This window comes from Nonomuraea sp. B208 (genome assembly GCF_057536035.1).
The window spans coordinates 110,878-165,291 of record NZ_BAAJOU010000023.1 but is presented as its reverse complement, the minus strand read 5'-3'; the positions used below and the strand labels follow the sequence as shown (position 1 = coordinate 165,291).

The following is a 54,414-nucleotide window of genomic DNA, read 5'->3' as shown; positions in this document are numbered from 1 at the left end:
GGAACCACTCCCCCGACGCCGACCCGTACACCACGTGCCGCCCGCCCCGGCCGAGCAGCCCGTGCGCGGCCCGCCCGAGCTCGCCGCCGACCCCGTCGAAGACGACGGTGACCTCGCCGGACAGCTCGCGTACCGACTTGTCCCAGCCCGCCTCCAGGTAGTCGACGGCGAGGTCCGCCCCCAGCTCCGCGACCCGCGCGGCCTTGGCGGGCCCGCCGGCCGCCCCGGCCACGGTCGCGCCGGCGCGGCGGGCGTACTGCACGAGCAGCGTCCCGACGCCGCCGGCCGCCGCCAGCACCAGCACCACGTCCCCCGGCCCGATCGGGGCCAGCTCCAGCAGCCCGTACGTGGTCGCCCCCGTCGTGTTCATGGCGACGGCCGCACCGAAGCCCACCTGGTCCGGCAGCTCGGTCAACGCGGCGGCGGGCGCCACGGCGCGCGAGGCGTAGCCGCCCGTGCTCACCTCGGCCGTCACCACCCGGCGGCCCACCAGCCCGGCGGGCACGCCCTCGCCCACCGCCTCCACGACCCCGGCCACCTCCGAGCCGAGCACGACGGGCAGCTCGGGCGCGGGGTGCGGCCCGACGCCCTGCCCCTGACGGAGCAGGGTCTCGATGAAGTGCAGCCCGGCCGCGCGCACGGCGACGCGCGCCTCGCCGGGGCCGGGCACGGGGTCGGGAAGGGTCTCCAGCCGGAGGTTGGCAGCAGGTCCGTACGCATGCAGTCTTATCGCGTCCATGACCCCACCCTGCTACCTCAAGCTACCTTGAGGTCAAGCGTCCGGGATGATGGTCACCATGGACGAGATGCTGCTGCTCCGGCACGGTGAGACCGAGTGGAGCAAGGCGGGCAGGCATACCGGGCGCACCGACCTGCCCCTGACGGAGCGCGGCGAGGAGCAGGCCAGGGCGCTCGCGCCCCTGGTCGAGAAGGGGGACTTCGGCCTGGTGCTGGTCTCCCCCGCCGAGCGGGCGCGCCGCACCGCCGACCTGGCCGGGCTGACCGGCTACGAGGTGGACCCCGACCTGTGGGAGTGGGACTACGGCGGCTACGAGGGCGTCACCACGCCGCGCATCCGGGAGGACCGCCCCGGCTGGTACCTGTGGCGCGACGGCGTGATCCCCGGCGACGCCGAGCATCCCGGCGAGAGCGCCGCCCAGGTGGCGGCCCGCGCCGACCGGGTGATCGAACGGGCCCGGTCGGCGGAGGGACGGGTGGCCCTGGTCGCCCACGGGCATTTCCTGCGCGTCCTGGCCGCCCGCTGGCTCGGGTTGGACCCCTCCGAGGGCCGGCTGTTCAGGCTGGACACCGGCACCTACTCCCGGCTCGGCCACGAGCACGCCGAGCCGGTGCTGCTGGCCTGGAACGCGCCGGTCCACTAGCCCGTCCGCCGCCGCCCGCCCCGGTGAGCACGACGGTCTGCACGCCTCAGCTCGGCGGGCTCCCGGGCGCCAGGCGGCAGCCGGGGAACGGTGCCAGCAGCGTCTCACGCCAGGGGCCGTCGAGATGGTCGCGCGCCCGTTTGGCCCAGTCCAGCAGCCGGGGATCGGGCGCGGCCTCGTCGTCGAGGCCGAGGGCGGCGTCGCGGGCCCGCTGGGTGGCGAGGTGGTCGTCCAGCGAGACGGCCCAGACGGTGACCGCCTCGGTGTCGCAGAACAGCACCTCGTACAGGCCGACCAGGGTGTGCCCGTGCTCGGCGAGCAGGGGGGCGCGCTCGGCGCGTACGGCGGCGAGGTAGTCGAGTGCGGCGCCGGGCCGGACGCGGGCGCTTTCGAACAGGAACAGCTCGGCGGCGGGCGCCTCGGCCAGCGGCGGGCAGCCGGGCACGGCGCCGAGCGGGCGGGAGAAGGCGGAGAAGCGCAGGTCGTCGATGTCGGACAGGAACAGCCGCTCGTCCACCCCGCGGTAGATCTCCATCATCTGCCGCCAGCCGCCGTCCCAGCCGCCGTGGCAGTCCCAGAGGGTGACCGCCTTGAACTGCGGGTGGCCGGTGATGCCGACGGCGTAGAAGGCGCCGACGAGGTCGATGTCGCGCGACCTGATGGATTTCCCGGCGGTGAGCGAGGGAGCCTCGCGGGTCTCGTCCTCGCGTTTGTACGCGGTCAGCCAGGTGAGGTAGTCCAGCGGCCGCCTGGAGTTCATGGGCCGGAAGTCGACCTCTTCGAGCAGGTGGATCGCGCGCCGCACCACGCCGCCTCCTCTACCAAGCGGTTGCTTGGCCTGAGCCTAGCGATCAGGCGGGCGCTTGGGAAGGCTGCGGCCCCCGCCCGGTCAGCCACTCCAGCACCCGGCGATGCCCGGAGGTGGCGTCCTCGAAGTGACCCCAGTGCCAGTAACGGGGCTGGTCGCGGATGCCGGTCACCCACGTGCGGTACGAGACCGAGGCGCCCGTCGTGGCGGGCGCGACGCCATAAGTGCGGATCACGACCTTGCCGCCCGGCGCGAACAGCACGTCGTCGGCGATCGGATACAACGTCATCTGGTCGAGCATGACGTGAATCCTGTCCGAACGACGAGGCCGGGCGGTTACGCCGTCGGCGCGCCGCCGTTAAGCGGGCGCGCCGGATGTGAACAGCGTGTTAAACGAGCAGGTGTCAAACGAGCAGGCCGTCGAACTCTCCGTCCTTCACCCCGAGCACCAGGGCCCGGATCTCGTCACGGGTATAGATGAGCGCAGGGCCGTCGGGGAAGCGCGAGTTGCGGACCGCGATCCCGCCGTCGGGAAGCTCCGCGAGCTCGACGCAGTTGCCCTGCGAGTTGCTGTAGCGGCTCTTGCGCCACGCGACCTGGGTCAGGTCGGTCGCGGGCATGCCGTTGTAGGTCTGGTTCATCTACATCTTTCTGAGAAGACCGCCGATGAGCTCGACGGTGCCTCCTGGCGTGGTGCTCTCCACGCACAACTGCTCCATGGCCGTGAGGTACGGATCGATGTCCTCACGTTTGTCCAGGTACAGGGCACCCCAGAGCTGCTCGACGTAGACAACGTCCGACAAGTCGGACTCGGGAAACCGCAAGATGCTGAACGCACCCCCTTCGGCGGCGTGCTTGCCGTACCTGAAGGGCATCACCTGAATGGTGATGTTGGGCAGAGCGGCGACCTCCAGCAGGTGCTGGAGCTGCTCGCGCATGACCTCCCGCCCGCCGATGGTCCGCATGAGCGCCGCCTCGTCGATGACCGCCCACAACTTGGGGCCGTCCTTCTGGGTGAAGCGCTCCTGGCGCTGCATGCGCACGTGCACGCGGCGTTCGATGCCGTCCGGACTCGCATCGGGGTTGCCCAGCTCGTAGACCGATCGCGCGTACGCGGCCGTCTGCAGCAGGCCGGGCACGAACTGCACCTCATAGGTACGGATCACGCTCGCGGCCTCCTCCAGGCCCACGTACGTCGTGAACCACGAGGGCAGCTCGGCGGAGTACTTGTGCCACCACCCGGGGGTGTTGGCCTCGCGAACCATCTCCAGCAGGGCGCGGCGTTCGGCATCGTCGACGACGCCGTACAGGGTGAGCAGGTCCTCCACGTCACGTGTCTTGAATCCGACGCGTCCGAGCTCCATCCGGCTGATCTTGGACTCGGAGGCGCGGATGTGGAATCCGGCCTGTGCACGGTCGAGTCCGCTGGCCTCACGCAGGCGCCTGAGACTCGCCCCCAGCATGATGCGCCGAACGGTCGAACCGGATCCGGGCGGATCAATGGACACGTGCTGCTCCTTGGTCGTTTCCTTGCGCCACAGTCTGTCACTTCACGGCCGAAAGATCATGGGCCGCGGACAAGATCCCCTTTCCCCCTCATTGACCATTTGAGGGCAACCGTAGCGTGTGCACGGTGTGTCTGCACGTGCATTCGCTCTTGCACCTGCACGAGAGTTTGACGCAGAATGATCACGTGCAATCCACCACGGCACCGAGCCAGTGGACCACGTTCGATTGGTGGCCCCCGGTCGGCTGGTGGCCGGAGGCGGCTCGCGATCTGCTGGGCGCAGGCCCGTCCGCGAGCGCCACGTTCGTGCTCCCTCCCACCCCCGCGTCGGTCCACTCCGCCCGCAGCTACACCACCGGCGTCCTGGCCGGCTGGGGGCTGTCCGAGCTCGCCGAGAACATGGAGCTGGTGGTCTCGGAGCTGGCGACCAACGCGCTGCGCCACGGGCTGCGCCTCGACGAGCAGCGCCGCCCCTGCCCCGTCCACATGTCACTGGTCCGCCAGGGGTCCCTGGTGACCAGCGCTTTCACCGATCCAGGCTCCTCGGTGCCGGTGCTGCGATACCCTGGCCCCCTTGACACCGGCGGCCTCGGACTCCACATCGTCGAATCGCTCAGTCTCCGCTGGGGCTGGTCGGCCCTCGCCCCTCACGGAAAGATCGTCTGGGCAGTCCTCTCCTGACCGGGGGTGATCTGCATTACCGTGGATGCTCATGGCTCACGGTGAGTCCCGCGCGCGACCCCATGAGAGTGCTGACAGATGGAAGATCACCTGCTCGGCTGGCTGCGAACACTAGACGAAGACAGGCTTGCCCGCATCCTCGCGAACAGGCCCGACGCCATCGCGCCGCCGTGGCCGCGCCGGCTCGACACCCTCGCCCAGCGTCTCGGCGACGGGTTCGCCGTGATGCAGACCCTCCAGCGGCTCCCCCTGCCCTGTCTCCAGCTCGCCGAGGCGGCGCTGGCCCTCCCCCTGCCCACCGCCGACCGCCTGGCCGCCTTCGTCGACGCCCCGCCCGCCGAGGTGGACCCCTGGCTCGGCCACCTCTACGACCACGCGCTCGCCTGGCCGGGCGAGGACGGCGTGATCCGCCTGGCCGAGGGCGTCACCCGCTGGTGGGCCGCCCCGCTCGGTCTCGGCGAGCCGCTCGACCACTACCTCAACTCCTGGACCATCAGCAACGACGCGCTGCGCGCCCTCGCCCGCAACCTCGGCCTGCCCGCCCAGAGCCACAAACGCCGCACGATCACCCGCGTGGCCGAGGCGCTCGGCGACGCCGCCCGCGTCCACGGCCTGCTGCGCGACGCCCCCGACGGCACCGCCGCCCTGCTCGACCGCTTCGCCTGGGACGGCCCCGCGCTGCCCGTCGACGGCGGCCGCTTCGTCGCGCCCGGCACGCCCGAGAAGTGGTGCGCCGACCACGGCCTGCTGTTCCGGCCGAGCTGGCACGTCGCCGAGATCCCCCGCGAGGTCGCGCTGTGCCTGCGGGGCGCCGACTACCACCCGCCCTTCGCGCCCGAGCCGCCCGAGGTCCCCACCATCCCGGTCGACCCCGAGGAGGTCGACCACCTCATGACGCTGGCCGCCCCGCACGTCGTCGAACGCGCCGCGGCCCTGCTCGACAACACCTCCAAGAGCCCGCTGCCGCTGCTCAAGACCGGCGGCGTGGGCGTGCGCGAGGTGCGCAGGATGGCCAAGGAGACCGGCTGCGACGAGGACGAGACCCGCCTGCTGCTGGAGATCTGCACGGTCGCCCGGCTGCTGGCCTGGGACGAGCAGGCCGGCGGCCTGGTCCCCACCGAGCGTTTCGACCGCTGGCGGCTCGACGAGGGCGCGGCCCGCCTGCGCGTGCTGCTGTCGGCCTGGTGGCGCATGGAGCGCTCGTCGCTGCGCAAGTCCGACGGCCGCTACGGCACGGTGCTCGGCGACGACCCCGCGGGAGCCGCGGTCGCCCGGGTCCGCCGCGCGGTGCTGCCGGTGCTGGCCTGCCTGCCCGCCGGCACCGCGTACGCCGACCGCGACGGCCTGCTCGCCGCCGTCCACTGGCACGCCCCGCTCATCGAACGCCGGCTCCTGCTCGACTGCGGCCCCGCCGCGCTCGACGAGGCGAGCCTGCTCGGCCTGCTGGTCAACGGCGCGCTCACCGACCTCGGCCGCGCCCTCGCCGAGCTGACCGCCCACCCCGGCGACGAGGGCGACGACTCCGTCCCCATGGTCGAGCACGACCCGGTGCTCGTCGAGGTCTCCACCCGGGCCCTCGCGAGCGTGCGCCGCAGCGCCCTGTTCGGCCCCGACCTGACCGCCGTGGTGACCGGGCCGCCCTCGGCGGAGCTGGCCGCGCTGCTCGACCGGGTCGCCGAGCGCGAGTCACGCGGCGCGGCCTCGGTGTGGCGCTTCACCGCCGAGAGCGTACGCCGCGCCCTCGACCGCGGCCACGACCCCGACGAGCTGCTCGACGAGCTGGCCGCGGTCGGCGCCATCCCGCAGCCGCTCGAATACCTCGTCCGCGACACCGCCCGCCGGCACGGCGAGGTCACCGTCACCACCGTCGGCTGCGTCATCCAGGCCGGCGACCCCGCCCTGCTCGCCGAGATCACCGCCCACCGCCGGCTGACCCGGCTGGGCCTGCGCCTGCTCGCCCCCACCGTGCTGGTCAGCGCGGCCGGGGCCGAGCGCACGCTGGCGGCGCTGCGCGAGGCCGGCTACGCGCCGGTGCCCGTCTCCGACACCGGCGAGATCACCATCCGCCGCACCCGTCCCGCCGAGCTGGCCGGCGGCGCCGAGCCCGGCGCGGGCAAGCTCATCCTGCTGCCCGGCGGCCAGGTGGCCGAGCTGTCGGACCCCGGCCTGGAGACCCCGCCCCACCTGCTGGCCGAGCCGCCGCCCGACCCGCGCGAGCACGCCCGCAGGCTGATGGCGGCCGGGCGGGCCGGGGCCGAAAGGGGCGGCCGGACGTGGGCGGTGATCGGCCGCATGGCCACCCGGCTGCCGACGGCCCAGCAGTCGCTGCTCGGGTTCGTGGTCGACCGGGGGGTGCGGGCCGGGATCACCCTCACCGACGGCCTGACCGCCACGATCAGCCACGGCGAGCTGAAGGGCGGCGCCCTCGACGCCTGGTGCGAGGAGGCGGGCGACTACCTGGAGTTCCCCCTCGCCGAGATCGTCGAGGTGCGCGGCGCGTTCTAGCCGAGCGGCTTGGCCTTCTTCAGGTTCGCGACCAGCTCCTCCAGGAAGGTCGCGTAGCCCTGGTAGCTGAAGGGGGTCTCGGCGCTCCACGGGTAGAGCTGGCCGGCCTTGACGGCGGGGAGCTTGGCGAAGGTGGGCTTCTTCATCATCTCCTCCGGCTTCAGCGCCTGCGTACGGGTGTCGTAGAGGATGACGTCGGCCTCGTACTCGTCGGCGTTCTCCCAGCTCAGGGTCTGGAAGAAGCCGCCCTCGTCCACCTTCGTCGGGGTGACGACGTCGAGTCCGGCCGCCGTGAGGTGCTTGATGTCCGGGTACTCCGGCGGGTTGACGATCCAGAACGCGTCCGCGCCGCCCGAGACCATGAGGACCTTGAGGTCCTTGAACTGGGCGAGCTCCTGGGTCGCGGCCTCCATGCGGGCCTTCGCCTCGGGCACGCCGGCCATGTCGGCGCCGAGCGACTTGGCCAGCTCCTCGTAGCGGGAGATGACCTCGGTGGCGCTCTTGCCGGTGAGCATGATGCCGACCGTGGGGGCGACCTGCTCGATGGTGTCCTTGGACTTCTCGGGCACGTACCAGAGGGTGCCCTTGACGTACATGTTGCTGACCAGGAGGTCGGGCTGCAGGGCGATGTACTGCTCGACGTTGAACTCGTCCCAGACATTGCCGAGGCCCTGGACCTTGGTGATGTCGACGTTGCCGACCTGCGGGTCCCTGCTGCCGTCCTTGAGCTTGTGCGGGCCGAAGACGCCGACGGGGCGCACGCCGAAGTCCCACAGGGCGGCGGCGGAGCCGACCTGGGCGACGACCCTGGCGGGGACCTTGGGCAGGTCGAGCTTCTTGTCCCGGTCGTCGGTGAAGCTCCAGCCCTGCACGGCCGCGGAGCCCGAGGGCGCGGCCGAGCCCGAGGGGGCCGCCGTCGTGCCGCCGTCGCCGCCGCACGCCGCCAGTGTCAGGGCCGCCGCGAGTCCTGCCGTGGCCGACAGGAAGCCCCTGCGCGCCAGTACCGGTCCCGACATGTACGTCTCCTCTAAGGTTAGGCTTGCCTGGTTACCGAGCCATTAGATTAGCCTTGCCTAAGTTTGACCGTGACGGAAGGGGGTCGGGTGCGCCCGGCTGAGAACACGACGGCGAGGCGCGCGGCGCCGGGCCCGGACCCGGACCCGGAGGCCGAGACGGACGCGTCCGTCGCGAGGCCCGCGTGGGCGCGGCCCCCGGTGCTGGTCGCCGGGCTCGTGGTCGTCGTGGCCGCGCTGGCCCTCATGGTGCTGGCGAGCATCGCGCTCGGGGCGCGGGCGGTGCCGTTCTCCACGGTGATCGACGCCTTCCTCGCCCCTGACGGCTCCAACGACCACACGGTCATCCGTGAGCTGCGCGTGCCGCGCACCCTGCTCGGCCTCGGCGTGGGCGCCACGCTCGGCCTGGCGGGCGCGCTCATGCAGAGCCTGACCCGCAACCCGCTCGCCGACCCCGGCCTGCTGGGCGTCAACGAGGGCGCGGCGCTCGGCGTCACGCTGGCCCTCGGGGTGTTCGGGCTCACCGACCCGGCGGTCTACGTGTGGTTCGCCTTCGGCGGGGCCGCGCTGGCCGCGGTCATGGTCTACGGCCTGGCGTCCAGCGGGCGGTCCGGGTCCGGGCCGGTCCGGCTCACGCTGGCCGGCGTCGCGCTCGGCATGGTCGCCACCGCGCTGTCGTCGGCGATCCTGCGCATGGACCAGCAGACCTTCGACCGGATGCGGTTCTGGCTGACCGGGTCGCTGGCCGGGCAGACCTCCGACGTGCTGGTCCGGCTGGCGCCGTTCATGATCGCGGGGCTGGTGCTCGGCCTGGCGCTGGCCCGGCCGCTCAACGCGCTCGCGCTGGGCGACGACGCGGGCCGCGCGCTCGGCGTCTCCATCGGCCGCACCCGCGCGCTGACCGGCGTGGCCGTCACGCTGCTGTGCGGGGCGGCGACCGCGGCGGCCGGGCCGCTGTGGTTCGTGGGGCTCATCGTGCCGCACGCGGTGCGCGCCCTGGTGGGGCCGGACCAGCGGTGGGTGCTGCCGTACTCGGCGCTGGCCGCTCCGGTGCTGCTGCTCGGGGCGGACGTGGCAGGCCGGCTCATCGCCCGGCCGGGAGAGGTGCAGGTGGGAATCGTGTGGGCGGTGATCGGCGCGCCGATCTTCATCCTGCTGGCCCGGCGCAGGCGGGTGGCCGCGCTGTGAACGTCCGCGTCGGCCCCTTTTCGGTACGGCTCGCGCCCCGCGCCCTGGTCGTGGGCGTCTGCCTGATCCTGGTCGGTTTCGGGGTCACCGTGGCCGCGCTGTCCACGGGCGAGCTGGCCGTGCCCGCGGCCGACATCGTCAAGGCGCTGTTCGGCGAGGGCACGCCCGTCGCCGAGCTCATCGTGAGCAAGCTGCGCGCCCCGCGCGTGGTGACCGGGCTGCTGGTCGGGGCGGCGTTCGGGCTGAGCGGCGCGATCTTCCAGTCGCTCACCAGGAACCCGCTCGGCAGCCCCGACTTCATCGGCTTCACCGCCGGGGCCTCGACCGGCGGCATCCTCGCGGTGATCGCGGGCGGCTCGGCCATGACGATCGCGGGCGGCGCGCTGGCCGGGTGCGTGCTGACCGCCGCCCTCGTGTACGGGCTGGCCTTCCGCGGCGGCGTGCAGGGCTACCGGCTGGTCCTCGTCGGCATCGGGGCCAACGCGCTGCTGCTCGCGGTCAACTCCTACCTGCTGACCCGGGCCAACATCAACGACGCCGCCACCGCCGGGGCCTGGCTGACCGGCAGCCTCGGCGGGCGCGGCTGGGAGCACGCGAGGCCGGTGGGGCTGGCGCTGGCCGTGCTGGTGCCGGTGTGCGTGGCCCTGTCCCGCCCGATGCGCATGCTGGAGATGGGCGACGACGCGGCCAAGGCCATGGGCATCAGGGTCGAGCCGGTGCGCGCGGTCGCGATCGCGGCCGGCGTGCTGCTGTCCGGCGTGGCGACCGCCGCGGCCGGCCCGGTCATCTTCGTCGCGCTGGCCGCGCCGCAGCTCGCCCGGCGGATCACCCGCTCCCCCGGCGTCACCTTGGGCGCCTCGGCGCTGATGGGCGCCGTGCTGCTGACCGGCGCCGACCTCGCCGCCCAGCGGCTGCTCGCGCCCACCCAGCTACCCGTCGGGGTGCTGACCGCCGCCATCGGCGGCACGTACCTCGCCCTGCTTCTGCGAAAGGACCGCCACTGATGCCCGATGTACGCCTGTCCGGCACCGGCCTCACCCTCGCCTACGACCAGCGGGTCGTGGCCACGGACCTCAGCGTGGCGATCCCCGACGAGTCCTTCACCGTGATCATCGGCCCGAACGCGTGCGGCAAGTCCACCCTGCTGCGCGCGCTGGCCCGGATGCTCAAGCCCAAGGCGGGCGCCGTCCACCTGGACGGCGGAGTGATCACCTCGCTGCCGTCGAAGGAGGTCGCGCGCCGGCTGGGGCTGCTGCCGCAGACCTCGATCGTGCCGGACGGCATCACCGTGGCCGACCTGGTGGCCCGGGGCCGCTACCCGCACCAGAAGCTCATGCGGCAGTGGTCGAAGGCCGACGAGGTGGCCGTGACCGAGGCGATGCGCGCCACGGACGTCGCCGAGCTGGCCGACCGCATCGTGGACGAGCTGTCCGGCGGGCAGCGGCAGCGGGTGTGGCTGGCCATGGCGCTGGCGCAGGAGACGCCGATCCTGCTGCTGGACGAGCCGACCACGTTCCTGGACATCTCCCACCAGATCGAGGTGCTCGACCTCTGCGCCGACCTGCACGAGGAGGGCCGCACGATGGTGGCGGTGCTGCACGACCTGAACCAGGCGTGCCGGTACGCGACCCACCTCATCGTCATGCGCGCCGGCCGGGTCGTGGCGCAGGGCGACCCCGGCGAGATCGTCACCCCCGAGCTGGTCCACGAGGTCTTCGACCTGCGCTGCGAGATCATCGTCGATCCGCAGTCGGGCACCCCGCTCATCGTGCCGGAGGCGCGCCGCCGCGTGTCCGCCCCCGCCGGCTGACCGGAGCCGGGCTTCCCTTCTGGATGGAACGTCGCGGAACGCACCAAAAGACGTGGAACGGTGCCGCCGCACGGGCGACCCTTCTGCCGACGTCCACACCATCCCAGGGGGAAGACTCATGGACCACGCCGTCGTCATCGGCGCCAGCATGGCGGGACTGCTCTCCGCCGCCGCACTGCACCGCCTGTTCGCCAAGGTCACGGTGCTCGACCGGGACACGCTGCCCGCAGCGGACGCCCATCGCAAGGGCACCGCGCAGAGCCGCCACGCCCACGGCCTGCTCTCCAGGGGCTGCGCGACCATGAACGAGCTGCTGCCCGGCATCTCGGCCGAGCTGATCGCGCGGGGCGCGCTGCCGTGCGACGCCATGAACCAGGGCCGCAACATCCACGACGGGCACCGGCTGGCCCGCGGCGCCGGCGGCGTGCTGAACGGCCTGCTGATGAGCCGGCCGCTGCTCGAAGGCCAGGTGAGACGCCGGGTCGCGGCCATGCAGGGGATCCGGGTGGCGGACGGCCGCGCGGTCACCGGCCTGCTCGCCCGTGAGGGCCGGGTCACCGGCGTACGGCTGGCCGGCGGCGAGCCGCTGCCCGCCGACCTCGTCGTGGACGCCTCCGGCCGGGGCTCGCGCACCCCGCACTGGCTCGGCGAGCTGGGCTACCGGCCGCCCCACGAGGAGCGCATGGCCCTCGACCTGCGCTACAGCACCCGCGAGTTCCGCCGCCGCCCCGGCGACCTGGACGGCGACCTGCTCGTCATCATCGGCCCCACGCCGGAACGCCCGCGGTTCGGGGTGGCGCTGGCGCTGGAGGGCGACCGCTGGATCGTCACGATGGGCGGCTACGGCGACGCCCCCGGCCCCGCCCTGCCGGAGTTCACCGCGTTCGCGGACACGCTGCCCGCCCCCGACCTGCGGCACCTGCTCGCGACCGCCGAGCCGGTCGGGGAGCCGCGGGCCTACCACACCCCGGCCGGCATCCGGCGGCGCTACGAGCGGCTGACCCGCTTCCCCGAGGGGCTGCTGGTGACCGGCGACGCCGTGTGCGCGTTCAACCCGCTCTACGGGCAGGGCATGACGGTGGCCGCCCTGGAGGCGAAGGTCCTGCTGGACGCGGAGCTGACGCCGCGGGCGTTCTTCCGCCGGATCGCGCGGATCGTGGACGCCCCCTGGGAGATCACCGTCGGCGGCGACCTGAAGCTGCCCGTGGTCGCGGGCGAGCCGTCGCCGCGGGTGCGGATGGTCAACGCCTATCTGGGGCGCTTCCTCGCCGCCGCGGCGCACGATCCCGAGCTGGCCAGGCGGTTCCTGCGGGTGGCGCATCTGTACGACCCGCCGCCGGCGCTGATGAAACCGCCCGCGCTGCTCAAAGTGCTCCGCAGCGGCGCACCACGAGCAGTGCCAGTGCCCGCGTGACCGCGCGCAGCTCGCCCAGGTCCACCTGCTCCCTGGGGGCGTGCGCGTACCGTACGTCCCCGGGGCCGTAGTGCAGGGTCGGGATGCCGCCGGCCGCGTACAGGCGCAGGTCGCTGCCGTAGGGGGCGGCCGACTCCGCCGGGCGCGCGCCGGTCACGTCGGCGACCGCCCCCGCGACCTGGCCGAGCAGCTCGTGCCCGGCCGGCAGCCGCCCGCTGGCGAACTGGCCGCCCGGCCAGGTCACCGCGGGCGGGTTGTCCCGCAGCCACGGGTGCGCGACCCCGGCGACCGCCTCCTCGAACGCCGCCCGCGCCGCCGCCGGGTCCTCGTCCAGCCGCACGCCCAGCCGGCCCTCGGCGACCAGCAGGTCGGGCACGGTGCTGGCCCAGTCGCCTGCGCGTACGACGCCGATCTCGATCGGGTAGGGCATCGGGTTGCCGCCGAACAGCTCGTGCGCGTCCCGGTTGCGCTCGGCCTCCAGCCGCCTGATCGCCTCGAACACCGGCCAGAACGCCTCGACCGCGTTGACCCCCTCGTAGCGGGTCGCCCCGTGCGCGGCCCGGCCGGCGATCTCCACCCGGAAGGTCAGCGCGCCCGCGTTCGCCGTGATGACCGCGCCGCTGGTCGGCTCGGTGATGACCGCCGCCTCGGCGGTGTGGCCGCGCGCCAGGGTGGCGAACGCGCCGAGCCCGCCGTCCTCCTCGCTGATCACGCAGTGCACCGCGAGCGGCCTGGCCAGCCGCACCCCCGCCCGGCGCACGGCCCGCGCCACGGCCAGGTTGGCGACCAGGCCGGCCTTCATGTCGCAGGCGCCCCGGCCGTACAGCACGTCGCCCTCGATCCGGGCCGAGAACGGGTCGCTGCCCGCCCACTTGGCCAGGTCGCCGGTGGGCACGACGTCCACGTGGCCCTGGAGCGCCAGCGCCGGCGGGCCCTCGCCCGGGGTCACGGCGGCGACGCCGTAGCCCTCGGAGCGCGGGGCCTCGGTGCCCGGGAAGCCGGGCCTGGCGGTCAGGCCGGGCAGGTCGAGCTTCCACACGTCCACGTCCATGCCGGCCTCGTCGAGCAGGCGGGCGAAGCGGTGCTGCAGCTCGGACTCGGCGTCGGTGCCGGTGACGCTGGGGACGCGTACGGTCTCGGCGAGCAGGCTGACGGTCTCGGCCTCGTCGATGGCGTCGAGGACCCTGGCTTCCACGTCGTGCATGGAGCACACCCTAGGGCAGTGAACCCCTCGCGGGCCTCATGGCGATACAGGTCGTGCGGACGTGGATGAGCTGGATCGCGGTGACGCCCTTCGTCCTGTGGGCGGCGGTGCGGGTGAGCGGGTTCGAGCCGGACTGGCCGTGGGTGCCGGTGGTGGCGTACACGCCGTACGCGGCCGGGGCGGCGGCGCTGGGCGGGCTGCTCGCGCTGGCGCTGCGCCGGCCGGTCGCGGTCGGGGCGGCGTTCTGGGCGCTGGTGGTGCTGGGCGCGGCGGTGCTGCCGCGCGCCCTGTCCGACGGGAACCCGGCGGCCGGCGGGCCCGCGCTGCGCGTGCTGGCCGCCAACCTGCTGGTGGGGCGGGCCGACACGGCGGAGCTGATGGGCCTGGTCCGGCGGCTGCGGCCGGACGTGCTGACCCTCCAGGAGTTCACGCCCGGCGCGATGCGGCGGCTGGAGGAGGCGGGGGTGCGCGAGGCGCTGCCGTACGCGGTGACGCGGGCCCGCGAGGGCGTCGGCGGGTCCGCCGTGTACGCCCGGCACCCCCTCACCGCCGGGCGGGCGATCTCGCTGGGCGGGTTCGGGCAGGCCAGGGCGTGGCTGCGGCATCCCGGCGGCGCCCGGGTGGAGATCGTCTCGGTGCATCCGTGCGCGCCCAAACGGTACGGCCGCCAGCCCTGCTGGGAGGATGGACTGGACGCGCTGCCGCGCGGGGGCGGCGCGCTGCGGGTGCTGGCCGGGGACTTCAACGCCACGCTCGACCATCTGCCGATGCGCGAGCTGCTGGCGTCCGGCTACCGGGACGCGGCCGACGTCATGGGCCGGGGCCTCACCGCCACCTGGCCGCAGGAGGGGTCGCGGCAGCGGCTGCCCGGGGTGGCGATCGACCACGTGCTGGCCGACGGGCGGATGGCGGTGCGCGACTTCGCGGTGCTCTCGCTCGGCCGCACCGACCACCGCCCGGTCTTCGCCGAGCTCGCCCTGCCCTGACCTTCTCCCGGAAGGCGTTCGCGGGGGCGGCTGCTCATAGACTTGAGCCGTGGAACAGCCCAAGTTCGAGATTCAGATGCTGCACGACCGGGTCATGATCAAGCTGGAGGCGGAGGCGGAGGAACGGCGCAGCGGCTCAGGCATCGTCATCCCGGCCACGGTCAAGCTGGCCAACCGGCTGGCCTGGGGCGAGGTGTGCGGCGTCGGGACGAACGTCCGCGCGGTCAAGGTCGGCGACAAGGTGCTGTTCAACCCGGAGGACCAGTTCGAGGTCGAGGTGCACGCCCAGGTCTATCTCGTGATGCGCGAGCGCGACCTGCACGCGGTGGCCACCCAGGAGACCGACCACGGCACCGGCCTCTACCTCTGATCCGGAGCTCAGACGAAGCGCTGGGCCAGCTCGATCACGTCGACGCCGATCGTGCGCAGCCCGAAGTAGACGATCACGGCGGCCGAGGCCACGGTGACGAGCAGCACGACGATGCGGACGGTCCAGCCCTGACGCTTGTACCACTGCGTCCAGGCGTGCAGCGTGCGCTTGCCGAACTCCAGCACCTTGTGCGCCCAGTGGAACTCCGTGGCCAGCACGGCGAGGCCCGCGAAGACCACGAGCCAGCCGGGGCCGGGGAAGGGCACCATGATGAGCCCGCCCACGACCATGATCGTCCCGATGACGCCGACCACGATCTTCAGCGTCATCGCGCCGGTGCGGGTGGCGCGGATGCCGTCCAGCCAGCCGTGCAGGCCGCCGCGGCGTTCGGGCATGTCGGAACGGGCGGCGGCCGCGTCCTTGATCACGTCGGCTTCGCCGGTGTCGGTGTTCTGGGTCGGCACAGATTCCCCCGGGCAGTCGGTCTGCCATTCAGGATACGGGTCCGGCGCCGTGATTCACTTGCAAGCGACTAGCAGCGCACTAAACACGACAAACCGTAAAATTTCCGGCTTGATCCCGCCGCTGAACAGCTTCTTCCGGCAAATATCGGTTAATGTCTCCTATGCCCGAAGTCCTGCTCCGAACCGTCACCGGCCCCGTACGAGCCGCGGCCGTCACCGGCGCCGTACTCCCCCACGAGCACCTGCGCAACGACCTGCGCTGGGGCGTGGGCGTCGACTCCGACCCGCACCGCTGGCTCGACGAGGAGCAGGCAGTCACCGCCGAGCTGCGCGAGCTGCGCCAGTCCGACGAGCTCGGGCTCGTGGTGGACCTGACCTGCATGGGCATGGGCCGCGACGCCGCGTCCCTGGCCCGCGTCGCGGCGGGCGCCCGGGTGCCGGTCATCGCCTCGACCGGGCTGTTCGCCGAGCCGTTCGCGGGCGTACGCGAGGAAGGCGTCGAGGAGCTCACCCGGCGGCTCATGCACGAGATCTCCAGCGGCCTCGACGGCACCGGCGTCTTCCCCGGCGTCATCGGCGAGATCGGCTCCTGGGGCCCCGAGCCGACGCCGCGCGAGGAGCGGTGCCTGATCGCCGCCGCCCACGCCGCCCTCCAGTCCCGGCTGCCCGTCGCCACGCACGGGCGCAACGCCCCGGCCCTGCTGGAGATCCTGCTCGGCCGCGGCCTGCCGGCGGCGCGGGTGGCCGTCGGCTACGCGGGCACCGACCTGGGCGCCGTCCGCAAGATCGCCGAAGCGGGCGCGTACGTGAGCCTCGCCGCCCTCGGCCTCGGCGCCGACCAGGCGGCCAGGATCGCGCTCGCCCTCATCGAGGACGGCCACGCCGAGCGCCTGCTGCTCAGCACGGGCCTCAGCCGGGTCGCCCAGCTCAGCAAGTACGACGGCCACGGGTACGCCCACCTGTTCCACGCCCTGCTGCCGCGCCTGCGCGAGGCGGGCACCGCCGAGGACACGATCCGCCTCATCACCCGCGACAACCCCCTCCGCTGGCTGACCTCCGGCTCCGCCTGACCGCGCTCACGCCCTCAGCGCGAACAGCAGGAACTGGGCCCGGTGGGAAAGGCCGCGGTAGGCGTCGGGGGCGATCTCGGCCGCCTCGGGCAGGGGGTCGGGCTCGACGATGTCCTCGACCGCGAGCCCCGCGTCCCGGAACGCCGCCAGCATGGCCCGCAGCGGACGGTGCCAGAACCGCATGGCCATCGTCCGGCCGCCGCGCTCCCAGGCGTCCGTGTACGCGTACGTGCCGAGGTAGTCGTCGCTGCCGCTGATCCGCATGTCCATGAAGGGGTGGTGGGTGGACAGCACCACCCGGCCGCCGGGCGCGAGCACCCTGGCGAACTCGCGCAAGGTCGGCTCCCACTCCTCCAGGTAGTGCATGACCAGCGATGACAGCACCAGGTCGAACGCGCCGCCAGGGAAGGGGAGCGGGCGGCTCAGGTCGGCCTGGAGCAGGGGCACACCGGGGCCCAGCCGCTCGCGCGCGAGGGCGAGCAGGCCGGCGCTGAGGTCGACGCCCGTGACGGCGGCGCCACGGGCGATCAGCTCGGCGGCGTGCGCCCCCGCCCCGCAGCCGGCGTCCAGCACGCGCAGCCCGGCGACCTCGCCGGCCAGGGACAGGATCGCCGGGCGTTCGTAGAGGTCGTTGTAGGGGCTGATCTCGTTGTCGCGCGCGTACGAACGGGCGAACCCGTCGTAGTCGTTGTACTTCACCTTTGCGTCCGTCACGTCGTAGAAGCTATCCAGGGCGGCTTCGGTCGCGTCGCGGGCCATTAGGATCTGGGCTACGCGAGCCTCGGGCCGGGTGGGGGATGGAGACTGAGCACACGCACGGGAACGTGCACCAGCGCGGCGGCGGGCGGCTGCGGGGGCCGTTGTCCGCGCTGACGCGGTTGCGGCGGGCGGGTGACATCCCGGTCGTCGTGATGCTGGCGTGGGCGGGCTGGCTGGCGGTTCCCTGGTCCTTCTCCGGCCTCGCCCAGGCCAGAGCGGCGGCCGCCGCTGCCGCCGCCGACGCCGAGCCGCCCCGGCTAGAGGCCCTCGCCACCGACGCCCAGCCGGCCAGGCCGGAAGTCCTCGCCACCGGCACCGCTCCCCTGTCCATCGGCGTCGCGCGGGCCGCGTGGGGGCTTCCCGCCGTCTCCGCCCCGCAGCTCCCGACCGTGCGTCCGGCGAGTGCTCCGGCTGAGGCCTCTGCTGAGGCCACGGCTGAGGCCGCGGTCCTGCCACACCCGGCCGCCCTGGCCGAGCAGGCGATCGCGGCCGAGCGGGCGCGGATCGCCGGGGAGGTGCATGATGCCGCCGGGCACGGCCTGGCGGCGATCGCCATGCAGGCCGGGCTCGCGCTCGTGACCCTCGACGACGACCCCGAGCAGACGCGGGCGTCCCTGCGGGCGATCAAGGAGACGAGCACGGCCGCGCTGGCCCAGCTCCGCGCCGCGCTCGACGGCATCGACCCGCCCGCGGGCGACCTGGCGGCCCTGATCGACGGCGTACGCGCCGCGGGCCTGCCGGTGGACGTCGAGCCCGCAGGCCTCCCCGTCCCCCCGCAGCTCCGCGACACCGTCTACCGGGTGGTCCGCGAGTCCCTCACCAACGTGCTGCGCCACGCGGGCCCGACCCGCGCCCTGGTCCGGATGACCGACGCCCCCACCGCGTACGTCCTGGAGATCGCCGACCGCGGCCCCGGCGCCGGGCAGGCCGCCGAGGGGCGCGGCCTGCGGGGCATGCGCGCCCGCGTCACCGAGGCGGGCGGCCACTTCGCCGCGGGCCCGCGCGAGGGCGGCGGCTTCCAGGTGACCGCCCGCTTCCCCCACCCGCCGGATCGGGGACAGGCATGACCGAGCACGGACCGGGCGTCGCGGACATCCGGGTCGCGATCGCCGACGATCAGGCCGTCGTCCGGATGGGCCTGCGGGCGCTCCTGGAGCGGGAGCCGGGCATGGGGTGCGTCGGCGAGGCCGTGGACGGCGCGGCGGCCCTGGCCCTGGTCCGCAGGACGCGCCCCGACGTGCTGCTGCTCGACGTCCGCATGCCCGGCATGGACGGCCTGGCCGCGCTCCGGGCGATGGCGGAGGACCCGGAGCTGCGCGGCACCAGGATCGTGGTCGTCACGACGTTCGCCGTCGACGAGTACGTCTTCGCCGCACTCCAGGCCGGCGCCAGCGGCTTCGTGCTCAAGGACAGCGCCCCCGACGAGCTGGTCAACGCCGTGCGGGTGGTCGCCGCCGGGGAGGCGCTGCTGTCCCCGGCGATCACCAGGAAGGTCATCGGCCTGTTCGGCCGGCACGGCACGGAGCCGGTCGAGGGCATCGCCACGCTCACCCCGCGCGAGCGCGAGCTGGCGGCCTGGGTGGCGACCGGCCGGTCGAACGAGGAGATCGCGAAGGAGCTGGTGATCAGCCCCGACACGGTCCGCACCCACGTCAGCCGGGCCATGGTGAAGCTGCGCGCCCGTGACCGGGCGCAGCTCGTCGTGTTCGCGATGCGCGCCGGGCTCACGCTGCCGCCGGCTTGACCGGCTTGACCGGCTTGCGCAGGAACCCCTCGTAGTCGCGCTGCTGGAGCTGGGCCTCGATCTGCTTGACGGTCTCCAGCCCGACCCCGACCATGATCAGCACGCTGGTCCCGCCGAACGGGAAGTTCTGCTGCGTGCCGGGGTCCCGCAGGATCGCGAACGCCACCAGCGGCAGCAGCGCGAGCACCGCCAGGTAGACGGCCCCGGGCGCGGTCAGCCGGGACAGCACGTACGCCAGGTGCCGCGCCGTGGGCTTCCCCGGCCGCAGCCCCGGCACGAACCCGCCGTGCCGCCGGATGCCGTCGGCCACCTCGTCCGGGTTGAAGGTGATCGACACGTAGAAGTAGGCGAAGGCGGCGACGAGCAGCGCGTACACGCTCATGTAGAGCGGGTGCGCCCCTGCGGCGAGGTTGCGCTCCACCCACCCCTGCGCCCCGTCGCCGAGCAGCGGCGCCGCCAGCGCGGGCAGGTAGAGCAGCGACGAGGTGAAGATGACCGGGACGATCCCCGCCTGGTTGACCTTGAGCGGGATGTAGGAGCCGCCCCCGCCGTACGCCCGCCGCCCCACCGGCCGCGCGTACCGGATGGGGACCCGGCGCTGCGCCTGCTCGACGAAGATCACGGCCGCCACCAGGAGCAGCCCGGCCACCACCATCACCACGGCCCCGGCCGGCGTCAGCACGAAGATCTTCGACATGTACCCGGGGAAGACGGCCACGACCTGCGTGAACATCAGCAGCGACATGCCGTTCCCGACTCCCCGGCCGGTGATCAGCTCGCCCAGCCACATGACCACGCACGCCCCGGCCACCATGGTCACGACGATGACGGCCGACGGCAGCAGCCCGTCGTCCCGCAGCAGCGGCCGCGGGCAGCCGGGCAGGAGCCCGCCGCCGCGGGCGAGCGCGACGACCGTGCCGGCGTTCAGCACGGCGAGGGCGACGGTCAGGTAGCGGGTGTACTGGGTGATCCTCGCCTGCCCGTTCTGCCCCTCCTTCCTGAGCGCTTCCAATCGCGGCACCACCACGGCGAGCAGTTGCATGACGATGCTGGCGGTGACGTACGGCATGACGCCGAGCGCGAACACCGACAGCTGCAGCATCGCGCCCCCGCTGAGCATCTGCGCCAGGTCGAACAGCCCCCCGGAGGCCGACCCGACGCACGCGCGCACCACCGCCACGTCCACCCCGGGCGCGGGCAGCACCTGCCCCAGCCGGAACAGCGCGACGATCGCGAGCGTGAACAGCAGCTTCCTGCGCAGCTCCGGAATCCGGAACGCCCTGGCGAAGACGGTCAGCATGGTCACCGAGTCTGTCCGCCGCGCCGGGGCCGGGTCGTCCGCCGTGACGAGGCTCCGGCGTACGCGAATCCGCGTATCCCGTAGGTTGATCCCCATGAGCGCGGTGTGGGTGATCAGCGGGCCGCCGGGCGCGGGCAAGTCCACGGTGGCCGCCGAGCTGCTCGCCCGCCTGTCCCCCGTGCCCGCCCTGCTCGACAAGGACACCGTCTACGGCGACTTCGTGGCCGAGGTCCTGCGCGCGCACGGCCGTCCCGGCGGCGAGCGCGAGGGCCCCTGGTACGACGAGCACGTCAAGCGCTTCGAGTACGCCGGCCTGACCCGGCTGGCCCGCCAGATCCGCGGCCACGGCTGCCCGGTGCTGCTCGACGGCCCGTTCACCACGCAGGTGCACGACGCGGAGCGGTGGGCGGAGTGGGTGGCGGAGCTGGGCGGCGCGCCGGTGCGGCTGCTGTGGGTGCGCTCCGACGGCCCGACGCTGCGCGCCCGCCTCACGGCCCGCGGCCACGCCAGGGACGCGGGCAAGCTGGCGGACTTCGCCCGCTACCTGCGCGACATCCGCGTGGACGAGCCGCCGGTGGTGCCACACCTGGAGATCGACAACCGGCCCGGCGCGCGGCCGGTCGCCGACCAGCTCACCGCGGCGGGCATCCCTCAGCCCACGCGGTAGTCGTCGTCCCGCGCGTCCAGGATCGCCATGTGGCCCGGCAGGTGGCCGATCGCGTACTCGACGCCGCTCGCCATGACCGCCGCCTGCGGCGTCACCCCGCACGCCCAGAACAGCGGCACCTCACCCTCGCGTACCACGGCCGGGTCGCCGAAGTCCGGCCGGGCGAGGTCGCCGATGCCGAGCCCGGCGGGGTCGCCCACGTGCACGGGCGCGCCGTGCACGCGCGGGTAGCGGCCGCTCACCTCGACGGCGGTCCCGACCAGCTCCCCGGGCACCGGCCGCATCGACACCACCAGCGGCCCCGACAGGCGGCCGGCCGACCGGCAGGGGACGTTCGTGACGTACATCGGCACGTTCGTCCCCAGCTCCAGATGCCGTACGGGCACCCCCGCCGCGAGCAGCGCCCGCTCGAACGTGAAACTGCACCCGATGAGGAACGGCACCAGGTCCTCGCGCCACTCGGCCGTCACCGCGCCGAGGTCGGCGACCGGCCGCCCGTCGCGGTAGAGCCGGTAGCCCGGCAGGTCGGTACGCAGGTCGCCGCCGAACAGCGCGGTCGACCACGCGCCCGGCTCCCCCACGTCGAGCACCGGGCAGGCGCGCGGGTTGTGGTGGGCGAACAGCAGCAGGTCGTAACGGAGCGCCGCCGGCACGGCGATGAGGTTGGCCTGCGTCCAGCCCCGGCACCAGCCGGCGGTGGGCGCCCGCTCGCCGGCGCGGAAGCGCTCCCGCGCCCGCGCGGGGCTCAGTTCGGCGACGTCCTCCACCCTTCGACAGTAGGTCGGCCCTGGTCATGTGGTCCACCGCGCGGACGGGCGTGAGTGCCGTGCTTTCCGGGGTAGCGGGTCTCGCCGTGCGGCTCGATGTGAACCTCCTCGACTATGTGCTCATCGCCCTCTACTTCGTGACCGTGCTCGCCATCGGCATCGCGGCCCGCAAACGGATCAGCTCCAGCCTGGACTTCTTCCTGGCCGGGCGCGGCCTGCCGGCGTGGATCACCGGCCTCGCCTTCGTCTCGGCCAACCTGGGCGCGATCGAGATCCTGGGCATGGCGGCCAACGGCGCCCAGTACGGCGCGATGACCGTGCACTACTACTGGATCGGCGCGGTCCCGGCGATGGTGTTCCTCGGCATCGTGATGATGCCCTTCTACTACCGCTCCAAGGTGCGGAGCGTCCCCGAGTTCCTGCGCAGGCGGTTCAACGGCGCGACGCAGCTGCTGAACGCGATCACGTTCGCGGTGGCGCAGATCCTCATCGCCGGGGTGAACCTGTACGCGCTGGCGCTGGTGATGGAGCTGCTGCTGGGCTGGCCGCTGCCGGTGTCGGTGGTGGTGTCGGCGGTGATCGTGCTGTCGTACATCACCCTGGGCGGTCTCTCCTCGGCCATCTACAACGAGGTGCTGCAGTTCTTCGTCATCCTCGCCGGGCTGATCCCCCTGACCGTGCTCGGCCTGATCAAGGTGGGCGGGTTCAGCGGCCTGGCCGACAAGATCCGCCAGGGCCCGCTAGGCGAGCCCGGCCTGCACACCTGGGCCGACACCGCGGGCCAGAACCCGATGCAGGCGCACTGGATCGGCATCGTGTTCGGGCTCGGCTTCGTGCTGTCGTTCGGCTACTGGACGACGAACTTCGCCGAGATCCAGCGGGCCCTGTCGGCCAGGAACACGAACGCGGCCCGGCTGACGCCGATCGTGGCCGCGTTCCCGAAGATCTTCATCCCGCTGGTGACGGTGCTGCCCGGCATGATCGCGCTGGTGCTCTTCAGCGACCTCGGCAAGGGGCAGGCGTACAACTACTCGATCCCGCTGCTCATGCGGGACCTGCTGCCGAACGGCGTGCTCGGGATCGCGGTGACCGGGCTGCTGGCCTCGTTCATGGCGGGCATGGCGGCCAACATCAGCGGCTTCAACACCGTCTTCGCCAACGACATCTGGGCGGCGCACGTCCGTCCCGGCCGCGACGACCGGCACTACCTCAAGGTGGGCAGGATCGCGACGGTGGCCGGCGTCGCGCTCGGCGTCGGGACGGCGTTCATCGCGGCCGGTTACTCCAACATCATGAACTACCTGCAGGCGCTGTTCTCGTTCTTCAACGCGCCGCTGTTCGCCACGTTCGTGGTCGGCCTGTTCTGGCGGCGGATGACGCCGTGGGCCGGTTTCTGGGGGTTGCTGTCCGGGACGCTGGCCGCGTTCGCGTCGTACGTGCTCTACAAGGCCGGGGTGATCGACTTCGGCACCGAGCTGAACGCCAGCTTCTGGGGCGCGGGCATCGCCTTCGCCGTGGACGTGCTGGTGTCCGTGGTGGTCACGCTGGTCACCACGCAGAAACCGGAGGAGGAGCTGCGCGGGCTCGTATGGGGGCTCAGCGCGGTGGACCTGGAGGACGACGCGCTGGCCGGTGACCGCAAGTGGTACCGGTCGCCGGTCGTGCTGGGCGTGGGCGCGGTCGTGCTGGCCGCCGTGATGTACGGGGTGATTCTGTGAGCGACATCCGCATGGTGATCGGCGGGCTGTTCCTGGTCTACGGCGTGATCCTGATCGTCGCCGGCGTGGTGGGCGAGGCGGTGAACCTCTGGACCGGGCTGGCCATGGCCGTCTTCGGCGGGCTGTTCGTGGCCTGGGCCCGGGCCCGCCGCATCTGAACGGGCCCGGGCCTCTCGCTTTCCGTTGATGTCAGTACTCGACCTCGAAGGTGTGGGGTCCCAGCCCGTACCCGTCGCCCCGGGGGACGACGTACCCCTCCTCGATGAGCGTCGCCAGGCTCGCCCGCAGCTCGTCCTCCTCCAGGCCGGAGGTGTGCACCAGCGTGTCGAGCCCGGCGCCGCCCGTCTCGACCGCGAGGGAGGCGACGGCCTCGTACACGTGGATGTCGACGTCGGACAGCTCCTGGACGTCGTGGCCCTCGGTCATGATCGCTGCCTCGCCCCCTCGCGCAGCCGCTCGGGATCCACCTCCCGGTCCGGGTACCTGCGCAGGTACTCGGACTCCAGCTCGTTCGTACGGGAGGTGTGGTGGGACAGGGCGTCGTCGGAGCCGTGGAAGAACGTGTCGCTCCGGGTGGTGTGGAGCTGGCGCAGCTCGCGGATCAGGTCGTCGTCGCTGAGCTGGGCCGGATCTATTCCCATCGTCGTCATGGGGTCCCCTCTACCCCGGAGTCCTCCGACAATATCTGTCACAATTCCTGACATTTAGGCATTGTCTGTAAGATGCCGCCGCTTTACCTTCCCGTTATGGACCTCGAGCTCCGGCACCTCAGGATCGTCCGCGCGGTCGCGGACGCGGGAAGCGTGAGCAAGGCCGCGTTGACGCTCGGGCTGGCACAACCGGCCCTGACCGCCCAGCTCAAGCGCATCGAACGGGTGCTCGGCGGCGCCCTGTTCGAGCGCGACCGCCACGGCGCCCGGCCCACAAGGCTCGGCGAACTCGTACTCGCCCGCGCGCGGGTGCTCCTCCCGGCGGCCAAGGAACTGCAGGACGAGGCCGTACGCTTCGCCCACACCCCCACCCCCGGCTACCGCATCGGCGCCACCAACGGCCCGATCCTCGGCGGGCTGGTGGACCGGCTCGCGGCGGAGCGGCCCGTCTCGACGTACACGTCCTGGTCGAGCCACGAGCTGATCAGCATGGTCGAGCTCGGCCGCCTCGACTACGTGCTGACCGGCGCCTGCGGCGACTCCGGCACCCCCACCGGCGCGCTCGTCTGGGACACCATCAGCCTCGACCCCGTCTTCTGCCTCGTCTCCGAGAACCACCCCGCCGCCAAGGAGAAGGAGGTGGAGCTGGCCGACCTCGCCGACGAGCACTGGGCGGGGACGCCGGGGGACGGCTGCTTCGCCGACTGCTTCGCGATGGCCTGCGCACGGGCCGGCTTCACCCCGGGAACGATCTACGAGACGGACGTGCCGACCTGCACCCACCTGGCCCAGGTGGGCCGCGCCGTGGCCCTCTGCCAGGCCACCCACCAGCCCGCGCAGGGCCTGGTCATGGTGCCGCTGGCCGGCGCCCCGCTGCGCTGGCGGCAACTCCTCGGCCACCACCCGACGGCGGCGGACGCCGCCTGGGTCCTCACCCAGGCCAAGGAGGCCCACCGGGACGCCATCGGCCGCAGCCCGACGTACAGCGACTGGCTCACCCGCAACCCGTCCTACGGCACCACCCCCTGACCCGCATACCGCCCGCCCTACGTCTTGCACCCACCTGCACATCAGCCCGTCCCGATGATCGCCACCGCCCCCGGAACATGGAATGATGTCCGCGAAGACCCCTCTCCCACCGGCCCATGGCACCCACAACCGGTCCTGATGCTCTAGCCTTAGCCATGCACCAGGGCTCAGCATGATCCACTCAGGACCACGCCACGGCCACACAACTGAATCCAGGGGCGGTAGCTCAGCCGGTCAGAGCATCGGACTCATAATCCGTGGGTCGTGGGTTCAAGTCCCACCCGCCCTACTCACCAATACCGCATCCGACCTGGGGTTTCTCGGTTTTCGTCGGCCGCAAATCGTTTTTGATCATGGTTGGTTGCTCGATGGTTGCTCTTGTGTACGGATCGTGTACGACGATAGATCACTTAGGCCGCCATCGTCAGGTCAGACCCCGGTGACCCATCAGAAGATCAAGCCAGAAGGTGTGCGCGGCGTCGCCGGTCGACGGTGGCCTGCTGTGCGGTCAACTCTCGTCCAGCCGGCTCGTCTTGCTCGCCAGGCATTTCTGACCAGCAGATTAAGGATCCGCTGCTTCTCGTTGCGAACCGCTCGGCATGAGGCAGACCCCCGAAGGGGGTCGGCGGGCCTGCCGAAGTTCGGTTGTTCAGGTGGTGGCGTCTCAGGTGTGGGTGGGAGGGTGATCAGCGGGGCGGTCTGGGCGCCTGCGGCTGCGGTGCTGACCAGGGCGGAAGTGGGTTCGGCGGCGGCGCGGGCCACCTCGGGGTAGACGCTGGTGTAGGTGTCGCGGGTGTAGGTGGAGGAGACGTGGCCGACGTCTCCTGTACGACCTTCAGGTCCACCCCGGCGGCCAGCAGGAGCGAGGCCGCGCCGTGGCGGAAGGAGCGCATCTCGGCAGGCATGAGCTAACGGCCGGGCGGATAAGACTTCAACCTTGTCAGCGCGGTCAGACCGACGACCGGCGAGTTGGGCCGGGCGGCGTCGACGGCCTCTCCGGTGGTGTTGATGACGTGGTCGACTCCACCTTGCCCCAGGATGATGGCGCTTACGAGCGAGGCGAAGCGAACTCCGGGCAGTCGGGGGGCTTCGATGGCACTGGTGACGCGGGCAGGGGTCTGCCGGAAGAAGGCGTAAATAGCCAAGCCGGTCGCTTGATGGGTCTTGACGTGGGGGGAAACCACGTAGGAGGCGTAGCCGTTCTTCGTGCCGTTCGTCCATTCTTGCTGGCTCGGTACGTCGTAGGGGTATTCGCTCTGGTAGAAGATGGTCCGTCCGCGCTCGCCGTTCCAGATGACCTGATACTTCTGATAGTGCTCGGCGTACAGCCCGAGAACGGTGACGTCGTCGCCGTTCACCACCAGGCCGTGGTCGGCCTTGTTTTCGTGCCACAGGGTGCCGGTGCCGTGATCGCCGCGCCAGAGCCAGATGCTGTCGACGATCACGTGACTGCTGTTGATCTCGATGCTGGTCGCCGCCGAGCCTGCTCGGGGTCCGCCGACGCGTATGAACACGTCGCTGAGGCTCGTCGGGTTTCGCGGTTCACCTGGAAGGCCACGAAATGTCCCGATCTTGACGAGGACATCTGAGCGCACGGGCCCGGCGTCGACGGTGAGGCCGGAGATCGATACACCGGCGACGTCGGCCACCTCGATGGCGGCCGTCCCCTTGATCGGAGCCAGGGAGGCATAGCCCATGCCCATCACCACCGTGTTCGCACGGGTGACGCGGATGGGCTCATCCAGATTGTAGACGCCGGGGGTCAGCATGAGATTCTTGCCGCCGGCCAGCGCGGCGTTGATGGCCGTCACGGAATCCTGGGGCTTGGCGATGAAGAAGTCGCCGATTGGAATCTTCCTGCCATCGCGGGTGGAGGTGGACCAGCGGACGCCCGCGGTGTCACGAGCGACGTTCGGCACGAACACCTCGTAGCGGTCACCGCTGAGATAGAGGAAAGGCGCCTCTCGGGACACCGGCGTCCTGTCCAGCGACGTCGTGCCGCCCGGGGCGAAAGTGGTGGCCGGCGCGCCATGGACACCGGAGAACACCAGATTCGCCGAGTCTCCCCGCCAGCCACCGATCTCGCTGTCACGGCTGTACCACTGTGCCACAGACAGTTCCGTCGCTGAGTCGCCGCTGTCCACCGTGCCATCGATCTTGCTGTTGACCAGTTCCGAACCGAACGCGTAGGAGCCGGTCATCCCGTTCAGGTCGAGATCGCCCTTGATGTGCACCCGGCGCAGCGGGGATCCCTGAGAGACGTTCCAGCGCATGGTGTGCGGCTTGGCCACCTGCTCAGAGGCGTTGGAGTCACCCGGCACGGGCCGCTGGATCGGGTTGATGCTCAGGTTGCCGACCGTCCGCCAGAAGTTCACCAGCGCATTGGGCACCTGTCCCGGTGACGGGTTCACATGCAGTGCGCCGTTGATCAGTACGTCGTCCGGCGAGGCGCCGAGACCGTGGATCGAGGTGTAGTAGCCGACCTGGGAATTGATGATTCCGGTGGCGGTCGATGGGTCGTTCTCTCCTGCGGCGCTCCCGTACGTGCCGGGCTTGAAGAAGACCGCGTGTCTGGCCTCGCTGAAATTCACCGTTCGTCGCGATACCCCGAAGGTAGGCGTTGATCTCATCGACAGACGCCGTGCCGTCAAAGATCTTCACATTGGGCCCGAAGTCAGGGTTGTTCCCGTCCGAAGCCGTGGACATGGCCGGCGCGGGGGCAGCGAGCACCAACGCGCCGCAAGCACCGGCGGCGACCAGAGGGAGCAGCTTCCGCGGCCTCTTGGGCTCTGAAGGCGTATCTCTCATGGGTGTCCTCTCGACGTGGGGAGTGGTCGACCTTGGAGTCCAGTGGAGGCGCCGCGGTGGGCGGTGTAGCCGCCGTCGGCCGGGATCTCGGCGCCGGTGACGTACGAGGCTTCGTCGGGGATGAGGAAGACGACGAGCGGGGCGACGTCGTCCACGGTGCCGCGCGCGGCCCAGAAGGGTCTGGTTGAAAGGCGTCCGGGGCGGAGGCGGTCATCGGGGTGTCGATGAAGCGAGGTGAATGGTGTTGACGCGGATGCCACGCGGGCCGAGTTCCAGTCCGTCCACCCGGCCGCCGCGCCCTGGCCGCCGGCGGCACCGGTGACCCCGACGACCTTGCCTCGCACGCGGTTCATGCCGGACGGTGCCGGGGACGGGGACGGGCCTTAGGCAGTGGCACCGGGTCCGCGCCGGCGACAACGGTGTTGCGGACCGTGCCGATGCCCTCGACGGTGATCTCCACCGTGTCGCCCGGCTGGAGCGGCGGCGGGTCCTGCTTGCCGCGCAGGCCCCACAGCTCGGCGAGGCAGCCGCCGTTGCCGCAGGTGCCGGAGCCGAGCACGTCGCCGGGCCGGACCCAGGTGCCGCGCGAGGCGTACGCGACGAGCTCCTCGAACGGCCAGCTCATGTTGGACAGCAGGTCGCGGCCGATCTGCGTACCGTTGACGCTGACGGTGAGCCCGAGGTTCAGGAAGCCGTCGGTGTCCCGGTACGGCTCCAGCTCGTCCGCCGTCACCAGCCAGGGGCCCAGGGTGGTGGCGGTGTCCTTGCCCTTGCACGGGCCGAGGCCGACCTGCATCTCGCGGGACTGCAGGTCGCGGGCCGACCAGTCGTTGAAGATGGTGTAGCCGTAGATGTGGTGGCGGGCCTGCTCCGGAGTGAGCGCCCTCCTTCCCGATGACGGCGGCGACCTCCAGCTCGAAGTCGAAGGCGTGACAACCGGGCGGGATCGGCACGTCGTCGTGGGCGCCGATCATGGCGTGTGGGTTGCCGAAGTAGAAAGTCGGCGCGTCGTACCAGGCGTCGGGGACGCCGCCGCGCCCCTCCACGCTCTTGCGCACGCCTTCGACGTGCTCTTCGAACGTGACGTAGTCGCGGACCGAGGACGGCTGGACGGGCGGCAGCAGCCGCACCTGCGCCAGCAGGACCGGCTCGCCGGTCGGCACGTCCTCGGGCACGTGCAGGGGGCCGGCCCCGTCGGGCAGCGGCCTGATCATGTCGCCGTCCACGAGGCCGCAGCGGGTGCGGCCGTCGTGGGTGTAGGTCGCGATCTTCATCAGACGGGCGGGGCGACGAACACGCCGCGGTCGACGTCGTTGAACGACTCCTTGGCGATCAGCTCGTTCATGGGGTTGGCGGTGCCCCACTGGTCGGTGACCTCGGGCTGGGAGAAGTCGTGGACGTGGGGGTGCCAGGTGTCCTCGTCGAGCTCCTCCAGCTCGGTGGTGTACTCGACGGTGTTGCCGTGCGGGTCCAGGAAGTAGGAGAACGTGTTGTCGCCGGCGAGGTGGCGGCCGGGGCCCCAGATCATGCGGACGCCGGCGCGCAGCAGCCTGCCGGTGCCGTACATGTACTCGTCGAGGCCGCGCAGCTCGAAGCTGATGTGGTGCAGGCTGGCGTGCGGGCCGCGGGCGATGGCCATGCTGTGGTGCTGCGGGTTGCAGCGCATGAAGTGCATGACCTGGCCCATGCGGGGGTGGGCGAGGGTGTCGGACAGGGCGAAGCCGAGGTGGGTCTCGTACCAGACGCGGGTGGCGTCGATGTCGGGCGCGTTGAGCACGACGTGCGACAGCCGGACGGGAACGGACTCCTTGGCCTCCAGCTTGCGGTGCTTGCGGACGGCGACGTCGGCGGAGACCTCGACGGTGCGGCCGTCGAGGTCGAAGAAGCGGAAGCCGTAGCCGCCGCCGGGGGTGTCCAGCTTGCCCGGCTCGGAGATCAGCCGGACCTCGGCGGCGCGCAGCCGCTCGGCCAGGGCGTCCACGTCGCTTTCCGCTGCCGCGCCGAAGGAGACGAGGTCGAGCCGCTTCTCCTCCGCCTTACGCAACCGGATGATGTACTGCTCGGGCGAGCCCTCGGCGGCCAGGAAGCTGATGCCGTTGTCGTTGGCGACCTCGGTCAGGCCCCAGACGCCCGCGTAGAAGTCGCGCTGCTTGGCGTAGTCGGGCACGGCCAGGTCGACGTGCCGCAGGTGGGTGATGAGTCTCATGAGGGATCCTTCAGGTCGAAGAGCCTTGCGGCGTTGCCGCCGCGTACGGGGGTGTCCGCCAGCCCGGCCGCGCGCAGGGCGGCGAGCGGGTCGGGGTCGCCCATGTCGAAGGGGAAGTCGGAGCCGAGCAGCACCCGCTCCTGCCCGGCCACCCTGACCAGCTCGCGCAGCACGGCCGGGTCGTGGGTAAGTGAGTCGAAGTACAGCTCGCGCAGGTAGCTGCTCGGTTCGCGGGCACAGCCGCGGGCGTCGGGCCGCACCCGCCAGCCGTGGTCGGCGCGCCCCAGGTAGTACGGCAGGTAGCCGCCGCCGTGCGCGGCCAGCAGCTTCAGCCCGGGATGCCGGTCGAGCACGCCGGAGAAGATCAGGTGCGACAACGCCACCGCGTTCTCCACCGGCTGACCGACGATGTTCGACAGGTACCAGCGGTCCAGGCGTTCGTCCAGGGTGCAGCCGAAGGGGTGCAGGAACACCACCGCGCCCGTCTCGGCGGCGCGCGCCCAGAAGGGCTCATAGGCCGGGTCGGACAGTTCGCGGCCGGGCGCGTGGGAGGAGATCTCCACGCCTTTCAGCCCGTGTGCGAGCGCGTCGTCGAGGGCGCCGGGCAGCAGCGAGGGGTGCTGGAGCGGGGCCAGGCCCAGGCCGTACAGCCGGTCCGGCGCCTGGACGACGTGCGCGGCCACGCCCGCCGCGGCCAGCCGGCACACCTCGGCGGCCAGGCCGGGATCGGCCCAGTAGTGGTAGTGGGACGGCGACGGCGAGACGACCTGCACGTCCACGCCCGCCGCGTCCATCGCCGCCAGCCGGTCGACGACCCGGGTGAGCAGGCCGATCCGCTCGCCGATCATCGCGCCCGACACGGCCAGGGCCTCGGGCCCGTTGCGGCGGGCGTCCAGCTCCCGGTGGGCGTCGTGGCCGGGACGCCCCGCCACCGCCCGCTCGATCTCCGGCAGCAGGACGTGCGCGTGCACGTCAACGATGATCATGGGCGCTCGCTCACCATCGCCGCGATCGTGCCCATCAGGCCGGGCACGTCCGCGTCGCGCACCCCGTCGAGCTGCCAGTGGGCGAGCTGCACCGACGCCTCGACCACGGCCTTCACCCGGTCGTGGCGGCGGTCCATGAACGTCTCGAACAGCTCCTGGTCGAGCCGGTCGGCGGCGAGCAGCAGCTCGGCCAGGACGGCGGCGTCCTCCAGGCACTGGGCGGCGCCCTGGGCGAGGGTGGGCGGGCAGGCGTGGGCGGCGTCGCCGATCAGGACGGTGCGTCCGCGGTTCCACGGCCGGTCCACCAGCAGCGACTCGAACCAGGTGTAGTTGATGCGGGCCGGGTCGGTGATGTCGGCGCGGATCTCGTCCCAGGCGCCGCCGTACCCATCGGCCAGCGCCCGCATGTGCGCGGCCTTGTCGCCGACGGACTCGCGAGGACGAGCCTTCTCGACCAGGTACGCGTACATGGTGTCGGCGCCGGTCGGGCAGTAGCCGGCGATGAAGCAGGGGCCGCCGTAGATCAGGTCGGTGCGCTCGACGTCCTTGGGGCGGCGGGTGTGGATGCGCCAGATGCCCATGCCGACCGGCTCGGGCGCGGCCTGGACGCCGATCAGGGCGCGGACGTGCGAGCGGATGCCGTCGGCGCCCACCACCAGGTCGTAGGCGCCGGTGGTGCCGTCGGAGAAGGTCACCTCGCCGCTGTCCGAGACGGTGTCCACCGTCAGGCCGTACCTGACGTGCGCTCCGGCGTCGCGCACGGCGGCGGCCAGGATGGCCGCCAGCTCCGGGCGGTTCATGCCGAGGGTGGCGGGCAGATCGGGGCCACCGGTGCGGGCGTCGGGGATCTCGGCGAGCAGGCCGCCGTCGGGCGTGCGCAGCCCGAGCGTGTCGAACGCGAACCCGGCCGCGCTGACCTGCTCCCACACGCCGAGGTCGCGCAGCACCCGCAGCGCGTTGCCCTGCAGGGTGATGCCGGAGCCGAGTGTGGTCGGGCCCGGCTCGATCTCCGCGATCTCCACGGTGACGCCGACGCGGGCGAGCAGGATGGCCAGGGCCGGGCCTGCGGTGCCGCCGCCGACGATGAGGACGTTGCCTACTGCTGGCATGAGGGCCTCATTTGATGGCTAGGGGGTTGACGGGGGATCCGACCGCGCCGGTGACCGGCAGCGGAGGAGCGGTGAGGAAGAACTCGTACACGCCGTCGGCGGCGCAGTCGGCGGCCAGGGCGTCCAGGTCCCACATCTCGCCGACGAGCAGGCCGAGGTGCGGGATGACGACCTGGTGCAGGGGCTGGAACGCGTTGTCGAACTCGTTGGGCCGCACCTCGAAGCCCCACGTGTCGGTGGCGACGGCGGCCAGCTCGGTGCGTTGCAGCCAGCCGGCCGTCCAGAACGACAGGCCGGGCGAGGGGCCGCCGGCGTAGTCGCCCCAGCCCTCGCGCCTGGCCCTGGCCAGGCGGCCGGTGCGCACGCACACCAGGTCGCCGCGCCCGACCCGGACCCCGTGCGCCTCGGCCGTGGCCGTCAGGTGCTCCTCGGTGATGGCGAAGCCGTCCGGCAGCTCCCCGTACACGGCCGCCACGTCCAGCAGCACGCCGCGGCCCGCCACCGGGGCGGCCAGGTGCTCGATGCCGGTCACCTGGTCGCCCTCGCTGGTGACGACCTGGTCGGCGGGCCGGCCGTTCCAGGCCCGGCCGTGGTCGAAGATGTGGCCCAGGCCGTCCCACTGGGTGGAGCACTGCAGCGGCATGGCGATCACGTCGTCCGCGCCGCCGAAGCCGTGCGGGAAGCCCTGGTTCCCGTGGACGGCGTCCAAGCCGGTGTCGGTCATGGTGTGCACCGGGTTGGTACGGCGCCGCCAGCCCTTCTGCGGGCCGTCGGTGTCGAACCTCTGGGAGAGCGAGAACGACGCGCCGCGGCGGACGAGGCGGGCGGCGGCGGCCCGCGCGGCGTCGTCGATGAAGTTCACGGTCCCGAGGACGTCGTCCTCGCCCCAGCGGCCCCAGTTGGAGTACTTGGCGGCGGCCTCGGCGATGGCCTGCTCAGCGTTCATCGCGGCACCTGTTCCGCTGCGTGCCGAGGCTGGTGATCGTGCCCTCCATGACGTCCCCGTCGCGCAGCAGGCGGCCGTGGTGCAGGCCGTTGCCCGCCGGGCTGCCGGTGAGCACCAGGTCGCCGGGCAGCAGCTCGACGGTCTGGGACACGTAGGACACCAGCCGCGCCACGCCGAAGATCATGTCCTTGGTGGACTCGTCCTGCATGACCTCGCCGTTCAGCTTGAGCGTCACCTGCAGCTCGCCCGGATCGCCGACGAAGACGGCCGGCACCAGGTACGGGCCCAGCGGGGTGAACGTCGGCGCGTTCTTGGCGCGCAGCCAGTCGGTGCCGATCTCCGGCATGTCACGGCGGAAGACCACCTCGCGGGCGGTGACGTCGTTGGCGATCGTGTAGGCGGCGACGTGTTCGAGCGCTTTATCAGGATTTATCCGGAACGCCGGGCGGCCGATGACGGCGGCCAGCTCCAGCTCCCAGTCCGGCTTCGTGCACCACGACGGGATCACCACGTCGTCGTAGGGGCCAGTGACCGACGACGGCAGGCCGATGAACACGTACGGCTGGTCCTCGGCGGCCCGCCGGTCCATCATCGCCGCCACCTCGGCCCGCACCTGCTCGGCGGGACGGCCGTCCGCGGGCTCGTGCGCCACGGCCAGGTCGATGACGTGGGTGCGGTAGTTGGCACCGGACTGCAGGATCTGGCGCGGCTCGACCGGGGCGTGCACGCGCAGCTCCGCGAGCGGCCGCCACTCCCCCGGCCCCGTCGCGGCCTCGTGCAGCAGGGGCAGGGCGTCGTCCCAGCGCTCCAGCAGCGCACGCGTGCTGGACGCGTGCTCGCTCAGATCGAGCACCCGGTCGCCGGCGACGAGGCCGGGAAAGACGGGGCCGGAACCGGCCGAGAAGGTGCCGAGCGCGAACGGGCCGGCGAAAGACGGGGATGTTTCCACGAGGTTTCCTCCGAGTGCGTTGGCCTTAACCTTGGAGCATCCGCAGTAATCTGGGAAATCGATTCTCTGGATCGACTCCATCCACGACATGGATGTGTCATGAATCTCGCCAGCCTGGATCTGAACCTGCTCGTCGCCCTGCGCGCACTGCTGGAGGAGCGCAATGTCACCAAGGCGGGCCTGCGGGTCGGGCTCAGCCAGCCCGCCATGAGCGCCGCCTTGGCCAGGCTCCGTCACCACTTCGCCGACCAGCTCCTGGTGCGGCAGGGCAGCCGGTACGAGCTGACGCCGCTCGGCACCGCCCTGCTCGCTCCGGCCGTCACCGCCTCGGCGATGCTGGAGCGGCTGTTCGCCAGCCGTGCCGACTTCCAGCCGGCCACCGAACAGCACGAGTTCACCCTGCTGTCATCCGACTACGGCATCGCCGTCTTCGGTGTCCGGCTGGCCCGCCTCCTGCACGAGGAGGCGCCCGGGGTGCGGCTGCATTTCCGGCACGTCACACCCGAGATCGTCGAGCATGCCGACGCCGCGCTCAGCGGCGTGGACGGCATGCTCATGCCGCACGGCGTCATCAGTGATCTGCCTGCCGTGGAGCTGTACCGTGACGAGTGGGTGTGCCTGGTCGCCGACGACCACCCGGAGGTCGGCGAGCGGCTCACCATGGACGACCTGGCGCGCCTGCCCTGGGTGATCTACCAGCGCCCGTTCGACGCGCCCGTCACCCGCCAGCTCACCATGCTCGGCCTCGACCCCTACGTGGACGTGTCCGTGCAGAGCTTCCAGCTCCTGCCCAGCCTGGTGGCCGGCACCCGGCGCGTGGCGATGATGCAGCGGCGGCTCGCCCACCTGCTGCGCGACCTCGCCCCGGTACGCGTGCTGCCCTGCCCGTTCGAAGCGGTCGACCTGCGCGAGGCCCTGTGGTGGCACCCGGTGCACACCCACGACGCGGCCCATGTCTGGCTGCGCGAGATGGCCGTCCGGGTGGCCGGGGAACTGGCGGGCGATGACGCTTGATCGCGAACGGGCTCAGTGTCCCCGGCGGATCCACTCCTCAAGGTGCGGCGTCTCGGCGCCGATCGTCGTGTCGGTGCCGTGCCCGGTGTGCACGGTGGTCTCCGGCGGAAGGGTGAGCAGCCGATGACGGACGGAGTCGATGATCAGGTCGAAGTCGGAGAATGAGCGGCCGGTCGCGCCAGGCCCTCCCTGGAAGAGGGTGTCTCCCGTGAAGACGGCGCCGAGGTCCGGGGCGTAGAAGGAACAGGCGCCCGGGGTGTGGCCTGGGCGTGTGCAGCACCTGCAGGCTCGTTCCTGCGACCTTGACGATCTGATCGGCCGCGAGCATGCCGTCGGGTTCGCGATCAGGATGGGTCAGGCGCCACAGAGGCAGGTCGGCAGGGTGCAGCAAGACCGGTGCACCGGTCCGCTCGGCGAGTTCCGGAGCGTGCCTGATGTGGTCGTCGTGGGCGTGGGTGGCCAGGACGGCGAGCACGTTGCGGCCGGCCGCCAGGTCGATGATGGCCTCGACGTCGTGCGGGGCGTCGAAGATCACGCATTCGGAGTCGTCTCCGAGCACCCACACGTTGTTGTCCACGTCGAACGTCTGCCCGTCGAGGCTGAACGTCCCCGAGGTCACGGTGTGGCCGATCACAGGACCACCACCGAGCGCAGGACCTCGCCGCGGCGCATCTTGCCGAACGCCTCTTCGACCTGGTCGAGCGCGATGGTCTCGGTGACGAACTTGTCGAGCGGCAGGCGGTTCTGCAGGTACAGGTCGATCAGCATGGGGAAGTCGCGCGAGGGCAGGCAGTCGCCGTACCAGGACGATTTGAGCGCGCCGCCGCGGCCGAACACGTCCAGCAGGGGCAGGTCGATGCGCATCTCGGGGGTCGGCACGCCGACCAGGACGACGGTGCCGGCCAGGTCGCGGGCGTAGAACGCCTGCTCGTACGTCTCCGGTCGGCCGACCGCCTCGATGACCACGTCGGCGCCGTGGCCGCCGGTCAGGTCGCGGATCGCCTCCACCGGGTCCGTCGAGCGGGAGTTGACCGTGTGCGTGGCGCCGAAGCCGCGCGCCCACTCCAGCTTGCGGTCGTCCACGTCCACCGCGATGATCTTCGCGGCGCCCGCCAGCGAGGCGCCCAGGATCGCCGCGTCACCGACCCCTCCGCAGCCGATCACCGCCACGCTGTCACCCCGGGTGACCCCGCCGGTGTTGACCGCCGCGCCGAGACCCGCCATCACGCCGCACCCGAGCAGGCCCGCGACCTGCGCCGGCGCCTCTGCCGACACCTTGGTGCACTGGCCGGCCGCGACCAGCGTCTTCTCGGCGAACGCGCCGATCCCGAGCGCCGGCGACAGCTCGGTGCCGTCCTTGAGCGTCATCTTCTGCTGAGCGTTGTGGGTGGCGAAGCAGTACCAGGGACGGCCGCGCAGGCAGGCGCGGCACTGGCCGCACACCGCGCGCCAGTTGAGGATCACGAAGTCGCCCGGCTTCAGGCCGGTGACCCCCTCGCCGACCGCCTCCACCGTGCCCGCCGCCTCGTGTCCCAGCAGGAACGGGTAGTCGTCGCCGATCCCGCCCTCCCGGTAGTGCAGGTCGGTGTGGCACATGCCGCAGGCCTGCACGTTCACCACCGCTTCGCCGGGGCCTGGTCCGGGTACGAGTATGGTTTCGACGGATACCGGCCGGCCCTTGCCCTGGGCGATCACGGCTTGGACTTCGTAGGTCATCGGGTGCTCTTTTCCAGGTGAACGCGGACGGGGAGGGACTCCCACGCGCGCAGGGTGTTGTTGTGGTGGCGCCGGGGCGTCCCGGCGAGTTCGAGGCGCTCGACCCGGCGGGCGAGCGCGGTCAGCAGGGCTTCGGCCTCCAGGCGGGCGACATGCTGGCCGACGCACTGGTGCAGGCCCATGCCGAAGCCGACGTGGCCGGAGGGGTCGCGAGACAGGTCGAAGGTGTACGGGTCGTGCCAGCGGCGCGGGTCGTGGTTGGCCGCGCCGAGGAACATCAGAATCTTGTGGCCTTCGGGGATGACGGTGCCGCCGATGGCGACGTCACGGTCAGCGGTGCGGAAGAAGGTCTGCACCGGCGACTGCCAGCGCACGGCCTCATCGAAGGCCACCCGGGCCAGGGCGGGCTGCTCGCGCAGGCGCCGCCACTGTCCGGGGTGAGTGGCGAAGGCGTACAGAGCCGCGGCCAGGCCGTGGACAGTGGTGTCGACGCCGGCGGTCAGCAGGGAGCGCACCACGAGCGGCGCCTGCTCGGAGGTGAGGTCGCCGTGGTCGGCCGCCGCCCAGATCTGCGCGCCGAAGCCGCCTGGCGCCAGGGCCTCACGCCGGCACTGGGCGTTGACCCAGGCCGACAGCTCGGCCACGCGCGGCTGTCCCCTGGCGACCAGGTCGTTGACGGGGCCGAAGGCGTTGAAGGCGTGGTCGCCGTAGGGCAGCAGGTTCTCCCGCCCGCCGGGCGGCAGGCCGACCGCATCGGGGAAGACGCGCAGCGGGAACGCCTGCGCGAGCGCGGGGACGGCGTCGAACTCCGGCTCGGCCAACACCTTGTCCACGAGGTCCTCGGCCTCGGCGAACCAGCGGTCGCGGAGCCTGCGCAGCGCCCGCGGGCCGAGGATCTTGACCAGGACGGCGCGCGGCGCGTCGTGACGGGGCGGGTCGGCCTCCAGCAGCAGGCTGGGCGGCCGCCACGGCTTCTCCTTGCGGAAGTCACTGAGCCCCACCCCCGCTCCCGAGGGGAAGGACTGCCAATCGGTCAGTGCGGCGTGCACGTGCTCATACCGGGCCAGTGCGTACACGTCGTACCGGGTCAGATGGACGGCGGGCCCGGCCGCCAGCAGCGCGCGGTGCAGCGGCTCCGGATCTTCCAGCGTCTCGCGCGCGAACGGATCGGCGTCCATGAGGTTCCCTTTCACAGGTCGAGGACGAGGCGGTCGGAGCGGGCTCGGGAGACGCAGACGAACATGCAGTCGCCCACCGCCCGCTCGGCGTCGTCGAGCAGCGCGTCACGATGGTCCACCTCACCGGCGAGCACGGTGGTCTCGCAGGTGCCGCACAACCCCTGGCGGCAGGAGGACAGCACATTCACGCCCGCGTCACTGATCGCCTGGAGCACGGACCGGCCGGGAGCGACGGTCACCATCGTGCCGGTGCGGCGCAGCTCGACCTCGAACGGCTCCGCACGGGCCGGCGCGCCGAGGTCCTTGGCGACGAAACGTTCGGTGCGCAGCATCCCGGCGGGCCAGCCGGCGGCACGCAGCTCCATGGCGTCCAGCAGACCGGCCGGGCCGCAGCAGTACGCCTTCGTGTCCGCCGGGAGCTCGGCGGGCAGGTCGAGCAGGCCGCGCTCGTCCTGCGGGACGACCTCGACGCGGGAGCCGTGACGGGCAAGCTCGCCGAGGAACGCCATCGAGGCCCGCGTCCGGCCGCCATAGAGCAGCCGCCAGTCAGCGCCCAGCAGCTCCGCCTGGTGGATCATGGGCAGCAGCGGCGTGATGCCGATGCCACCCGCGACGAACAGATACCGCTCGGACGGGGCGAGCGGGAAGTTGTTGCGCGGCCCGCCGATCGCCACCATGTCGCCTACGGCCAGCTCGTCGTGGACGTAGGCCGAGCCGCCCCGGCCGTCCGGCTCCCGCAGCACGCCGATCCGGTAGGTGTAGGGGTTCCAGCGGTCGCCGCACAGAGAATACTGGCGGGTCAGGCCGTTCGGCAGGATCAGGTCGAGGTGCGCGCCGGGCGTCCAGTCCGGCAGCCGCCGCCCGCCCGGATCTTCCAGGGTGAGTGCGACCACGCCGTCGGCGACCGGAGTCTTGGCGGTGACCCGCAGGTCCAGTGTGGAGGTCATGCGTGCTCCGGGGTGGTGAGGCGGAAGGCGTGCACGGCCAGCCCACCGGCCACGAGCACCGCCGCGACGAGCAGGAACAGCCGATCCGGCGTCCAGCCGGCGTCCAGCAGCCGGCCGGCCACGAGCGGGGAGACGATCGCGCCGACGCGGCCGACGCCGATGCCCCAGCCGACGCCCGTGGCCCGTACCTCGACGGGGTAGAGCGAGGGAGTCAGCGCGTACAGGCCGGCCACGCAGCCGTTGACGAACAGGCCGATCAGCGCTCCCAGGGCCAGCACCAGCGCGAACTGCGAGGTGAGCGAGACGAAGCAGGCCAGCAGCAGCGCCGTGGCGAGCGTGTAGCCGAGCAGCACCCGCTGCAGCGGGAAGCGGGCGGCCAGCAGGCCCAGCAGCGTGGTGCCGAAGATGCCGCCGAGGTTCAGCAGCACTCCCCCGGTGATCCCCTGGCCGGCCGACATCCCGGCCTCCACCAGCAGCTTCGGCGTCCAGCTGGTGACGAAGTAGAAGGCGAACATGACGGCGAAGAAGCCGGCCCAGATCAGCAGCGTGTTGCGGCGCTGGGCCGGGGACAGGATCTGGGCCAGGCGCGGCTTCGGCTTGCGCGCGGCGGGCTCCGGCTTGGGCAGCGTGTCCAGGGCGGGCAGCCTCATCGCGCCGAGCACGGTGTTGAGCCGGTCGAGCGCGCGCGGTGAGCGCTGGGTGAGCAAGAAGTCCAGCGATTCCGGCAGCCGCCAGAGGACGGCGCCGATGAGCAGGGCGGTGGCGACGCCGCCGAAGGCGAACACCGACCGCCAGCCGGACGAGCTCTGCAGCGCGACCGCGACGATGCCGCCGACCGTGGCGCCGACGGCGTAGCCGGTGGAGTTGAGGCTGACGGCCAGGCCGCGCCAGCGGGCGTTGGCGTACTCGGCGGCGAGGACGTTGCTGCTGGCCAGGATGCCGCCGATGCCGACGCCCGTGAGCACGCGCAGCAGCCCGAGTTGCACGGCGTCCTGGGCGGCGGCCGACAGCAGCATCCCTGCCGACGCGATGACCAGGCAGGCCAGGATCAAGGCGCGCCGTCCGATGCGGTCGGCCAGCGGCGCCAGGAACAGCGAGCCGAGGGCCATGCCGACCAGGCCCGCGCTGAGCAGCAGTCCCAGTTGAGAGCCTGACAGGGACCACTCGGCGGACACGGCGGCGGAGGTGAAGGACATGACCAGGACGTCGAAGCCGTCCAGGACGTTGAGCAGGACGCACACGGCGATCGCCGACCACTGCAGGCGCGTCATGGGGGCGTCGTCGATGCGGGCACGCAGCTCCGGAGGATGAACAGACATCTAACCGGCCTTTCGGGGGGTGGTTAGCAGTCGATGATGAGCCGGTTACCAGCATGTTTCCACGACGGATCCATTCAATGGATGAGGTCGTCCGCAGACTGCCTTGACCAGCGATGATGTGACGCATGGCCAGGTCACCCAGCGGCGAGTCGGTCCTGACGCGCGCCGTGCGCATCCTCGAGGCGTTCAACCCTGCCGAGCCGGTGCTGACCGTCAGCCAGATCAGCCGCCGGGCCGCACTGCCGCTCGCCACCACCGTCCGGCTGGTGGACGAGCTGACCCGGCACGGGCTGCTGGCCCGCGACGAGCAGCGCCGCGTACGGATCGGCAACCGGCTGTGGGAGCTGGCCCAGCGCGCCTCGCCGGTGCGCAGGCTGCGCGAGACGGCGATGCAGTTCATGGGCGACCTGCACCACGTGGTCGGCCACTCGGTACAGCTCGGCATCCTCGACGGCGAGGAGGTGCTGTTCGTCGAACGCCTGATCGCGCCCGGCGCGGTCGTCACCGTCACCCAGATCGGCGGGCGGCTGCCGCTGCACGCCTCCTCCGGCGGCCTGGTCCTGCTCGCGCACGCCCCCGCCGAGCTGCGCGAACGCGTGCTGCGCCAGCCGCTGCAGGCGTACACGCCGCACACGATCACCGATGCCAGGACCCTGCGCGCGACGCTCGCCGAAGTGCGGCGCAACGGGTTCGCCTTCTGCCCCGGCCACATTCATGCCGACGCGACGGGCATCTCCGTCCCCGTCCGGATGGCCGGGCAGGTGGTCGCCGCCCTCGGCCTGGTAGTGCCCAACGACGACCACGCCTGGCCCCTGGTCCGCCCGCTGCAACTCACCGGCCTGGCCCTGGAACGGGCGCTCCACGCGCAGCCGGGGCCGCCGGAAGACGATGGGTAACGTTTTCCATTTCCGCGACAGATGAGTCCTATCCATCGCCTAAATAAGCAGATGAATCAACGTCACGAGAGGGCGACCGCCGACTGGATCCACCGCACCGTCGTCGGCCTGGCCCCCGCCGCACCCGGCTACCGCCGGCTCCTCGTGCGGCCCCGCCCGGGCGGCGGCCTCACGCGCGCCCGCGCCACACACCACACCCCGTACGGTATGGCCGAGGTGAGCTGGAAGCGTGACGGCGCGCGCCTGACACTCCGTGTGGTCGTCCCGGCGAACACCACTGCGGTCGTCTACTTGCCTGGCGAGCCCGGTGCGCCCATCCAGACCGGGTCTGGGACACATGTCTTCCACTGCACCCTCCGCTCTGCGGACCGTGGAGGTGACTCCGAGCACGCGGATGCCCAGTAAGGCATCTTCAAGGGCCGGCTCACCAAGCTGATTGCTCATCCACTGAGGGGTACCGAGGGCGGTAGGCTCGCTCAGTGGATGTGTGATCCGCCGTTGACGTCGTAGGTGGCGCCGGTGCTGTACGCGGACTCCTCCCGGCACAGGTACGCGATCAGATCGGCGACGTCGGTGACCCTGCCGACGCGGCCCACGGGGATCCCGGCCAGCAGCTCCTGCTTGCGCTCGTCCGGCAGCGCGCCGCCGGTGATGTCGGTGTCGATCAGCCCGGGGGCGACGGAGTTCACCGTCACCCCGGCGGGCCCGAGCTCGCGGGCCAGGGCGCGGGCGAAGCCGAGCTGGGCGGCCTTGGCCGCGGAGTAGGCAACGCCGCCGAACACTCCGCCGCCCCGCTCGGCCGAGACGGAGGACAGGAAGACGATGCGCCCGAAGCCGCGTTCGGCCACGCCGGGCGCGACGCGGAGCTGGGTTCAGAGTCCCGCTCTACTGATCGTCACTGTGCGGGAACAGCTGAGCTCGGCAAGTTTCACCGCGGTTTCAGTCGCGGCCTCGGGTGAGTCAGTCCTTGTGCGAGCGGAGCCGTTCGATGTCCAAGGCTGTGACCAGGGCCCAGTCCTGGTCGTTGGCGAGCGGGTCGAACCGGCGGCCGCGCACTCCGGAGACGCTCAGCGCGTTGGCGTAGGCGCAGCTGGCCGTGCCGTCGGGTTCGAACGTCAGCAGGGTGGCCCGCAGGGTCCGGCCGGCTGCGGCGCGGTAGGCGGGGTCTCGGTGCACCAGCCCGGCCAGCGCGTAGGCCCAGGCGCTCTGCGCGGCCCAGTGATGCGGCATGGTGTCGCCCCAGATGCGGTCCAGTCCGAACCAGTATCCGTCCCAGTGCCGGATCGGCACGTTGTTGGTGCGGGCGTCGGGCTGGCGGCCGTCGAACGCGCGCAGCAGGTCCAGATGCCCGCGGGCGGCGTCGGCGTAGCCGCGCTCGCCGGTGGCCACGGCCAGCTCCAGCAGGATGGCGGCGGCCGGCGCGACGATCGCCTGCTCGTAGGGGACCTCGCTGGTGGGATAGTCCAGCCCGCGGGCCGCGATGGCATCGCCGTGGCGTGCGTAGAGCGTCAGCAGGTCAGCCGCCGCGTCCGGTCGCCGGCGTGCGTGCAGCACTTCGGCGGTGCGCAGCACCGGCAGGCCGATCGGGTAGAAGCCGGCGCCGCCGTGGTCGTAGAAGGCGCCGATGACGCGCTGCGCGTTCTTGAGGTGTTCCTCGGCGCCGTCGAGCGCGTAGAGCTCCAGCCAGAAGCGGGCCATCCACGGATAGTTGTAGAGCCGGTCGGCGGACTGGACGGTGGCCGAGTCGTACACCGTGCCGTCGGCGGCCTGCAGATGCGCCTCGACGAAGCGGGTGTAGCGATCGAGCCCACCGCGCAGATCCGGGTCGTGCGGTGCTGCCAGGGCCAGCAGCACGCCCATGCCGAGCCGTTCCCGGCCGTCGTTGAGGTCGGGCCGGTGGCTGCGCACGATCCCGCCGGCCCGGTTGTCGTACGGCAACAGCGCACCGTCCAGACGGTCGCCGGGATCGTCGACCTGCTGGTGCCGGAGGATGAACCTGGTGCGGGCCCGCACCAGGTCGGGCAGCGCGGGCAGCGCCGCTGCGGTGACGATCGTGCCGGGCGCCCGCGGGTCGCCGGTGGCCAGCTCCACGAGACCGGGCTGGTCGGTGGTCAGGCTGAGCCGGTCGTCGGCGACCGGCACGGGCGACCACCGCCGGTCCTCACCCGGCAGGCGGACCAGAAGGTGATCGACGCCGGTGACGGTGGCCTGGAGGGGTTCTCCGAGGGTCACGACCAGCTCGTCCAGGCGGATTTGCGGACGCGGAGCGAGCAGGTGGCGGCGCGTCTCGAAGTCCTGCCAGCCGTCGTGCCAGAAGAGGGTCCAGCCGAAGCCGAGCGACTCGCCCGGCGCGAGGACGACCGGCCGGGCGCCGGGCAGATCGTCGTCCTGCTGGGTGTCGAGCAGCGCCAGGCCGATGTCCCCGCGGACGGCTGACCCGGTGAGCTCGCCCGCGCCGTCGAGCACGTACCCGGCGAGGCTGCCGCGCGTCACCGCCAGCCCGAGGTGGGGTCCACGGCCGGACATGCGGATGCCGCAGATCCAGCTCGACTCCCCCGCGGCGTGCACGTGCGCGTGACACCGCAGGTCCAGTCCCCGGGCCCCGAGCAGGAGGTCGGTGCGCAGCGGGGTGTAGACGGTCAGCCGGCCCAACTCGACCGGCTCGGCCAGGCGGTTGGTGACGGCGTAGTCCTCATGCACCAGGCCGTCCCGCAACGATCGTTCGACGGTGACGCGGACGCCGTCCACGTCGTAGCTGGAGGTGATGGTGCCGTTGGCGGCGGTGACGTCCGTGGCGCGCTGCCAGCGCCGCAGGCGGGTCACCATGCGCAGCGGAGTGCCGAGGTAGCCCAGGCCCCAGTCGTGGGCGCCGGGATGGAAGGTGTCGTCCGGCCCGGTCACCCAGTTCATGCCGTGAGGGTCGGCGAGGTGGTGCAGCGCGTGGACGGCGCCGGTGACGGCGTCGACCCGCAGTCTGGTGGTGGTGTCGGCCAGTTCGAGAAAGCCGGTCATTTGACCGCTCCTGCGGTGGTGCCGGCGGCGACGTAGCGCTGCGCGACGGCGAGCAGCAGGACGGCCGGGATGGAAGACAGGACGGCCGTGGCCATCACGGAGCTCCAATCGCTGACGTACGAACCGATGTACTGGTAGAGGCCCAGAGTGGCGGGCTGGACCGCTCCGGTGGTGGTGAGGGTGAGCGCGAAGAGGAAGTCGCCCCAGGCGAAGAGGAAGGCGAACAGCGCGGCCGTCACGATCGCGTTGACGCTCATCGGCAGGACCACCGACACGAACGTCCGCACGTGGCCGGCGCCGTCGAGGTTGGCGGCCTCGATGACGGACCGGGGCAGGCCCAGCATGAAGGCCCGGATCACCAGGATGGCGAACGGGATGCCCGCAGTGGAGTCAGCGAGGATCAGACCGAGGTAGGAGTCCAGCAGCCCGAGGTCCTGGTAGGCGCTGTAAAGCGCGTTGGCCACCACGATGCCCGGCACCATCTGGCTGATCAGCACCGCGAAGAGCACGACGTTGACCCAGCGGGACCGGAACTGAGCCAGGGCGTAGGCGGCCGGCGCGGCGATCAGCACGCTCAGCACCGCGCTGCCCACGCCGATGACCAGACTGGTGACCAGGTGATCGCCCTGCTCGCCCAGCGCGGTCCGGTATCCGCCCAGGTCGGGCTGAATCGGGAACCAGTCCGTGCCGGCCGAGGAGGCGCCGTGCTGCAGTGACACGTTGACGATCCAGTACAGCGGGAACAGCAGCACGGCCAGGAGCACGATTCCCATGGCGGTGTCCCGCTTGCGGCCCAGCCGGCTCACTCGTCCACCGCCCGCCGGTTCAGCCGGAGATAGATCACGGCGAACAGCAGCGAGACGACGATGAGCAGGTTGCTCGCCGCGGCTCCCTGGCCGAATTCGAACTGTTTGAAGCTGAGCTGGTAGGACTGGGTGGCGATGGTCTGTGAGGCGTTCGCCGGGCCGCCGCCGGTCAGCGCCAGGATGATGTCGATGACCTTGAGGGTGTAGACCACGCCGAGGACAAGGGCGACGGTGACGACCGGCCGCAGCAGCGGCCAGGTGATCGAGCGGAACTCGCGCCATTTCGAGGCGCCGTCGAGCGCCGCCGCCTCCCGGATCTCCCCCGGAATCTCCTGTAGCCCGCCGTAGATGAGCGTGACGTTGAACGGGATGCCGATCCAGATGTTGACCACCACGACCGCCAGCAGGGCCAGCGACGGGCTGGTCAGCCAGCCGGGGTTGCCGTCCACCAGGCCCAGAGCGCGCAGCGTCTGGTTGAGCACCCCGTTGTCCTGGTCGAGGATCCACTTCCACACCGTGCCGGAGACGATCAGCGGGATCAGCCACGGCAGGAGCAACAGCGAGCGCAGCAGCGCGTTGAGCGGGAACCGGCGGCGGAAGAACAGCGCCAGCAGCAGGCCGAGCACGAACTGACCGGCGATCGAGACGACGGTGAACAGCACGGTGTTGACGACCGTCCGGGAGAAGATCGCCGAGCCGGCGACCTCGGCGTAGTTACGCAGCCCGACCCACGGTGCCTCGCCGGTGATGAACGACCGCGTCGTGTAGTCCTGCAGCGACATGGTCACGTTCTTCACCGCGGGATAGCCGAAGAACAGCACGATGTACACGACGGCCGGGACGAGGAACAACATGTGGGCGATCCGGGCCGAGCGGTGCACGCTCCCGTGCCCGCCGGCGTACGCGGTCCCGGCGACTGCCGCCTCAGCCATGGGTGGCCTGTTCCAGGGCCTGCTCCGGAGTCAGGCCGCCGACCAGCGCGGACTGGATCGCGGTGTTGATCCGCTTCTCGGCCTCGGGCCATTTCGGCCCGAGCTTCGCCGTACGGGCCCGCGACGCCTGCACCTGCTCGGTGAACGTCGCCAGGGCGGGCTGCTGCTCGATGAACGGCGCGACGGCCGATGACCTGGTGGGCACCAGTTGCCGCTTGCCCGCCAGTGCGATCTGGTTGCTGTCGGAGTTCAGGCAGTCCACCAGCTTGGCCGCGGCCGTCATCCGGTTCTTCCTGCCCGTCTGCGGGATCGACCAGGTCTCGCCGCCCAGCGGGGTGATCTCCTTGTCACCGGCTTTCGGCACGGGGATCGGGATCACCTTGTACGTCAGCCCGGATACCTGGTCGAGGACGGGGAACTGCCACGGCCCGTTGATCATCATGGCCGCGTTCCCGGCCTTGAACTGGTCGTTGACATCCGCCTGAGTCCAGTTGACCACCGACTTCGACACCGACCCGTCCGCGACGAGGTTCGCCCACAGGCCCAGGGCACCGGCCACCTGCGGGGTGGCGAGCTGAGTCTCGTCACCGCCGTTGGACCACAGGAACGGCATGAACTGCCAGGCCCCCTCGACCGTGGCGACCGCGGAGAAGGCCAGGCCGTACTGCTTGCCGGAGGTGAGCTTCCTGGCGGCCGCGCGCAGTTCGTCCCACGTCTTCGGCGGGGTGACGCCGGCCTTGGCCAGAGCCTGCTCGTTGTAGAACAACCCGATGGTGTTGGCCACCGGCTGGAGCGCGTACACCTTGCCGTCGTAGGTGGCGGCCTGGACGGCTCCCTCGGCGAAACCGGCCGCCGACAGCCCGAGATCCTGTACGGGCGCCAGCGCGCCGGCCGCGGCCAGTTGCTGGACGTCGCCGTTGTCCAGCATCAGCGCGTCCGGCAGGGTGCGCGCCGACGCCTGCTGCAGCACCTTGGCGACGTAGCCGTCGGTGGGGATCTTCTGCCGGTCGATCGTGACGCCGATCTGGCCGCCGCACGCGGTCAGCACCGCGTCGTAGACGGCGTCATCGCTGGGTGAGCCGGTGTACGTCTGCACGGTCAAGCTGGTGACCGGGCCGTCGTCCGCGTCGTCGTCGTTGCCACAGGAGGCCAGCCCCAGCGCCGTCGCGGCTGCGGTGGCGACGGCCAGCCATCGGCGAGCAGTGCCGTTCATGCGTTCCCCTTTGTGTCGGGCAGCACCGAAATCGTTGTCGGTTGCCGACCTTACTTTATGTTTCCAACAGGTCAACACCCTGCTGAAATCGTTGTTAGCGCCGAATGGCTGGTGAGCGTGTACGTTGGTGAGGTGCATCAAGCCGTGACGATCACCGACGTGGCCCGCCTCGCCGGCGTCTCACCGTCCACCGCCTCGAAGGCGCTGAACGGGCGCGACCAGGTCAGGGCGACGACCCGGCAACGGGTGGCGGCCGCCGCCCGAGAGCTCGGCTACACGCCCAACCCGGTGGCTCAGCAGCTGCGGGGCACCTCGACGCACAGGACGGTCGGGTTCCTGGCCGGCGACGGCATCGGCCGGTTCACGCTGCCGGTCCTGCTCGGCGCCACGCACGCGCTCGGGCCGGTCTCGGTCACCCTCTGCGATTCCCGCGGCGACCAAGACCTCGAACGCGAGCACCTGATCCGGCTCGGCCACCAGCAGGTGGACGGGGTGATCGTGCTCGGCAGCTCGACGGACCCGCGCCCACCCCTCACCGCGCGGATCGCCGCCCCGGTGGTCTACGCGATGTCCCCCTCGTCCGATCCCGCCGATCTCTCCGTGATCCCAGACGAGTGGGCGGGCGCCCGGCTCGCCGTGGAGCACCTGCTCGACAGCGGCCGGCGACGGGTGGCGGTGATCGGCGGTCCCGCCGGGCAACGAGCCAACAAGGAACGGCTCGGCGCAACCCGGGAAACGCTCCGCGCCCGCGGCCTGCGCCTGGCCGGCTCCCGTCCCTACCTCGGGGAATGGAGTGAGGCTTGGGGCCGCGCCGCCACCGCCATGCTGCTGCGCGACGATCCCGGCGTCGACGCCGTCTTCTGCACCAACGACCAACTGGCCCGGGGAGCGGTCGAAACCCTGCGCGAGTCGGGCCGGCGCGTACCCGACGATGTGGCCGTGGTCGGGTACGACAACTGGAGCCCGTACGTCACCGAGTCACGCCCGCCGATCTCCAGCGTCGACATGGAACTGGAAGCGCTCGGCAGGCACTGCATCCGCCTGCTGTTCGGCGCCGAACCACGCCCGGACGGACCAGGGCCGATACGCCTGCCCTGCCGGCTCGTACGCCGCGAGTCGTCCGACCCGGACGCCGTGCCCTGATCGCCGCCGGGAGTGGTAGCCGGCCTCGGGGGGGCGAGGGTGATGGCGCGGGCGGTCACCCCTCACAACAAGGGGCAGCGGAACCCCCGGGGTCGTGGTGGTCGGCGACCGTCCGTGGGCACGTTGGTCACGGGTCCTGAGTGACCCACGCCGCCGGGACGCCTTTCAGGTGCCCATCAGCGCGAGGCGGCGGGATGGACGGTGACGTCGCCACGCGACGACCAGGAAGGCGATCAGACCGAGAACGGGCAGGGTGCACAGTGTGCCTGCCGATAATTCCATCCATGCAGGTCAAGCGGCATGTGAGTATTCGTGGAGGACACCGCCGAGCCGGTCTCGTCGGTGTATGTTCAAGTCGGTGATTCGTGCCGGGTCTGTGATCGGGTCCGGGGCGGGACGCAGCGGGGCGGCTTGGTCCAGGGCTTGGTGGGGCCGATGCTGGTTGTAGAACCGTTCGTACGCGCGCAGGGCGTGCCGAAGATGGCGTTCGTTCCATACGAGGCAGCGGTCGAGAAGCTCGTGGCGGCAGGATCGGACCCATCGCTCCATGATGGAGTTCATCCGCGGCATTCGGATGCCTGTGAGGACTGTCTTGATGCCAGCCTCGGCGAGGATCTCGTCCATGAGGGCGGGGAACTTTCCATCCCTGTCTCGGATCAGATAACGCGGCCGGCAGCCCGCGTCGTCCAGATCCATCACCAGATTCTTGATCGCTTGGATGACCCAGTTCGCGCTCGGGTGAGCGGTGGTGCCGAGAACACGGACGCGCCTGGTGGCGTGCTCGATGACTGCCAGGATGTACTGCCGTTGACCGCTGAGAGTGACAGTTTCGATGAAGTCACAGGCCAGCAGGGCGCCGGCTGCGAGCGCAGGAAGTCGGAGGATCTCCCACACCGTGGCACCGTCACAAAGGTCGTCACCGCAGGTGACGGGGTCCAGGACGGACCGGTCGTGCACCTGGCCACCGCCGATGAACGCGCCCGGTGCTGCCCCCGATGCGGGGTCGCCGCGGTCCTGATGAAGGAATGGGTAACCACCCGCCCGCGGGACCTGCCCATGGCAGGCCGGCGCTGTGCGCTGCGCTGGCGCAAGCGTCGCTGGTGCTGTAACCAGGCGTCCTGTCCGCGTCAGACATTCACCGAGCAGGTGCCGCAGATTCCCGCCCAGTCCCGGCTCACCATGCGATTACGCCAGGCCAGTGGCGCCGCCGAGGGCGACGGCAGGCGAACGATGATCCAATCGGCGCGAGATCACGGACTGTCCTGGCCGATCGTGTCCAACGCCTTCACCGAGCACGCGCGCCGGATGCTACCCGCCCAGCCCGGACCGGTCACGGTGCTGGGCATCGACGAGGTCCGGCGAGGCCGTCCTCGCTGGGTGCTGGTGGAGGCCACCGGCACCTGGACGACGGCCGTGGATCGCCGACACACCGGATCCATCGAAGGCTGGTACAACCTGCACCGCCTGTACAGCAGTCTGGGCTACCGTAGCCCCGCCGACTTCGAGACCGCCGCAGCGGCCTGACCACCACAACGATGGTGTTCGTCAAAGCGGAGCAAGCTCAAGGCCGGTCAGCGGAAGTCGGAGATGCGCAGGACCGCCAGCATGTCCGTCGCTCGGGAGCCGGTCGAGAAGGATGCCTCAGCACCGACCCAGCCGCGGAAGGCTCCGGTGTCGTCGATGATCTGCATGAGCGGTTTGACATGGGAGTTGCCGGTGTAGCAGAACTCGTCCCGCTCCATCGCCAGGCAGGTGCACCAGTGCCACAGCGTGTCGCGGCGGTCGGACTTGGAGATCATCGTCAGGTAGTACTGGATGGAGGTGATGTTGGCGCTCGTTCCGCCACCGTACTTGGGGCAGCCGCCCTCCTTCTTGCAGGCGCTGTTCGAGGAGGGCTGCAGGTAGGTCAGGCACGAGGTGGTGGCGGAGCAGGCGCGGAAGGAGGACAGGCCGAACGGCTGGTTGTCGGAGGTGACGAGCTTACCGCTCGCCCAGCTCCTCAGGTCCTGCCTGAGCGAGCCGGGGAACGCCTTCACCGAGCTCATCGCGCGGCGCGTGCTGATCGCGGCGTTGCTGCCGTAGCCGTACCCGTTCGTGGCCAAGGTGCTCTGCTTGAGGTCCAGGCGGGCCAGCTTGCCGTCAGGCGAGGTCCGCACGTACCACTGCTCCATCCACGTCTGGGCGATTTTCCACCGGATGGTGAGCACGTTCCCTGACATGGTGTACGTCCCGGTGCGGCTCTCGTCGGGGGCCCCGGTGAAGCCCCCGGCGGTCAGCACCTCGCAGGTGCGAGGCCGCGACTGCTTGCCACCCGCCTTGGTGCTGCAGCTCGAGTCGGGGACGGTGCCGGTGCGCTGCCTGGCCTGGGGATGACGCTGCCACCACAGGTACATGGAGGCGCTCACCGTGCCGTTCGCGGCGAAGCGGTAGTTGCCCAGGCGTAGCCAGTTCTGCTGGGAGGCGGCCTTCAGGTGACCCTGTGAGATGACGAAGGTGCTCTTGCCGCCCGGCAACGACGCGGCGGAAACCGCGGCCGTGGCGGATTGTGCGGGCACGATGGTGATGGCGAGTATGAAGGACAGAATTGCGGCTGCGGTACGCATGTAGAAGCTCCGGAAGGCTTACGGACTTGGCCAATCGTCAACGCGCCACCATATCGGCCAGGACCGGAAACGTCTTCAAAACCGAACATAGAGTTACCGTGCGTGTGGTCACCGGCGCGTTCACCCCTGTTTCAAGGTGATGAACCAGCGGCGAGACAGAGCTGTTCGCCGCGGCGATGAACGGCCAGCGCGGCCCGGCACTGCGCCTGCCGGAAATCACGTCCATGCACGCCAAGCAGACCATGCATCGCGTCCGGGGGCTGCTGCGAGCCATCCTGCCCGCGGACGCAAATGACCAGGCGATGGCTGCTCGGTGGTTGCTCGCGCACGTTCGATCCGCCGTGAAATTCGAGCTCACCACGCAAGCCCGGCCCCAGACAGCCGCGCCGAGAGGGGGAAAAATGGCACATAGTGCCGATGGTCAAGAACGCATGGTTGCTCGGTGGTTGCTCGCGTGCTCCGTGACACTGGGCGACATCAACCGAGGATTCTCATAATCCGTGGGTCGTGGGTTCAAGTCCCACCCGCCCTACTCTTCTCACCCCGCATCCCTGGCTTGAGCAGGGGTTTCGCGAGAATTTGGGTTACGCGGACAGGCAGCAGGAAGCAGCCGTGTGTCGCCCGTCGCGGAACATACGCGGAATGGATCTCGGGGTGTTTTCCCAGGTCACGCATAGCAAAAGACCCCGGTTGGAAGTCCGGGGTCCGTTGCGTTCCGCGTGCTCACTGCGACAGGGCTTCCAAGATCCGGCCGTTGGCGACCTCCCGCTGTCCGTCGATGCACTTGGCGTACACCTTGAGCAGCACCTCCACCCCGTGCCCGGCGCGCTCGGCGGCTTCCGGGGCATGGACGCCGCGCCGTGCTGTTCAATGCGCTCCCTGGGGATGGACACCAGTTCGGGAGGGATCGGCACGATGCGGGTCGTCTTCACATCGCGATGCTTCAGGCCCCGCTCGTCGTGCCTCTCCCCCGAGTCCGTGCAGCGCTTCATGCTCTCCGAACGTGTCTTCTGGCCGGCGCCGCGGTGATGTCATCGGGAAGGTGGTCGGCCAACCGCGCCAGGGCACGTCCGGAGTCTGTCGTAAGCCGGTCAGCGGTGGGCGTGTGAGAAGCTCTGAAGGACCTGGTTGTCCTGGTCAGGGATGTGGCCGAGCTTGTCGACCTCTTCAGCCAGCCCTGCCAGCACCGCGCGGAGCTGCACCCGGGTGACGTCGGCGAAGGTTCGCAGGTAGGCGATCTGCCGCTCCAGTTCCTCGGCCTCGGCACCGTGCTCGCCGCCGCGCGAGCGGTAGGCGCCGACCGCCTGGTCGGCGGCCTCCTCCGCCTGCCGCTGCGCCTCCGTCAGGATCACCTCGTACTGCTGGCGGGCCTCCCCGAGGATCCGCCGGGCGTAGTCCTCAGCCTCCGCGATCTGGACGTCGGCGGTCTGCTGAGCGCGGGAGAGGATGTTGATCGCATCGACGCTCAGGGCCTGCTGCTGGGGAACGGCGGGCTCGCCGCTGATGCCGTGTTCCTTGTACCACTGCTTCAACCGGTCGATGTACGCCCGCAGGTCCGCCTTCTCCTTGTCGCCGGCCGCCACGTCTTCCGCGACCCGGTACAGGAACGAGCGCACCTCGTCCTCGCTGTAGCCGCGGCGCCCGAGTGGTGTGCGCGAGAACTCCTGCTTGCGTATCCGATCCGGGGTGAGGGGCTGGCGTTCGCGGTCCGGGTGATCTCCCCAAGACATCTCTGCCGTCATGACTCGCCGCCTTTGTCGCTCGTGAACTCGTCGAAGTGGATCTGCTCGGAGGGCACGCCCGCGTCCAGCAGTCGTCCGACGGTGCTCTGAGCCATCTCCGTGGAGCCGCAGACGAACACCTGCTGGCCACGCCATGCCTGCAGCGCGACGTCCACGGCGTTGCCGCGGGCGCCACGGTAGTAGGGGTCGTTGGAGACGGCTGGGACGACGGTCAGCCAGGGGTGCTCCGCGGCCATCTTGGACAGCGCATCGAGGTCGTACAGCTCCCGGGACGTCCGGGCGCCGACGACGACGTCGACCTTCCGCGACGGGCCCTCGTACATCACCTGTTCCACCAGTGCCTTCAGCGGCGCGAGACCCGTGCCGCCCGCGATGAGGAGCAGGTCGCCGGGCATGTCGGGGGAGAGCTTCAGCTTGTCGCCGACCGGCGCTCCCACGCGCAGCACGTCGCCGCGCCGCGCGCCCATGACCAGGGCGGCGCTCAGCACACCGCCGTCGACCATGCGTACGTGCAGGTCGATCGTGTTGTCCTGGCGCGGCGCGTTGGCGAAGGAGTAGAAACGCCAGACGCGCGGCCGCCTGGGGTGCGAGATCGACGCCGACTGGCCGGGACGGAAGACGTACTGGTAGTTCAGCCGGGCCCGGATCACCGCGATGCCGAGGGCGGGGGTCTCGTGGCTGATGATCTCGCCTTCCCACCAGGGCGGGGTGGTCTTGGACGCGTCCGCGGCCGCTTCCGACATCACCTGGGCCACCAGGCTGTACGCCTTCGTCCAGTCCTCGGCGAGGGCAGGCGTCCAGCGGTCGCCCAGGAAGTGCTCCAGGGTGGCGAGCAGCGCCCTGCCGACGGCCGGGTAGTGCTCCGTCACGACGGCGAACTTGCGGTGGTCCCGGCCGAGCTGCTGCAGGTACGGGACCAGCTCCTCCACCCGGTCGACGTTGCTGACGATGCGCCCGAGCGCGCCGACGAGCCGGTCGCGCTGGCTCGCCATCGCCACCGGGAACAGGTCCCTCGTCTCCGGGTTCATCAAGAACAGGGCTGAGTAGAAGAACAGCGGCACCTCGTCGCCCGACCGGGCGACGAGGCGCCAGCTGTCCTTGAGAGCTTGCGCGTTCACTCAGTCGGCCGTCTCTACTGGCTCGGCCACAATGGACGACTCCACCTTGTTCAAGGTCAGCTCGACGTGCTGCAGGATCTCGTCCCCCACACCGGCCCCCTGCAACACGGAGATCAGGATCTCGCCGACCTTCGCGTAGTGGTCGGCGGTGATGCCCATGCCGCGGTGCGCCTCTGCCAGGTCGCGGCCCTCGTACGGGTCGGGGCCGCCGAGGACGGAGCAGAGCAGCATCACCATGTGCCGCTTCAGCCTCGGCATGTCGATGCCGGCGAAGTAGGGCTTGAGGGCGGCGTCGTCGAGGACTCGCACGTAGAAAACGTCGACGACGTCGCGAACAGCCGGCGCGCCGCCGACCTGGTCATAGTAGGACGGCGAGATTGTCACAAATCCTCCAAGTGGGCCATGCGTCGCAGGACCGGCTGACGGTGTTCGGGGTTCGCCGCGGTCACGACGCGAGGAATGGCGAATGGACGCACCCTGGCGCTCCGGACGCCGAAAGCCTGGGCGCCCGCGAGAGATGCGGTGAGTGATGGTCGTGGGTTTCCTGCCGTCACCCTTCCTTCATGCCAGAGCAAAGGCACCGAGCCGGATTTCGTTACGCAGGGTAACGGTCGGTCACGCCTCAGGTGCCTGGCCTATCTAACCATGCCACCTACTGCCCCATGAACCCCGTTCCATCCTTTTTTGACCCTGCGTCTCACGAACAGGCAACCTTTCATGTCCGACCGTGGAAGT

The 54,414-nt window shown here is 71.3% G+C and carries 56 protein-coding genes, 1 tRNA gene and 2 pseudogenes (1 of these 59 only partly in view); 22 read left to right on the top strand and 37 right to left on the bottom strand.

Going from position 1 to position 54,414, the window contains the following annotated elements; translation table 11 throughout:
* Window positions 1–739 carry the 5' portion of a zinc-binding dehydrogenase gene (locus AC27IY_RS24645; protein WP_449944485.1) on the bottom strand. 230 nt of this gene lie to the left of the window's left edge, so only the first 739 of its 969 coding nucleotides appear in the window; it begins with the start codon at window positions 737–739; its stop codon lies beyond the left edge, outside the window.
* Window positions 740–797: 58 nt separating this feature from the next.
* Here AC27IY_RS24645 and AC27IY_RS24640 point away from each other — a divergent pair, with 58 nt between their 5' ends.
* Complete coding sequence (locus AC27IY_RS24640; protein ID WP_423472665.1) at window positions 798–1,382, top strand: histidine phosphatase family protein; 585 nt, start codon at window positions 798–800, stop codon at window positions 1,380–1,382.
* 46 nt (window positions 1,383–1,428) lie between these two features.
* On the opposite strand, the gene AC27IY_RS24635 is transcribed toward AC27IY_RS24640, so the two are convergent.
* The 4 genes from AC27IY_RS24635 to AC27IY_RS24620 form a co-directional block, all read right to left on the bottom strand.
* Window positions 1,429–2,190, bottom strand: coding sequence for a hypothetical protein (locus AC27IY_RS24635; RefSeq protein ID WP_423444545.1), 762 nt, complete (start codon window positions 2,188–2,190; stop codon window positions 1,429–1,431).
* Window positions 2,191–2,233: 43 nt separating this feature from the next.
* A complete protein-coding gene (locus AC27IY_RS24630; RefSeq protein WP_127931727.1) occupies window positions 2,234–2,491 on the bottom strand; it encodes a 3'-5' exonuclease family protein in 258 nt (85 codons plus the stop codon).
* 103 nt (window positions 2,492–2,594) lie between these two features.
* On the bottom strand, window positions 2,595–2,831 hold the full coding sequence (locus AC27IY_RS24625) for a DUF397 domain-containing protein (RefSeq protein ID WP_049559738.1): 237 nt from the start codon (window positions 2,829–2,831) through the stop codon (window positions 2,595–2,597).
* Window positions 2,832–3,653, bottom strand: coding sequence for a helix-turn-helix domain-containing protein (locus AC27IY_RS24620; protein WP_344215043.1), 822 nt, complete (start codon window positions 3,651–3,653; stop codon window positions 2,832–2,834).
* Between the two features lie 230 nt (window positions 3,654–3,883).
* Here AC27IY_RS24620 and AC27IY_RS24615 point away from each other — a divergent pair, with 230 nt between their 5' ends.
* Together AC27IY_RS24615 and AC27IY_RS24610 are read left to right on the top strand one after the other, a co-directional pair.
* Window positions 3,884–4,378 carry an ATP-binding protein gene (locus tag AC27IY_RS24615; protein WP_344214370.1) on the top strand — a complete coding sequence of 165 codons (495 nt, stop codon included), beginning with the start codon at window positions 3,884–3,886 and terminating at the stop codon, window positions 4,376–4,378.
* 78 nt (window positions 4,379–4,456) lie between these two features.
* Window positions 4,457–6,883 (top strand): helicase-associated domain-containing protein, encoded by a 2,427-nt coding sequence (locus AC27IY_RS24610; RefSeq protein ID WP_423444548.1) that lies wholly within the window; start codon window positions 4,457–4,459, stop codon window positions 6,881–6,883.
* Here the strand turns inward: AC27IY_RS24610 and AC27IY_RS24605 are convergent.
* Complete coding sequence (locus tag AC27IY_RS24605) at window positions 6,880–7,899, bottom strand: ABC transporter substrate-binding protein (protein ID WP_487179297.1); 1,020 nt, start codon at window positions 7,897–7,899, stop codon at window positions 6,880–6,882. The genes AC27IY_RS24610 and AC27IY_RS24605 overlap by 4 nt on opposite strands.
* A gap of 87 nt (window positions 7,900–7,986) precedes the next feature.
* Between AC27IY_RS24605 and AC27IY_RS24600 the strand changes: the two genes are divergently transcribed.
* The 4 genes from AC27IY_RS24600 (at window position 7,987) to AC27IY_RS24585 (ending at window position 12,308) form a co-directional block, all read left to right on the top strand.
* Window positions 7,987–9,084 (top strand): FecCD family ABC transporter permease, encoded by a 1,098-nt coding sequence (locus AC27IY_RS24600; protein ID WP_487179296.1) that lies wholly within the window; start codon window positions 7,987–7,989, stop codon window positions 9,082–9,084.
* On the top strand, window positions 9,081–10,088 hold the full coding sequence (locus AC27IY_RS24595; RefSeq protein WP_344214362.1) for a FecCD family ABC transporter permease: 1,008 nt from the start codon (window positions 9,081–9,083) through the stop codon (window positions 10,086–10,088). The genes AC27IY_RS24600 and AC27IY_RS24595 overlap by 4 nt, the downstream gene beginning before the upstream one ends.
* The gene (locus AC27IY_RS24590) at window positions 10,088–10,894 is read left to right on the top strand and encodes an ABC transporter ATP-binding protein (RefSeq protein WP_344214360.1); all 807 of its coding nucleotides are present in this window, start codon (window positions 10,088–10,090) and stop codon (window positions 10,892–10,894) included. The genes AC27IY_RS24595 and AC27IY_RS24590 overlap by 1 nt, the downstream gene beginning before the upstream one ends.
* A 118-nt stretch (window positions 10,895–11,012) precedes the next feature.
* The gene (locus tag AC27IY_RS24585) at window positions 11,013–12,308 is read left to right on the top strand and encodes an FAD-dependent oxidoreductase (protein WP_487179295.1); all 1,296 of its coding nucleotides are present in this window, start codon (window positions 11,013–11,015) and stop codon (window positions 12,306–12,308) included.
* Here AC27IY_RS24585 and AC27IY_RS24580 read toward each other — a convergent pair.
* Window positions 12,259–13,512, bottom strand: coding sequence for an ArgE/DapE family deacylase (locus tag AC27IY_RS24580; protein WP_487179294.1), 1,254 nt, complete (start codon window positions 13,510–13,512; stop codon window positions 12,259–12,261). The two genes, AC27IY_RS24585 and AC27IY_RS24580, sit on opposite strands and share 50 nt — an antisense overlap.
* Window positions 13,513–13,550: 38 nt before the next feature.
* Between AC27IY_RS24580 and AC27IY_RS24575 the strand changes: the two genes are divergently transcribed.
* Both AC27IY_RS24575 and AC27IY_RS24570 read left to right on the top strand, forming a co-directional pair.
* The gene (locus AC27IY_RS24575) at window positions 13,551–14,498 is read left to right on the top strand and encodes an endonuclease/exonuclease/phosphatase family protein (RefSeq protein ID WP_487179293.1); all 948 of its coding nucleotides are present in this window, start codon (window positions 13,551–13,553) and stop codon (window positions 14,496–14,498) included.
* A 49-nt stretch (window positions 14,499–14,547) separates the two neighbouring features.
* Complete coding sequence (locus tag AC27IY_RS24570; RefSeq protein ID WP_020544392.1) at window positions 14,548–14,868, top strand: GroES family chaperonin; 321 nt, start codon at window positions 14,548–14,550, stop codon at window positions 14,866–14,868.
* An 8-nt stretch (window positions 14,869–14,876) separates the two neighbouring features.
* Here the strand turns inward: AC27IY_RS24570 and AC27IY_RS24565 are convergent, their stop codons facing one another.
* The gene (locus AC27IY_RS24565; RefSeq protein WP_423472679.1) at window positions 14,877–15,332 is read right to left on the bottom strand and encodes a TIGR02611 family protein; all 456 of its coding nucleotides are present in this window, start codon (window positions 15,330–15,332) and stop codon (window positions 14,877–14,879) included.
* A gap of 161 nt (window positions 15,333–15,493) precedes the next feature.
* On the opposite strand from AC27IY_RS24565, the gene AC27IY_RS24560 reads away from it, so the two are divergent.
* Window positions 15,494–16,402 (top strand): phosphotriesterase family protein, encoded by a 909-nt coding sequence (locus AC27IY_RS24560; RefSeq protein ID WP_487179292.1) that lies wholly within the window; start codon window positions 15,494–15,496, stop codon window positions 16,400–16,402.
* 6 nt (window positions 16,403–16,408) lie between these two features.
* Here the strand turns inward: AC27IY_RS24560 and AC27IY_RS24555 are convergent, their stop codons facing one another.
* Window positions 16,409–17,116, bottom strand: a complete 708-nt coding sequence (locus tag AC27IY_RS24555) for a class I SAM-dependent methyltransferase (RefSeq protein WP_487179291.1) — start codon at window positions 17,114–17,116, stop codon at window positions 16,409–16,411.
* Between the two features lie 83 nt (window positions 17,117–17,199).
* Here AC27IY_RS24555 and AC27IY_RS24550 point away from each other — a divergent pair, with 83 nt between their 5' ends.
* Both AC27IY_RS24550 and AC27IY_RS24545 read left to right on the top strand, forming a co-directional pair.
* Window positions 17,200–18,228, top strand: a complete 1,029-nt coding sequence (locus tag AC27IY_RS24550; RefSeq protein ID WP_487179290.1) for a sensor histidine kinase — start codon at window positions 17,200–17,202, stop codon at window positions 18,226–18,228.
* Window positions 18,225–18,905: a response regulator gene (locus AC27IY_RS24545; protein WP_487179289.1), complete on the top strand. Its 681-nt coding sequence runs from the start codon at window positions 18,225–18,227 to the stop codon at window positions 18,903–18,905. The genes AC27IY_RS24550 and AC27IY_RS24545 overlap by 4 nt, the downstream gene beginning before the upstream one ends.
* On the opposite strand, the gene secY is transcribed toward AC27IY_RS24545, so the two are convergent.
* The gene (gene secY / locus AC27IY_RS24540) at window positions 18,886–20,205 is read right to left on the bottom strand and encodes a preprotein translocase subunit SecY (RefSeq protein WP_423444573.1); all 1,320 of its coding nucleotides are present in this window, start codon (window positions 20,203–20,205) and stop codon (window positions 18,886–18,888) included. The two genes, AC27IY_RS24545 and secY, sit on opposite strands and share 20 nt — an antisense overlap.
* 94 nt (window positions 20,206–20,299) lie before the next feature.
* Between secY and AC27IY_RS24535 the strand changes: the two genes are divergently transcribed.
* Window positions 20,300–20,872 carry a P-loop nucleotide/nucleoside kinase family protein gene (locus AC27IY_RS24535; protein ID WP_423444575.1) on the top strand — a complete coding sequence of 191 codons (573 nt, stop codon included), beginning with the start codon at window positions 20,300–20,302 and terminating at the stop codon, window positions 20,870–20,872.
* On the opposite strand, the gene AC27IY_RS24530 is transcribed toward AC27IY_RS24535, so the two are convergent.
* Window positions 20,857–21,639, bottom strand: coding sequence for a putative hydro-lyase (locus AC27IY_RS24530; protein ID WP_423444577.1), 783 nt, complete (start codon window positions 21,637–21,639; stop codon window positions 20,857–20,859). The two genes, AC27IY_RS24535 and AC27IY_RS24530, sit on opposite strands and share 16 nt — an antisense overlap.
* An 86-nt stretch (window positions 21,640–21,725) precedes the next feature.
* Here AC27IY_RS24530 and AC27IY_RS24525 point away from each other — a divergent pair, with 86 nt between their 5' ends.
* Window positions 21,726–23,357, top strand: a complete 1,632-nt coding sequence (locus AC27IY_RS24525; protein ID WP_344214336.1) for a sodium:solute symporter family protein — start codon at window positions 21,726–21,728, stop codon at window positions 23,355–23,357.
* A complete protein-coding gene (locus AC27IY_RS24520) occupies window positions 23,354–23,515 on the top strand; it encodes a hypothetical protein (protein WP_177240431.1) in 162 nt (53 codons plus the stop codon). Before AC27IY_RS24525 ends, AC27IY_RS24520 begins: the two co-directional genes overlap by 4 nt.
* Window positions 23,516–23,546: 31 nt before the next feature.
* On the opposite strand, the gene AC27IY_RS24515 is transcribed toward AC27IY_RS24520, so the two are convergent.
* Window positions 23,547–23,783 carry a hypothetical protein gene (locus AC27IY_RS24515; RefSeq protein ID WP_344214332.1) on the bottom strand — a complete coding sequence of 79 codons (237 nt, stop codon included), beginning with the start codon at window positions 23,781–23,783 and terminating at the stop codon, window positions 23,547–23,549.
* Window positions 23,780–24,007, bottom strand: a complete 228-nt coding sequence (locus AC27IY_RS24510; protein ID WP_344214330.1) for a DUF6158 family protein — start codon at window positions 24,005–24,007, stop codon at window positions 23,780–23,782. Before AC27IY_RS24510 ends, AC27IY_RS24515 begins: the two co-directional genes overlap by 4 nt.
* Window positions 24,008–24,103: 96 nt before the next feature.
* Between AC27IY_RS24510 and AC27IY_RS24505 the strand changes: the two genes are divergently transcribed.
* Both AC27IY_RS24505 and AC27IY_RS24500 read left to right on the top strand, forming a co-directional pair.
* On the top strand, window positions 24,104–25,036 hold the full coding sequence (locus AC27IY_RS24505; protein WP_344214328.1) for a LysR family transcriptional regulator: 933 nt from the start codon (window positions 24,104–24,106) through the stop codon (window positions 25,034–25,036).
* 215 nt (window positions 25,037–25,251) lie between these two features.
* Window positions 25,252–25,325: transfer RNA gene (locus AC27IY_RS24500), tRNA-Ile, on the top strand.
* Between the two features lie 619 nt (window positions 25,326–25,944).
* Here AC27IY_RS24500 and AC27IY_RS24495 read toward each other — a convergent pair.
* The 8 genes and pseudogenes from AC27IY_RS24495 to AC27IY_RS24460 all read right to left on the bottom strand — a co-directional run bounded on the left by AC27IY_RS24495 (window position 25,945) and on the right by AC27IY_RS24460 (window position 34,040).
* Window positions 25,945–27,627, bottom strand: coding sequence for an adenylyl cyclase (locus tag AC27IY_RS24495; RefSeq protein ID WP_487179288.1), 1,683 nt, complete (start codon window positions 27,625–27,627; stop codon window positions 25,945–25,947).
* A gap of 213 nt (window positions 27,628–27,840) precedes the next feature.
* Window positions 27,841–28,197: an SDR family oxidoreductase gene (locus AC27IY_RS24490; RefSeq protein ID WP_487179287.1), complete on the bottom strand. Its 357-nt coding sequence runs from the start codon at window positions 28,195–28,197 to the stop codon at window positions 27,841–27,843.
* Window positions 28,194–29,058, bottom strand: a pseudogene (locus AC27IY_RS24485) (fumarylacetoacetate hydrolase family protein). Before AC27IY_RS24485 ends, AC27IY_RS24490 begins: the two are co-directional and overlap by 4 nt.
* Window positions 29,059–29,117: 59 nt before the next feature.
* Window positions 29,118–30,050 carry a VOC family protein gene (locus tag AC27IY_RS24480; RefSeq protein ID WP_423444588.1) on the bottom strand — a complete coding sequence of 311 codons (933 nt, stop codon included), beginning with the start codon at window positions 30,048–30,050 and terminating at the stop codon, window positions 29,118–29,120.
* Window positions 30,047–31,036: an amidohydrolase family protein gene (locus AC27IY_RS24475; RefSeq protein WP_487179286.1), complete on the bottom strand. Its 990-nt coding sequence runs from the start codon at window positions 31,034–31,036 to the stop codon at window positions 30,047–30,049. Before AC27IY_RS24475 ends, AC27IY_RS24480 begins: the two co-directional genes overlap by 4 nt.
* On the bottom strand, window positions 31,033–32,145 hold the full coding sequence (locus tag AC27IY_RS24470) for an FAD-dependent monooxygenase (RefSeq protein WP_487179285.1): 1,113 nt from the start codon (window positions 32,143–32,145) through the stop codon (window positions 31,033–31,035). Before AC27IY_RS24470 ends, AC27IY_RS24475 begins: the two co-directional genes overlap by 4 nt.
* 7 nt (window positions 32,146–32,152) lie before the next feature.
* On the bottom strand, window positions 32,153–33,091 hold the full coding sequence (locus AC27IY_RS24465) for a cyclase family protein (protein ID WP_423444594.1): 939 nt from the start codon (window positions 33,089–33,091) through the stop codon (window positions 32,153–32,155).
* Window positions 33,081–34,040, bottom strand: a complete 960-nt coding sequence (locus tag AC27IY_RS24460; protein WP_423444596.1) for a fumarylacetoacetate hydrolase family protein — start codon at window positions 34,038–34,040, stop codon at window positions 33,081–33,083. Before AC27IY_RS24460 ends, AC27IY_RS24465 begins: the two co-directional genes overlap by 11 nt.
* 99 nt (window positions 34,041–34,139) lie before the next feature.
* Between AC27IY_RS24460 and AC27IY_RS24455 the strand changes: the two genes are divergently transcribed.
* Window positions 34,140–35,054, top strand: a complete 915-nt coding sequence (locus AC27IY_RS24455) for a LysR family transcriptional regulator (protein WP_449944392.1) — start codon at window positions 34,140–34,142, stop codon at window positions 35,052–35,054.
* A gap of 12 nt (window positions 35,055–35,066) precedes the next feature.
* On the opposite strand, the pseudogene AC27IY_RS24450 reads toward AC27IY_RS24455, so the two are convergent.
* The 5 genes and pseudogenes from AC27IY_RS24450 to AC27IY_RS24430 all read right to left on the bottom strand — a co-directional run bounded on the left by AC27IY_RS24450 (window position 35,067) and on the right by AC27IY_RS24430 (window position 40,214).
* A pseudogene (locus tag AC27IY_RS24450) lies at window positions 35,067–35,685 on the bottom strand (MBL fold metallo-hydrolase).
* On the bottom strand, window positions 35,685–36,770 hold the full coding sequence (locus AC27IY_RS24445) for an S-(hydroxymethyl)mycothiol dehydrogenase (RefSeq protein WP_487179284.1): 1,086 nt from the start codon (window positions 36,768–36,770) through the stop codon (window positions 35,685–35,687). The pseudogene AC27IY_RS24450 and the gene AC27IY_RS24445 overlap by 1 nt, the downstream one beginning before the upstream one ends.
* The gene (locus AC27IY_RS24440; protein ID WP_423444602.1) at window positions 36,767–37,948 is read right to left on the bottom strand and encodes a cytochrome P450; all 1,182 of its coding nucleotides are present in this window, start codon (window positions 37,946–37,948) and stop codon (window positions 36,767–36,769) included. Before AC27IY_RS24440 ends, AC27IY_RS24445 begins: the two co-directional genes overlap by 4 nt.
* Window positions 37,949–37,959: 11 nt before the next feature.
* Window positions 37,960–38,895 carry a PDR/VanB family oxidoreductase gene (locus AC27IY_RS24435; protein WP_487179283.1) on the bottom strand — a complete coding sequence of 312 codons (936 nt, stop codon included), beginning with the start codon at window positions 38,893–38,895 and terminating at the stop codon, window positions 37,960–37,962.
* Entirely contained in the window at window positions 38,892–40,214 is a 1,323-nt protein-coding gene (locus AC27IY_RS24430) for an MFS transporter (RefSeq protein ID WP_449944382.1), read from the bottom strand. The genes AC27IY_RS24435 and AC27IY_RS24430 overlap by 4 nt, the downstream gene beginning before the upstream one ends.
* A 125-nt stretch (window positions 40,215–40,339) precedes the next feature.
* Between AC27IY_RS24430 and AC27IY_RS24425 the strand changes: the two genes are divergently transcribed.
* Window positions 40,340–41,110 carry an IclR family transcriptional regulator gene (locus tag AC27IY_RS24425; protein ID WP_487179282.1) on the top strand — a complete coding sequence of 257 codons (771 nt, stop codon included), beginning with the start codon at window positions 40,340–40,342 and terminating at the stop codon, window positions 41,108–41,110.
* Between the two features lie 21 nt (window positions 41,111–41,131).
* Window positions 41,132–41,515 (top strand): alpha-L-rhamnosidase C-terminal domain-containing protein, encoded by a 384-nt coding sequence (locus AC27IY_RS24420; protein WP_449944380.1) that lies wholly within the window; start codon window positions 41,132–41,134, stop codon window positions 41,513–41,515.
* Window positions 41,516–41,586: 71 nt separating this feature from the next.
* Here the strand turns inward: AC27IY_RS24420 and AC27IY_RS24415 are convergent, their stop codons facing one another.
* The 5 genes from AC27IY_RS24415 to AC27IY_RS24395 all read right to left on the bottom strand — a co-directional run bounded on the left by AC27IY_RS24415 (window position 41,587) and on the right by AC27IY_RS24395 (window position 47,073).
* Entirely contained in the window at window positions 41,587–41,958 is a 372-nt protein-coding gene (locus tag AC27IY_RS24415) for an SDR family oxidoreductase (RefSeq protein ID WP_423444612.1), read from the bottom strand.
* A gap of 112 nt (window positions 41,959–42,070) precedes the next feature.
* A complete protein-coding gene (locus tag AC27IY_RS24410) occupies window positions 42,071–44,122 on the bottom strand; it encodes a hypothetical protein (protein WP_487179281.1) in 2,052 nt (683 codons plus the stop codon).
* Window positions 44,119–44,895, bottom strand: coding sequence for a carbohydrate ABC transporter permease (locus AC27IY_RS24405; RefSeq protein WP_449944371.1), 777 nt, complete (start codon window positions 44,893–44,895; stop codon window positions 44,119–44,121). The genes AC27IY_RS24410 and AC27IY_RS24405 overlap by 4 nt, the downstream gene beginning before the upstream one ends.
* Window positions 44,896–44,924: 29 nt before the next feature.
* The gene (locus AC27IY_RS24400) at window positions 44,925–45,860 is read right to left on the bottom strand and encodes a carbohydrate ABC transporter permease (RefSeq protein ID WP_423444618.1); all 936 of its coding nucleotides are present in this window, start codon (window positions 45,858–45,860) and stop codon (window positions 44,925–44,927) included.
* The gene (locus AC27IY_RS24395) at window positions 45,853–47,073 is read right to left on the bottom strand and encodes a sugar ABC transporter substrate-binding protein (protein WP_487179280.1); all 1,221 of its coding nucleotides are present in this window, start codon (window positions 47,071–47,073) and stop codon (window positions 45,853–45,855) included. Before AC27IY_RS24395 ends, AC27IY_RS24400 begins: the two co-directional genes overlap by 8 nt.
* 144 nt (window positions 47,074–47,217) lie before the next feature.
* Between AC27IY_RS24395 and AC27IY_RS24390 the strand changes: the two genes are divergently transcribed.
* Complete coding sequence (locus tag AC27IY_RS24390; protein WP_449944363.1) at window positions 47,218–48,216, top strand: LacI family DNA-binding transcriptional regulator; 999 nt, start codon at window positions 47,218–47,220, stop codon at window positions 48,214–48,216.
* Window positions 48,217–48,507: 291 nt separating this feature from the next.
* On the opposite strand, the gene AC27IY_RS24385 is transcribed toward AC27IY_RS24390, so the two are convergent.
* Complete coding sequence (locus tag AC27IY_RS24385; protein WP_487179279.1) at window positions 48,508–49,110, bottom strand: integrase core domain-containing protein; 603 nt, start codon at window positions 49,108–49,110, stop codon at window positions 48,508–48,510.
* Window positions 49,111–49,167: 57 nt separating this feature from the next.
* On the opposite strand from AC27IY_RS24385, the gene AC27IY_RS24380 reads away from it, so the two are divergent.
* Window positions 49,168–49,740 carry a transposase family protein gene (locus AC27IY_RS24380; protein WP_487179278.1) on the top strand — a complete coding sequence of 191 codons (573 nt, stop codon included), beginning with the start codon at window positions 49,168–49,170 and terminating at the stop codon, window positions 49,738–49,740.
* Between the two features lie 47 nt (window positions 49,741–49,787).
* Here the strand turns inward: AC27IY_RS24380 and AC27IY_RS24375 are convergent, their stop codons facing one another.
* The 5 genes from AC27IY_RS24375 to AC27IY_RS24355 form a co-directional block, all read right to left on the bottom strand.
* Complete coding sequence (locus AC27IY_RS24375; RefSeq protein WP_487179277.1) at window positions 49,788–50,819, bottom strand: hypothetical protein; 1,032 nt, start codon at window positions 50,817–50,819, stop codon at window positions 49,788–49,790.
* Between the two features lie 37 nt (window positions 50,820–50,856).
* Window positions 50,857–51,045, bottom strand: a complete 189-nt coding sequence (locus AC27IY_RS24370) for a hypothetical protein (RefSeq protein ID WP_487179276.1) — start codon at window positions 51,043–51,045, stop codon at window positions 50,857–50,859.
* A gap of 865 nt (window positions 51,046–51,910) precedes the next feature.
* Window positions 51,911–52,549 carry a DivIVA domain-containing protein gene (locus tag AC27IY_RS24365; RefSeq protein ID WP_487179275.1) on the bottom strand — a complete coding sequence of 213 codons (639 nt, stop codon included), beginning with the start codon at window positions 52,547–52,549 and terminating at the stop codon, window positions 51,911–51,913.
* Between the two features lie 8 nt (window positions 52,550–52,557).
* Window positions 52,558–53,679 carry a globin domain-containing protein gene (locus tag AC27IY_RS24360; protein WP_423444632.1) on the bottom strand — a complete coding sequence of 374 codons (1,122 nt, stop codon included), beginning with the start codon at window positions 53,677–53,679 and terminating at the stop codon, window positions 52,558–52,560.
* On the bottom strand, window positions 53,680–54,063 hold the full coding sequence (locus tag AC27IY_RS24355; RefSeq protein ID WP_423444634.1) for a group I truncated hemoglobin: 384 nt from the start codon (window positions 54,061–54,063) through the stop codon (window positions 53,680–53,682).
* Between the last annotated feature and the right edge of the window lie 351 nt (window positions 54,064–54,414).

Bases quoted from the DNA above. Each gene is read 5' to 3' on its own strand.
- AC27IY_RS24400 (WP_423444618.1), bottom strand. From the start codon at position 45,860: ATGGCTGAGGCGGCAGTCGCCGGGACCGCGTACGCCGGCGGGCACGGG.
- AC27IY_RS24605 (WP_487179297.1), bottom strand. From the start codon at position 7,899: ATGTCGGGACCGGTACTGGCGCGCAGGGGCTTCCTGTCGGCCACGGCA.
- AC27IY_RS24465 (WP_423444594.1), bottom strand. From the start codon at position 33,091: ATGAACGCTGAGCAGGCCATCGCCGAGGCCGCCGCCAAGTACTCCAAC.
- AC27IY_RS24545 (WP_487179289.1), top strand. From the start codon at position 18,225: ATGACCGAGCACGGACCGGGCGTCGCGGACATCCGGGTCGCGATCGCC.
- AC27IY_RS24375 (WP_487179277.1), bottom strand. From the start codon at position 50,819: ATGCGTACCGCAGCCGCAATTCTGTCCTTCATACTCGCCATCACCATC.
- AC27IY_RS24505 (WP_344214328.1), top strand. From the start codon at position 24,104: ATGGACCTCGAGCTCCGGCACCTCAGGATCGTCCGCGCGGTCGCGGAC.
- AC27IY_RS24405 (WP_449944371.1), bottom strand. From the start codon at position 44,895: ATGGGAATCGTGCTCCTGGCCGTGCTGCTGTTCCCGCTGTACTGGATC.
- AC27IY_RS24365 (WP_487179275.1), bottom strand. From the start codon at position 52,549: ATGTCTTGGGGAGATCACCCGGACCGCGAACGCCAGCCCCTCACCCCG.
- AC27IY_RS24430 (WP_449944382.1), bottom strand. From the start codon at position 40,214: ATGTCTGTTCATCCTCCGGAGCTGCGTGCCCGCATCGACGACGCCCCC.
- secY (WP_423444573.1), bottom strand. From the start codon at position 20,205: ATGCTGACCGTCTTCGCCAGGGCGTTCCGGATTCCGGAGCTGCGCAGG.
- AC27IY_RS24575 (WP_487179293.1), top strand. From the start codon at position 13,551: ATGGCGATACAGGTCGTGCGGACGTGGATGAGCTGGATCGCGGTGACG.
- AC27IY_RS24420 (WP_449944380.1), top strand. From the start codon at position 41,132: ATGAGTCCTATCCATCGCCTAAATAAGCAGATGAATCAACGTCACGAG.
- AC27IY_RS24590 (WP_344214360.1), top strand. From the start codon at position 10,088: ATGCCCGATGTACGCCTGTCCGGCACCGGCCTCACCCTCGCCTACGAC.
- AC27IY_RS24445 (WP_487179284.1), bottom strand. From the start codon at position 36,770: ATGACCTACGAAGTCCAAGCCGTGATCGCCCAGGGCAAGGGCCGGCCG.
- AC27IY_RS24535 (WP_423444575.1), top strand. From the start codon at position 20,300: ATGAGCGCGGTGTGGGTGATCAGCGGGCCGCCGGGCGCGGGCAAGTCC.
- AC27IY_RS24370 (WP_487179276.1), bottom strand. From the start codon at position 51,045: ATGGACGTGATTTCCGGCAGGCGCAGTGCCGGGCCGCGCTGGCCGTTC.
- AC27IY_RS24470 (WP_487179285.1), bottom strand. From the start codon at position 32,145: ATGCCAGCAGTAGGCAACGTCCTCATCGTCGGCGGCGGCACCGCAGGC.
- AC27IY_RS24560 (WP_487179292.1), top strand. From the start codon at position 15,494: ATGCCCGAAGTCCTGCTCCGAACCGTCACCGGCCCCGTACGAGCCGCG.
- AC27IY_RS24475 (WP_487179286.1), bottom strand. From the start codon at position 31,036: ATGATCATCGTTGACGTGCACGCGCACGTCCTGCTGCCGGAGATCGAG.
- AC27IY_RS24630 (WP_127931727.1), bottom strand. From the start codon at position 2,491: ATGCTCGACCAGATGACGTTGTATCCGATCGCCGACGACGTGCTGTTC.
- AC27IY_RS24395 (WP_487179280.1), bottom strand. From the start codon at position 47,073: ATGAACGGCACTGCTCGCCGATGGCTGGCCGTCGCCACCGCAGCCGCG.
- AC27IY_RS24440 (WP_423444602.1), bottom strand. From the start codon at position 37,948: ATGGACGCCGATCCGTTCGCGCGCGAGACGCTGGAAGATCCGGAGCCG.
- AC27IY_RS24435 (WP_487179283.1), bottom strand. From the start codon at position 38,895: ATGACCTCCACACTGGACCTGCGGGTCACCGCCAAGACTCCGGTCGCC.
- AC27IY_RS24640 (WP_423472665.1), top strand. From the start codon at position 798: ATGGACGAGATGCTGCTGCTCCGGCACGGTGAGACCGAGTGGAGCAAG.
- AC27IY_RS24620 (WP_344215043.1), bottom strand. From the start codon at position 3,653: ATGCTGGGGGCGAGTCTCAGGCGCCTGCGTGAGGCCAGCGGACTCGAC.
- AC27IY_RS24610 (WP_423444548.1), top strand. From the start codon at position 4,457: ATGGAAGATCACCTGCTCGGCTGGCTGCGAACACTAGACGAAGACAGG.
- AC27IY_RS24625 (WP_049559738.1), bottom strand. From the start codon at position 2,831: ATGAACCAGACCTACAACGGCATGCCCGCGACCGACCTGACCCAGGTC.
- AC27IY_RS24550 (WP_487179290.1), top strand. From the start codon at position 17,200: ATGGAGACTGAGCACACGCACGGGAACGTGCACCAGCGCGGCGGCGGG.
- AC27IY_RS24585 (WP_487179295.1), top strand. From the start codon at position 11,013: ATGGACCACGCCGTCGTCATCGGCGCCAGCATGGCGGGACTGCTCTCC.
- AC27IY_RS24425 (WP_487179282.1), top strand. From the start codon at position 40,340: ATGGCCAGGTCACCCAGCGGCGAGTCGGTCCTGACGCGCGCCGTGCGC.
- AC27IY_RS24510 (WP_344214330.1), bottom strand. From the start codon at position 24,007: ATGACGACGATGGGAATAGATCCGGCCCAGCTCAGCGACGACGACCTG.
- AC27IY_RS24480 (WP_423444588.1), bottom strand. From the start codon at position 30,050: ATGAGACTCATCACCCACCTGCGGCACGTCGACCTGGCCGTGCCCGAC.
- AC27IY_RS24410 (WP_487179281.1), bottom strand. From the start codon at position 44,122: ATGACCGGCTTTCTCGAACTGGCCGACACCACCACCAGACTGCGGGTC.
- AC27IY_RS24515 (WP_344214332.1), bottom strand. From the start codon at position 23,783: ATGACCGAGGGCCACGACGTCCAGGAGCTGTCCGACGTCGACATCCAC.
- AC27IY_RS24580 (WP_487179294.1), bottom strand. From the start codon at position 13,512: ATGCACGACGTGGAAGCCAGGGTCCTCGACGCCATCGACGAGGCCGAG.
- AC27IY_RS24490 (WP_487179287.1), bottom strand. From the start codon at position 28,197: ATGAACCGCGTGCGAGGCAAGGTCGTCGGGGTCACCGGTGCCGCCGGC.
- AC27IY_RS24455 (WP_449944392.1), top strand. From the start codon at position 34,140: ATGAATCTCGCCAGCCTGGATCTGAACCTGCTCGTCGCCCTGCGCGCA.